Source organism: Alkalicoccus daliensis, from assembly GCF_900103955.1.
In the GTDB taxonomy this organism is placed as follows: domain Bacteria; phylum Bacillota; class Bacilli; order Bacillales; family Salisediminibacteriaceae; genus Alkalicoccus; species Alkalicoccus daliensis.
This window is the reverse complement of record NZ_FNIL01000013.1, coordinates 1-57,671: the sequence shown is the minus strand read 5'-3', so window position 1 is coordinate 57,671 and position 57,671 is coordinate 1. Positions and strand designations below refer to the sequence as shown.

The following is a 57,671-nucleotide window of genomic DNA, read 5'->3' as shown; positions in this document are numbered from 1 at the left end:
TGTTATCCAGACCGATTTCTTCGAGAAAATCAATTGCTGCACCAAGTCCTATTGCTCCAGCAATAATCGGCGTGCCGCCTTCGAATTTCCACGGAAGGTCTTTCCAGGTAGAATCCTGAAGTCCTACAAAATCAATCATTTCACCGCCGAATTCAATAGGCTCCATTGCATTCAGCAAATGCTTCTTTCCATAGAGCACTCCAATTCCAGTTGGCCCACACATTTTGTGCCCGGAAAAAGCGAAGAAATCAGCATCAAGATCCTGTACGTCCACTTTCATGTGGGGAACTGACTGTGCGCCGTCCACCACCATAACAGCACCGTTTTCATGTGCGATTTCCGCAATTTCCTTGATAGGATTAATAGTTCCAAGTACATTGGAAACCTGCATTACAGAAACGATTTTTGCTTTTTCCGTAATAGCATTGCGGACATCTTCCAAATCAAGGCTGCCATCAGGCTGCAGTGGAATATACGTAAGTGTGGCGCCTGTGGCTTTTGCAAGCTGCTGCCAAGGAATAATATTACTGTGATGTTCCATCGGGGTAATTACAATTTCATCTCCAGGGCCTACATTCGCTCTTCCGTAACTTCCCGCTACAAGGTTAATAGCTGTCGTAGTACCGCGAAGGAACACAATTTCCTCCATGCTGGAAGCACCAATGAATTTACGAACCTTTTCACGGGCTCCTTCATAGCCATCTGTAGCCATAGATCCAAGTGTGTGGACGCCTCGATGCACATTTGAATTATAACGGTTGTAATAATCCTCTAGTGCTTCAATTACCTGCTTCGGCTTCTGCGAAGTTGCAGCGCTGTCCAAGTAAACCAGCGGCTGGCCGTTGACGTCCTGGTCCAAAATCGGAAACTGTCGTCGAACGTCCTGTACGTTCATTTAGTACACTTTCCTTTCGATTACATCATACATCTGCTCTTTAACAGAATCGATAGCAAGTGCTCCTACGACCGGCTCAAGGAAACCGTGAATGATTAAGCGCTCTGCTTCTTTTCGCGAAAGGCCGCGCGACATCAGATAGAACATCTGCAGCGGATCAATTTTACCGACAGAAGCTGCGTGTCCGGCAGTTACATCATCTTCCTCAATAAGAAGAATTGGGTTTGCGTCCCCTCGCGCTTTCTCGCTCAGCATGAGTACACGCTCAGTCTGCTCCCCATTTGCTTTTGTAGCGCCGTGTTCAATTTTGGAAATGCCATTAAAGATAGAGGTAGCCTGTTCTTTCATAACTCCATGCTTTAAAATCTGTCCATCGGTATCTTTACCGAAATGAATCATATTCGTCGTAAAATTGGAAGTCTGTGTACCTCTTCCGATCGTTACACTTTTTGTATCTCCGCGGGAACCTCTCCCGTGCAGATAGGTAGTGTTTTCAGAAACCGTATTGCCATCGTTCATTAATCCAAGCGCCCAGTAAAGTTCTGCGTCCGTGCCGTTCACCTGGCCGCGGCGGTTTACGTAAGTTGTAACAGAATCTGCAAAATTATCTACAGCACCATAATTCACTTTTGCGCCGTCTGCCACGTATACTTCTGCAATAACGTTCGCTACAGCCTCATTCGATGAACCTTCGCTGAGATAGTTCTCGATATAAGTCAGGGAACTGTTTGCTTCTGCAACGATCAATACATGATTATATAAGCCAAAGCTGCCTTCGTGCGCAAAAATTGCCTGAAGCGGCGCTTTCACTTCTACATTTTGAGGGACATAGATGAAAACACCCCCGTTCAGCAGCGCTGCGTGCGCAGCAGTAAGACTGTGCTCATCCACCGAAACAGCATCCTGCATGAAATATTTCTGTACAAGATCTCCATGTTCCTGCAGTGCTGTCTGCATATCAGTAAAAATAACTCCCTGATTTGTCAGCTCTTCCTGCACAGCAGTGTAGTTTGTACGGCCGTTTTTCTGTGTCAGCAGATTTTCAATTTTGCTTTCTCCGCCTACAAGGGTGCGGACAGCATCAGAAAGTTCTGCATAGGAAGAGCTCGCTTCTGCGTTTGCATCATACGAATAAGAACTGAAATTCCATTTCGTAATTTTCGTCTTATCCGGCTTTGGAAGCTCAAGCTTTCCTGCTTTATCAAGAGCAGCCAGGCGCTGGTCGGTAAACCACTGAGGCTCCTGACGATCTTTCGAAAAACTTTGAAGCTGTTGTTCGTTTACTGGAAACGTCAATTCTGTCGTCATGTTATATCCTCCTCCTGCAGCTTATTCCTGCCCTACTCTTTCGTCTTCAATTCCTAATTCTTCCTTGATCCACTCGTAACCTTTTTCCTCCAGCTTTTTCGCAAGCTCAGGTCCGCCGGATTTAACAATCTTACCCTGCATCATTACGTGAACAAAGTCAGGCTCAATGTAATTTAATAAACGCTGGTAGTGCGTAATGATCATGCAGCCAAAATCATCGCTGCGCATCTCGTTAATTCCTTTTGCCACTACTTTAAGTGCGTCAATGTCCAGACCGGAGTCGATTTCATCAAGAATCGCAATCTTCGGCTCAAGCATTAACAGCTGTAAAATTTCGTTACGCTTTTTCTCACCACCGGAGAAACCTTCGTTTAAATAACGGTGCTGGAAAGACTGATCTATTTCAAGTGTAGACATTTTGTCATCAATTTTTCGGATGAACTGCATAAGGGAAACCTGGTCATCTTCATCACGGTCTGCATTCATCGCAGAACGGATAAAGTCAGCATTAGTCACGCCGGATACTTCACTTGGATACTGCATTGCAAGAAATAGTCCTGCACGGGCACGCTCGTCTACTTCCATCTCAAATAAATCTTCGCCGTTAAAAGTAGCTTCTCCGCTTGTAACCTCATAATTCGGGTGTCCCATAAGAGCAGATGCGAGTGTAGACTTACCTGTACCGTTTGGTCCCATAATCGCGTGGATCTCTCCACCCTTTACATCGATTCCGAATCCTTTCAGAATTTCTTTATCCTCAATAGATACGTGAAGATCTTTTACGCTCAAGCTTGGTTTAGTCATGAAATATACCTCCATATTTTTTGAAAGTTAGTTTATAAACATGTTATGATAATAAACGTGCCAATACGCGTTTCCACGCATTTAAACCACTTTATATATCATAACATAAAACCTTCGATTTATTCTCAAATTATTCTCATTCTAATCTTATCGTAAATATAAACTGAGTTCAAGGGAAATACAACATTTCTCTATCGAACCATGCGGCTGTTGATTATATCACTAAATAACACCGGAATATCCTATAAAAATTCTCAAGCATCTATTCTCAATGGATGCTTCTTTTTTATTTTAATTGAGAATGAATCTTATTTACATCCCGATTGTTTAAAGAACAGAACCCTATGGAAAATAATTGCCCTTCTTCTTTAAAGCAATTTTTCCAGAAAGCTCTTCATTTAATAGAAAAACAGATTCAATATTACTTTTCTCCCCCCCTGCTTTTGATTAAATTTACTGTTGAGTCTGTCTTTCGTTTCTTCGCATGCTTTTTTAATGAAACTCCCAGTTCATATCCCTTCTATATTATAGTAGTTCTTTACAGGTGAAGAAAGTATTTCCGACAATTCTTATTTTAAAATCACCATGGCTCTTCACCACGTATTGCAGTTAGCAGGACATGGTGCATTTTTCTGCAGGATGGTCTCCATTCTACATTGATAAAAGTACAGAATACTAACAGCGTGTATTTTATCCATAAAAAAACGGCAGCCGCTGGGGGCTGCCGGGTATGACTATTTATCCATGCATAAACTGTTGTACGATTTTCTGACTTTGTTCGTAATCCTTCTGCCGGCTTACTTCCACCTGCAGACGGTTCTCGAGCTTACTGTTGTACTCCCCATATCCCATTCCGTGATTGGAATGCATAGCTTTTTCCATATCAGTAGTCTGTTTCGTATCGATCTGATGGATAATAAATCACGATCCTTCCAAATTTTTTGATCCGTTTCTTTCGGAATCGGATAAATCTTATTTTAGCATCCGCAAGTTTGTGAACCAATGCGCAGAGTTGGTCATATTTTCTGACAATTGAATATATTCCCCTTTGTAATACACTCACTTACTCTTCCTATATTATTTGTGTAAAATGCTCTTTTATGCTACCAAATGCTGTCTTTCCATGATATATTTTTCTTGTTAAAAACTGTATGTTCTTTTTTAAAGCTCTGTTAATACTCATTGTTAATAGGAGAAAACTTCGCTGCGCTGTGGGATCTTCCCAGCTCGTTCTTCCACAGGCGGTATGCACTTTTACCGCCGAAAGCATTTGCGCAGCCGACCAAATGATCTTAAAGGCATCTTCACGTTTTTGGTGAAGGTGCCTGCTGGTCGAGTGGAGCAGTGCTCACTCTCTACAAAGGCGTCCGCCGGTTTCCGCTCCGTTCTTCCCTTTGCGAAACAAAAGAAAAGATTGTTTTTATTACAAGCTTTTCTATCAACAAAATAAAGACAAGGCGGTGAAGACGCCTGCAGAAAAAGAAAGCGTGAAGATCATGCCGGACGAAAGGAAGGGATAGCTGAAGGATTTCTCCGCGGCAAGCGCAGAAAAAGGAGCCGCAAGCGTAATGTTCTTATATCAACATCAGACTTTAACAGAGACACTCATGCAAAATTTTTGCACCATGAAGTATGAAAATTAATACTGCTGTGGAACGAAGGAGAGGACACCCAAAGGATGAGCGCAGTTGGAGAATCCATTTTGGCGGACGTTCTTTCCGTCAAAATTAGTCGAGAACAAGCCCTTGGGTAAGCCGCTCCGAAAGTGAAGCAGCAGTATTACTTCTTTTTAGCGGAACTTTTATTTTCAAGGTAGCCTTTTTTAAAATCTTATCCCCTTAGTTTGTTTCTTTCGTTCATTAAAATCTTTTTTTTATAAAACTTAAAGGAGAAAAAATTATGTGCGGAATCAATGCAATCAAAATGTTTCAAAATACTGCTGTTACACACTGTCAATTAGTAGCAATGGGCAACCAGATGATACATAGAGGTCCGGATGATGAGAACACCTGGATTCACGGAGATGTCGGGCTCGGTTTCCGGAGACTTTCTATTCTGGATGTAGCACATGCCAGGCAGCCGCTGACGAACGAAGATGGAACATTGGCGCTTATCTGCAACGGGGAGATTTACAACTACCTGCAGCTCCGTGAAGAACTAAAAGCAAAAGGGCACAAATTCAAAACTAACGGAGACGCAGAAACGATTCTGCACCTTTATGAAGAGTACGGTACAGACTGTACCTCTTACCTGCGGGGCATGTTTTCTTTTGTTCTTTATGATATTGAAAAAGATATTATGTTTGCAGCCAGAGATCCATTCGGCATTAAACCTTTTTATTACTGGGCTGATGAAGAGAAAATCATCTGTTCTTCTGAATTAAAGAGTATTGTCACATTAATGCCTGAAGGCAAATCACTGGATCCACAAAGTTTAATGTATTACCTTTCTTTTCAGTATGTTCCTGAACCAGCAACGATGGTAAAAGGAGTGTCCAAGCTCCCGCCCGGACACTGTATGATAGTGAAAGGATCCCAAATTAATATCAAAAAATACTGGGAGCCTTCATTTTCACCAGAAAAGCAGGATAGGGAAATACTTCGGACTACTATTAAAGAAAAGCTGGAGGAATCTGTAAAACTGCATATGCAGAGTGATGTGCCTATTGGCAGCTTCCTTTCCAGCGGCATTGATTCCACAGCAATTACAGCGATGATGAGAAAGCATGGTAATTTAAAAACATTTTCAGTAGGCTTTGAAGGCGGCCAGAACGAATGTGAGGTCGCCAGAGTAACTGCCCGGATGCTTGATACGGAGCATCATGAGCAGATGATTACAGAAGAAGCATATTTCGATACAGTAGACAAAGTGATCTGGCACCAGGATGATCCTGTAGCAGACCCTTCTGCAGTTCCTTTATTTATCGTTTCAGAATTGGCTTCCCAGCATGTAAAAGTAGTCCTTTCCGGCGAAGGAGCAGATGAGCTTTTTGGAGGCTACAGAATTTATCAGGAGCCGCAGGCATTAAGGTATTTCCGGAAATTATCTCCTTCCCTTAAAAGGAAAGCTCTCGATTTCGTTTCCCACGCCCCTGCGTTTTACGGGAAAAATTTTCTTATGCGCGGTTTCACTCCCCTGGAGAGCAGGTTTATAGGGAATGCGAAAATCTTTACAGGCCCTGCACTCGAATATCTTCAGCGTGAAAAAAACGACAGCGGGCTTATGTCTGCATTCGAATGGGCAGGTAATTACTATCAGGAAGTACAGGAGCAGGATGAAGTTACTAAAATGCAGCATCTTGATATGAACCTTTGGCTTCCAGGAAATATACTAGCAAAAGGGGATAAAATGTCTATGGCGCATTCTATTGAATTAAGAGTCCCTTTTCTGGATACCAGTGTGTTCGAAACTGCAAGAACAATTCCTACTTCTCTTAAAGTGAACAGCCATACTACAAAGAAAATTTTCAGAGAAGCAATGGAGGGCATCGTACCGGACCACGTACTGCACAGAGCGAAACTTGGTTTTCCTGTACCATTAAAGCAGTGGCTGCGAGGTAAAAGGGGAGATATGTGTCTCTCAGTAATAGCATCAAGCGGAATCTCAGAATATATCCAGGTGGGCTATGCGGAAAAATTAGTGAGAGAACATCAAAATGGAAAAGCAGATCATGCCAGAAAGATCTGGACACTCTATGTACTGGCAAAATGGCATATTATGTATATTGAAAATGCAATAACTCCTTTATCTACCGGAACAGCTGAAACACCCCTCATCTCTTAATAAAGAAAAAAGCTCCGCGGATGCGGAGCTTTCTTTATTAATCTTGTACTGGTACAACTGCACCGTCATATTCTTCTTCAATAAACTCCTGTACCTCATCTGATAGAAGTACTTCTACAAGAATATCTGTACGAGGATCATCTTCATCTTCGCTGTTTACTGCAATGATGTTTGCATATGGGTTGTCTCCATCGGCTGACTCAATTGCGATAGAATCTTCCATCGGATTTAAACCTGCATCCAGTGCGTAGTTTGAATTGATAAGCACTGCATCTGCTTCATTATTTTCGTAAGCAGTAGGAAGAAGTGCTGCTTCTACATTATCCTGGAAATTAAAGTCATTAGGATTTTCAGCAATATCTTCAATTGTCGCTTCAATACCAACGCCATCTTCAAGAGTAATTAACCCCTGTTCTTCCAGCATCATAAGAATACGGCCGTGGTCTGCAACTGAGCTGCTCATGATAATATCTGCACCTTCCGGAAGATCCTCCAGGGAATCATAATCCTGAGAATAAATACCGATAGGCTCAATATGAATACCGCCTTTGTTTGCGAAATCATAGTCAAATTCTTCAATCTGTGATTCAAAATAAGGAACATGCTGGAAATAGTTTGCATCCAGTTCTCCTTCATCAAGAGCCTGGTTCGGAAGGATATAATCGTTGAAAGTAACGATTTCAAGTTCTACCCCTTCTTCTTCCAGTAAAGGCGTTGCAAATTCAAGAATTTCTGCGTGCGGCACGTTGGAAGCTCCTACCACGAGTGTTTCAAAATCTTCTGTAGCGGCTTCATTATTTTCTTCCGCAGCGTTGTTGTTTTCTTCTGCGCCGTTATTATTTTCTTCTACATCTGCTGCGTTATTTCCAATATCAGTACCTGCGTCTGATTCATTTACATCTACATTATTTTCAGCGGCGTTATTTCCACCGTTATTAATTTCTGTAGTATTGTTTTCGCTGTTATCTCCACATGCTGCTAGAAAAGCAACGGATAATGCGCTGATACCTGCCAGTTGTAAAGTTTTCTTCATGATAAATTCCTCCTGTTTGTAGTTATCTCTTGTCTAATCTATTCGTAACCATATCGCCGATAAACTGAAGTATAAAGACGATGATGAGAACGATCACAGTTGCTGTAAAGGTGATTTCCGGATTGTTCCGCTGAAATCCGTCCCGGAAAGCAAGGTCCCCCAGTCCACCAGCGCCGATCACTCCCGCCATAGCTGTGTAGCTTACGAGGGCGATGGCTGTCACGGTAATACCTGATACCAGTGCCGGCATGGATTCTGGAAGCAGTACTTTACTGATGATTTGTCCATTCGAAGCGCCCATTGCTTTAGAGGCTTCAATTACTCCCTTATCTATTTCACGGAGAGCAATTTCCACCATTCGTGCGTAAAATGGTGCTGCACCTATAATTAACGCAGGCAGTGCTGCGGAAGGACCTAACATTGTTCCTACCAGTGTCCGTGTAAATGGAACAAGCAGAACGATTAAGATAATAAAGGGAATGGACCTGAAAATATTAACATACGCACCTATAATGAAGTGTGCAGCTTTATTTTCCCAGATCTGCTTCTTATCAGTAAGGTATAAAAGAAGCCCCAGAATAATTCCAAAGAAAAATGTAAATATTAATGCTACCAGAGACATGTAGAGAGTTTCTACAGTTGCTTCCCACATATTGGCCCAGTTTACATCACCGAATACTGCAGAAGCAAGGATCGTGTTAAGCACTGTGAATCACCTCGACTTCCACCTGCTGCGACTTTATATAGTCGACAACATCTGTAATCAGCTTTTCTTCTCCGCTCAAACTAATAAATAAAGAGCCGTAGGAACCATGCTGTGTCTGCGAAATTTTCCCTTGGAGAATACTGATGTTTACATCAAACTTTCGGACGATATCTGTAATCAGAGGTCTCTGAGTATCGCCGCCTACGAAAGTCAGCTGCAGGACATGACCGATGCCTTCCTTATCCAGCAGATGCTTCAATGCTTCCTCTGTTTCTTCAGGCTCTGTTACCTGCTTTACAAATTCTTTCGTCATTTCCTGCTTTGGACGCCGGAAAATATCAAGCACATCTCCCTGCTCCACGATTTTTCCGCTTTCCATCACTGCTACCCGATGGCAGATTTTTCGGATCACGTGCATTTCGTGCGTTATCAGCACGATAGTTAATCCAAGTTTTTTGTTAATGTCGACCAGCAGATCCAGAATAGAGTCCGTCGTTTTAGGATCCAGAGCGGATGTTGCTTCATCGCATAGCAGCACCTGTGGATTATTTGCCAGCGCACGTGCTATACCGACACGCTGCTTTTGGCCACCGCTGAGCTGGGAAGGATAAGACCCCCCGCGGCCTTCAAGGCCTACAAGCTTAATAAGTTCATTTACCCGCTCTTTCTGTTCAGTTTTGCTGACTCCTTTAATTTCTAAAGGAAAAGCAATGTTTTCAGCTACCGTGCGTGACCAGAGCAGATTAAAGTGCTGAAAAATCATGCCGATTTCCTGCCGGGCAGCTCTAAGCTTCTGCCTGGATAGGGTGTGCATCGACTTTCCTGCAACTTCTACTGTTCCGGAAGTAGGTGCCTCGAGCATATTCAGCAGCCGGATCAGTGTACTTTTCCCTGCTCCGCTGTAGCCGATCACACCGAATATTTCTCCTTTATCAATCGTCAAATCAATATTATCGACAGCTTTTACTTCACCATCTTTTGTGTTAAACACTTTAGCTATTTTTGAGAGCGTAATCAACAGGAGTTCTCCTTTCATCCTTGACGAAAACTAATTAATCATATCACTTTAGTCCCTTTAACGCACGAAAGTATTAATGGAAAAAGAAAAAGCCCTCCTGCTTTACTGATAAGCAGAAAGGCTCTATAAATAAAGTCTTTCTCCTCATCTGCCGGAAATAAATTCCGCAGGATTTGGCACCTTCTAAGCAGCAGCTTAGTGGTTGCCGGGTTTCATAGGGCCAGTCCCTCCACCTCTCGTGATAAGAAGATATGCAGTTCTTTTTTTCGTCTGATATGGATATTATCACTGTCCAAATCCGTTGTCAACAGAAATATATTAAGCAAATTAACAACGGAAACCAGGAAGCGTTTACAATTTTCTATGCATTACTCTCGTCAGCTAATCATAAGATTCTCTAAAAAACGAAGTTTAAATAATCTGGAGGCTGAAGTAAAGTTCCTATATGAAAGTTAACTGTGCAAAAAAAGCCGCTTCACCAGAAATTATCTGATGAAACGGTTCGGTTTTCATTAATCTTCTTCGATCATTTCCTGATATGCATCTGCATCCATTAATTCATCCATTTCTTCCGGGTTGGAAGGATCAATTACGATCATCCATGCACGATCATGAGGTGATTCGTTTACAAGTTCAGGTGAATCTTCGAGTTCTTCGTTGATTTCAACAACTTTTCCGCTGATTGGTGCATAAAGCTCAGATACTGTTTTTACAGATTCCACGCTGCCGAACGGCTCATCTGCTTCAAGCTCGTCTCCTACTTCAGGAAGTTCAACGAAAACGATATCTCCAAGTTCTGACTGGGCAAAGTCAGTAATACCAATACGTACCTTACCATCTTCATCTTTCACCCATTCATGTTCTTCAGAATACTTGTAATCTTTTGGTAAGCTCATTGTAAGAATCCCTCCATCAAAAAATTAGGTCATAACGACCGCTGCCAATGCTATGTATCAGGCAGTCATAATGCTGTCTTCTCCACTATAATACAAGGGGCTTCATCCCTGCAACAACTACTGGATTATTTCCACGCTGATTCGTAGGCTTCTTCTTTAAAACCAACTGTCACCGTCTTTCCATCTGTTGCAAGCGGACGTTTAATCAGCATGCCATCGGAAGAAAGAAGCTCCAGTAATTCATCTTCGGAAGCTGTACTTACTTTGTCTTTCAGACCAAGTTCCCGGTATTTTTTCCCGCTCGTGTTAAAAAATTTCTTGAGTGGAAGACCGCTCGCTTCATACATCGAACGAAGCTCTTCTTTTGCCGGCGGAGACTCTACTATATGTATTTCGTTAAAATCAATCCCGTTAGTCTCAAGCCATTTCTTTGCTTTCTGGCAGGTACTGCATTTTGGATAGTGATAAAAAGTAACTGTCATGATATACCTCCTTCTATTATTCATTTCTATTGTAGCTGACTGCCCAGAAGAAAGCACGTGTTGTCTGATGAATTATAGAGATCCTTCCAGGCGGCGGACAGCGGAAAATCCGGATACTCGTGGGGAGACGAGAAATCCGGATTTTCCTAAGAGAGAATGTTCTTCCTGCTATCAGAAAGAAATATATAGTTTCTTTAGGACAGGGAACTGTCCTAAATTGGATAACAAATTAAACGACGTAACGCTCTTCTTCAATGACTTTTTTTGCAAGTTCACGCTTTTTCTGGATAAGGTCAATCGGCGTGTGGCGGGTCAGCTTTTTCAGAATAGAAAGCATCGTACGTAAGCTGTCGCCTTCTTCAAGTGTGACAAGTGATTCCTTTGCAATTGCTTCAATATGATTGAAAGCTTCCTGGGAATACACTTCTGTCATCAGGATCTTCTGCGCATTTTTCTCTTCGCCTTCTTTCGCAATTGCTTTTTCAGTACGAAGAATCATAGATTCAATATTGAATACTTCATTCACAATATCAGCTACGTTTGCAAGTAGTTCCTGCTCTTTCGAAAGCTTTTCACCGTATTTCTGTGCGGCAGTTCCAGCGATCATCAGGAAGATTTTCTTTGCATTCGCAAGAAGATACTTCTCCTGCTCCAGCGTCTCGTCACCGACTTCTTCCGGCATCATCATCATAAGCTCTTCCTGGAGTCCTGCTGCCTGCTCCAGCAGAGGCAGTTCACCTTTCATTGCTTTACGCATGATCGTTGCTGGTACAAGCATTCTATTAATTTCGTTTGTTCCTTCGAAAATTCTGTTAATGCGCGAGTTGCGGTACATAGTTTCCACTTCGTATTCCGCCATAAAACCATAGCCGCCGTGGATTTGCACTGCTTCATCGACTGCGAAATCAAGCACTTCAGAGCCGAAGAATTTATTCAGCGAGCATTCGATCGCATATTCACCAATGGCTTTGCCGATGGCAGAAGGATCTTTTTTCTCATCTTCTGAAAGTGCTTCAAACGCCTGGTCAATCATCCCGCCAGTACGGTAGATCGTTGTTTCCATGGCGTATGTTTTTGCTGCCATTTCAGCAAGCTTCTTTTGGATCAAAGTAAATTTGGAAATTGGAAGTTTGAACTGCTTGCGCTCGTTCGCATATTTGGAAGCAAGTTCAATTGCTCTCTTCGCTCCGCCAATACAGCCCACGCCAAGCTTATAACGGCCGAAGTTTAAAATATTAAATGCAATCAGGTGACCCTTTCCTACTTCTCCAAGCAGGTTCTCCTTCGGTACTTTGGCTTCATCTAAAATCAGCGTACGTGTAGAGGAACCTTTAATTCCCATTTTCTTTTCTTCCGGTCCGACAGAAACGCCTTCATACTCCCGCTCTACAATGAAAGCAGAGAAATGTTCGCCGTCCACTTTTGCATACACTACGAATACATCTGCAAAACCGGCATTTGTAATCCACTGCTTTTCACCAGTCAGCACATAGTGGGAGCCGTCTTCTGTCAGCTTCGCAGTAGTTTTTGCACTCAGTGCATCCGACCCGGAAGTAGGCTCAGTAAGCGCATATGCAGCAATCTGCTCTCCGCTTGCCAGTCCAGGAAGATACTTTTCTTTCTGTTCCTGGTTACCGAAAAACACGATTGGCAGTGATCCGATGCCTACGTGCGCACCCTGTGTTAATGAGAAAGAACCTGCAAGTGCAAATTTTTCTGTAATAAGAGAAGAACTGATTTTATCCAGTCCGATGCCGCCAAATTCTTCCGGTACATCGGCTCCAAGAAGACCCAGCTCCCCTGCTTGCTTTAAAAGACGGACAGATCGATCAAATTCGTGGTTTTCAATATGTTCAATTTCCGGTACCACTTTACCTTTTACAAAATCCTCTGTCGTTTTTGCAATCATTTTATGCTCGTCCGTAAAATCCTCTGGTGTGAAAACATCTTCTGCTGACTGCGTTTCTAACAGAAACCCGCCGCCTTTTACTTTTTCTGAAGTTGCCATAGTGCATCATCCTCCTCGTTTTTATAAAAGTTCAAATACTCCCGCAGCTCCCATTCCGCCGCCGATACACATTGTTACTACGCCAAACTGTTCTCCGCGCCGTTTCATTTCATGAATGAGACTGAGCGTAAGTTTTGTTCCTGTACAGCCGAGTGGATGCCCGAGTGCAATTGCGCCGCCGTTAACGTTCACTTTTTCGTGATCCAGTTTCAGATGGCGCAGAATCTGCAACGACTGCGAAGCAAAGGCTTCGTTCAGTTCAAACAATCCGATATCTTCCAGAGACAATCCTGCCTGTTTTACTGCTTTTGGAATAGCTTCAATAGGACCGATGCCCATAATTTCCGGTGCTACCCCTGCGACTGCGAAGGAACGGAATTTCACAAGCGGCGTTAACCCATCCTGCTCTGCAGTTTCTCTATCCATTACCAGCACAGAAGCAGCACCGTCGCTCATCTGGGACGCATTCCCTGCTGTAACAGTCCCGTTAAACTGATTAAAAGCCGGTCGCAGCTTTGCCAGTGTTTCCAGGGTAGTGTCTTCACGGACACCTTCATCCTGAGCAAGTATTACTTCCCGCTCTATCAGTTTATTTTCTCCGCTTAGTGTTCGCAGCGTCACAGGAACCGGCACAATTTCATCTTCAAACCTGCCTGCTTTAATTGCAGCTGCAGCTCTTCGGTGGCTTTCTACCGCAAAAGCATCCTGATCTTCTCTGGAAACGCCGAACCGCTTTGCAACTTCTTCTGCTGTGAAACCCATGCCCATATAATATTCAGGAGCATTTTCTACGAGCGTCGGGTTCGGGGCCAGAACGTGCCCGCCCATAGGAATAAGGCTCATAGACTCTGCTCCGCCGGCAATAATTGCCTGGGACTGTCCGAGCATAATCCGCTCCGCACCATATGCAATACTCTGCAGGCCGGAAGAACAATATCGGTTAATTGTAATCGCCGGCACCTGCTCAGGGAGACCCGAGAGTGCAGAAATATTCCGCGCCATATTCATTCCCTGCTCTGCTTCCGGCATTGCACAACCTATAATGACATCCTCAATTCGGGAAGGGTCAAAATCATTTGCCCGTTTAAGCGTTTCTTTAATAGTTATCGCAGCCAGATCATCCGGACGAACACTGGCAAATGTACCTTTTTTAGCTTTACCTACAGGAGTTCTCGCTCCTGCAACAATTACTGCTTCCTTCAATTCGATCCCTCCTTCATCTAATTACGCAGCGGTTTTCCTTTGCTCAGCATGTGCTGCATACGCTGCTGTGTTTTCGGTTCGCCGATAAGGCTTAAAAATGCTTCTCTTTCCAAATCAAGTAAATACTGCTCATCTACTTGCGTACCGTAAGGAACACGTCCGCCTGCCAGTACAAACGCCAATTTCCCGGCGATTTTCACATCGTGATCTGAAACATGGCCACCGAACTTCAATGTTTTAGCTCCTAACAGCATCGTCGCGTAGCCGCGTTCTCCCACGACAGGAATTTTTTCATGTTTCGGTGCTCTGTAGCCCTGCTCATAAAGAAACAATGCCTTTTGCTTTGCGTCGTGCAGGAGATGATCTCCGTTAATGCTGATACCATCCTCCTGGCGCAGAAAGCCGTGCATTCTTGCTTCATGTGCACTTGTGCTCACTTTGGCCATCGCTATTTTTTCAAATACATTATTGGATACTGCCTGCAGGTCCACCTGCGTCCCTTTCGGCAGTGCATTTATATGCCGGAGATAAAGCTCTTTGTTACCCCCGCCTCCTGGGATCAGCCCTACGCCTGTTTCCACAAGGCCCATATACGTTTCCATGGAAGCTTGAATTCCTGCAGCAGGAAGGCTGATTTCTGTACCGCCGCCAAGCGTCATCTGGAATGGCGCAGCAACAACCGGCTTTTGGGAATATTTTATTTTCTGTGTAGTTTTCTGGAACTGTCTTACTACCAGGTCAAGCTCTGGGAAATTCATATCCTGAGCTTCCATCAGCATCATCATCAGGTTGGCGCCGACACAGAAATTTTTTCCCTGGTTGTTGATCACGAGCCCTTTGTAATTTTTCTCGACTTCATCGATCGACTTATTGATCATCTGCATGACATCCAGCCCGATAGAATTATTCGGGGAGGTAAATTCAAGCACTGCGATCTCGTCACCAATATCAATGAGGGAGGCACCCGCATTTTTCATAATAATATTGCTTTCGTTTTTATAGGATTTCAGATGAATTACTTTTTTATTTACGTCCGCATCTTTATAGCTGCCCTCATGGTAGAAGCGTCCGTACCCTTCATAAAACTTTGTGTTTCCTTCTGCGATCATTTTTTCAATCCATGCAGGAATGGTTTCTCCCTCTTCCTTCATGCGTGCCACTGATTTTTCCAATCCAATCGCATCCCACGTTTCAAAAGGACCCAGTTCCCATCCGAAGCCCCACTTCATAGCATTGTCTACTTCATAAACAGAGTTTGCTATTTCATAAGCTTTTTCCGCTGAGTAGAGAAGCGTTGGTTTCAGGATGTTCCAGACAAGCTCTCCAGCTCTGTCATCTGCATAAACAAGCGTCTGAATTTTTGCAGCCTTTCCTTTTGCCTGCTTACTCTGCTGGATAGAAGGCGCTTTCATTTTCGTGCGCTCTTTATATTCCATCGTTTCGTAATCCAGCTCATAGATTTCGCTGCCTTTATCTGTTTTCTTTTTCTGATAAAAACCTTTCCCTGTTTTGCTGCCCAGCATTTTTTCCTCAATCATTTTTTTCATAAAAGCTGGAGGATCAAATACTTCTTTTTCGTCTCCTTCCACTTGATCATATACGTTTTTTGCTACGTGCATAAATGTATCCAGACCTACAACATCCAGAGTTCTGAAAGTAGCACTTTTCGGTCTGCCTAATGCAGGTCCTGTGACGGAATCAACTTCCCCTACCGTAAAGCCGCCCTTCTGCATTTCCCTTGCTGTAACAAGCAGTCCGTAAGTACCGATCCGGTTCCCGATAAAGTTCGGGGTATCCTTCGCTTCCACAACACCTTTGCCGAGTACATCTTCTCCGAATTGCTTCATGAAAGATAATACGTCCTCGCTGGTATCTTTCGTAGGAATGACTTCAAGGAGCTTTAAATAACGCGGCGGATTAAAGAAATGTGTGCCGAGAAAATGTGTCCGGAAATCTTCTGAACGTCCTTCAGCCATCGCTTCAACCGAAATGCCGGAAGTGTTCGAACTGACGATAGAACCAGGTTTGCGGTGTTCTTCCACCTGGGAAAATACTTTTTGTTTTATCTCCAGATTTTCAACTACTACCTCAATGATCCAATCCACTTCACTTAAACGATGCATATCATCTTCAAAGTTACCCGCTTCAATCAAATCTGCATTTTCTTTCTGCGTAAGCGGTGCAGGCTTTTGTTTATGAAGCTTTTTTACTGCCTCCAGCGCCAGGCTGCTGCGCACTTTTTTCTCTTCCAGGGTAGCGACAGTCCCCCCGCTTTCCTGCTTGTCCTTTGGTACAATATCCAGTAAAAGTACTGGAATACCAATGTTTGCTAAGTGAGCTGCGATACCAGAACCCATGATGCCCGAACCTAAAACTGCTGCTTTTTTAATATGTCGTGACATGAGAAACCTCCTTGCAGTATATTTTTGAATGAATACTCATTCATTTTCTTCTTAAAAAAATAATCTCTTGCGCTATCTCTACTATATAGAAAAATTCTCCAACGCGCAATAAGAAAAACCAAAAAACTTTGACATTACTTTTTTTCCGTTTAAACAAAAAAAAGATTCAGCGTGCATTTGCAGCGCTGAATCTTTTTAAAACTTTTTTTAAAAATTTTAGGATGGCCGACGCATAAAGCCGGAATAACGGCGGTCGATCAGCTGGCTTTCAATTCTCTTCATCGTATCAAGGGCTACCCCGACCACGATCAGAAGACCAGTACCACCAATCTGCACAGCCGGCGGCAGACCTGCAAGCTGACCAAAAATCAATGGCAGAATCGCCACGGTCGCAAGGAATAAAGAGCCTACCAGCGTAAGACGGTATAACAGTTTAATAATATAATTCTGTGTAGCTTTCCCAGGGCGCACCCCTGGAATAAATCCGTTCTGTCTCTGCAGATTTTCTGCCATCTGCTCAGGATTCATCTGCACAAACGTATAGAAATAAGCGAACGCAATGATAAGGACAGCATACACTATCATACCGATTGGATTGGTATAGTCAAACGTCTGTACAATCCATGTAGCGATCGGACTTCCCTCACCGACGAAATTCGCTACTGTCGGCGGGAAAATAAACAGAGACATGGCAAAGATAACCGGAATAACCCCTGCTGCGTTCACCTTGATCGGCAAGTGTGATGACTGGCCGCCAGTCGCACGCCCGCCGGCTGCGATCTGTTTCGCGTACTGTACAGGAACTTTACGTTCTGCCTGCTGTACGAAGATAACGAATACTACTACTGCCAGAATCGCAAGTACGATTAAAGCTACGATAACAATATTCATAAACAGCTGGTCCCCTGCATCGGCGATGTAAATAGAATACAGCTGCATTACACCATTCGGAATACCTGCGGCAATACCGGCAAAGATAAGAATGGAAATACCATTCCCTACACCCTTTGCAGTAATCTGTTCACCGAGCCATAATAGAAAAGCGGTTCCGCCTGTCAGTGTGATGGCGATAATCAGATACGTTGTGACAGAAGGGTTCGGCACAAGTCCCGGCATAAGGTTGTTAAACCCGATAGACATTCCGAGCGCCTGTACAAACGCAATTCCAACTGTTCCATAACGAGTTACCTGTGCCAGCTTTTTACGGCCGGCATCCCCTTCACGACCCCATTCCGCAAATTTTGGAACTACATCCATGCGGAGGAGCTGCACGATAATGGAAGCTGTGATATAAGGCATAATTCCTGTGGCAAAAATCGAAAAGTTCTCCAGTGCACCACCACCGAAAGTATTTAAAAATCCAAGCGCTGCAAGACCGTCAAAGCTTAACGCATCCGCGTTTACTCCAGGAGCAGGAAGATGCGCTCCAATACGGAAGACAATAAGAATTGACAGCGTAAAGAAAATTTTATTACGCAAGTCTCCAGCTTTAAACATCCCTTTTAATGTATTAAACATAAAACTATACACCTCTGTTCATCTCAAAAATCTCTGATGCTGCGTAACCGTTTACGCATAACGATGCGTGTAAGATACCCCCATCAAAACATATGACTAGCGACAATTTTGAAAAATTACTGCTTTTTTAGTCTATCACATTCGCTTCTTCAATGCGCGGACAATTTTTCCTTTTTGAAAAAAAATTGGAGAAAACAGGGGTTTTTGAAAAAATAATCTACAGATTAAGCAGTGTCCGGTACTTTTCTACTTATATTTCTATCATGAACAGCTGCTGCTAAAAAAAAAGCTTCATTAAAGAGAAGTAATACCACTGCTATAATATCGAAGAGGCTTGCCAAGGGCTTTCTCGACTAATTTCTTTAAATCAGGGCGCAGCTTCCATCGATCCACAGACAGCAGGGCGGAGACCGCCATGCTGCCTTTAAGAAACAGGATCGATTCTGCTTGTGCTTCATCACCTTCCAAACGATTGCTTCTATCACAAATATTTCTTTCATCAGAAATATTTATTCGGTTTCTGCCTCTGTTACTGCTTTTTCGTATGCTTCCTGTGACTGAAGCCCGGTGAGTTTTTTATCTCCAATGTAAAAGGTAGGCACAGCCTGCACGCCTTCCTCGTACGCTTTTCTTATCGAAGCTTCTCTTGCGTCGGAATAAACTCTGTCCTCCAGCGCCTGGCTGAAGTCCTCTCCAGGAAGCCCCGTTTCTTCCGCTATTCTACGAAGCTCTGAGATATCACCGATATTTATCCCATCTTCATAAAAAGCACGGAACACTTTATGCGCGTACTCATTTCCTTTATCATGCTCTTTTGCAAACAGCAGTCCTTCATGTGCATAGTGCGTGTGAGGCTGCGGGTCGGTCATATTCAAATTCATCGTTACATTCAGCTGCTCTGCAATAGGGAGTATTGATTGATGCCATGCCTGCTGGATATAATCGCTGTGTGGACTTAAGGTCTCATTTGGATAAGGGCGCAGCTCAAACGGCAGCCATTCGATTTCTGCCTCTTTTCCTTCTATTGCCCGAAATAGCGGAGCCTCCGCTAAATAGCAGAATGGTCAAACAAAGTCGCTGTAAATGCGAACTTTCAATGTCATAAATATCATCCTTTCTGATGTCTTTTCCTATTATGGTATATTTCACGGCTCATTCATAGGAAAATACCTTTACGATAAGCACATCGTAAAGGTCAGTCGTAAAAAAATCATAAAAATTTCTTGTTATCCAGCAGCCACTAAAATTTTCTTCAGTGTTCCGCTTACTGGATATACTGCTTCTCCGAATTTAACAGCTTCGGATTTAGCGGCTTCGATTATGGTGCCTTCCCGTCCTTCCACAATTTCAATATCTGTTACACGGTTAGGAAGGTTCTCTAAGCCGCTTCCTGTAATAAACCAGTAAGGGAAAGTCTCTGCCTCTTTTGGCTTTACTTCCTCCTCCAGCTGTGGCGGCTCCGCTTCTGCGGTGTTCGTCCAGTGGTTTACAATATCTTCAATTACAGCACTTGCGGTTGGAAATTTCCCGGCTCCTGCTCCCTGGAATAAAAGAGAGCCGGAAATCGAACCCTGTACGTGTACGCCGTTGTTTACACCTTCTACCCCATACAGTGCATGGTCTGCAAGGATCAGCCTTGGTTCCACTGCTGCTTTCGTGCCCTCCAGGGAAGCAACGTGTTTTACCCTCCCTCCGAATACATCTGCCAGGTGAAGATCACGGACATCAATGTCACGAATGCCCTTCGGCTTTTCTTCCTGCCATTCCGGCGGTTTCCCGTAGAGCCAGTGGCTGAGGATGGTTGTTTTATACCAGGCATCCCATCCATCAATATCTTTATCCGGCACAGCTTCTGCATATCCAAATTCCTGCGCCTGTTTTAAAGCTTCATTAAAAGCAGTGCCTTCATCACGCATTTTAGTCAGAATAAAATTTGAGGTGCCGTTCACAATGCCTTCCACTTTTTCGATCGTATTCGTCTTCAACGCGTGACGGACACTTGTTAAAATAGGAATACCTCCGGCAACAGCTGCCTCAAAATAAAAGCGGCAGTTTTTCAGCGCTGCTGTATAAAGAAGTTCTTCTCCGTACTTTGCTACTAATTCTTTATTCGCAGTAATTACTGTAATACCATTTTCCAAAAGTTCCTTTACAATTGGATATGCAGTTTCTGCATCAGGAGTCGCTTCTACAGCAGTATCCACTTTTTGTTTAAAAATTTCCGTGAAATCTGTAGTTACAATTGTGCTGCTGCTCACTTTTCGCGGAACGTCAGGATCCTTTACGACAATGACAGGAATCGAAAAGTTTCCTACCAGCCCTTCTACTTTTGCCTGCTTTTCAATTAATGCTTCATATACACCGCTTCCTACCGTTCCGTATCCGATAATTGCTAACCGATTACTCATGTTGTCAGTTCCTCCTTTTCCATTTTCTCCAGCTCCTGCTCTTTTAACAGCCGCCGAAGAATTTTTCCGCTGATTTTGGTTTTTGGCAGTTCATTCACGACTTCAATCTCTTTGGGTGCTGCATGCGCTGCAAGATTTTTCCGGACAAACAAACTGATTTCTTTCTCCAGTGCTTCGCTCGTTTCATAACCATGGCGGAGCGTAATAAATGCTTTAATAATCTGTCCTCTTATTTTATCCGGTTTTCCAATAACACCTGCTTCCGCCACCGCAGGGTGCTCAATCAGCTTCGATTCCACCTCAAAAGGCCCTACCCGTTCTCCAGCTGTTTTAATGAGATCATCGTCTCTTCCCTGAAAGAAAACATATCCTTCTTCATCCTGAAATGCAGTATCACCTGAGATGTACCATCCATTTTCAGTAAAATAGGATTGGAACTTCTCTTCGTTTTTCCAGATTTCCTTCATTAAACCCGGCCACGGCGCTTTGATTGCAAGCTTTCCTGGTTCGTATGCCGGCAGCGGCTGATTCTTTTCATCAAGAATTCCAACTTCCACACCTGGAAACGCTCTTCCCATAGAACCTGGTTTAATTGTTTCTGAAGGGAGATTCACGATGAGATGGCCCCCGGTTTCTGTCATCCACCAAGTATCGTGAATTCTTACGTCAAAAGCTCTTTTTGCCCAATGAATTACTTCCGGATTCAATGGCTCTCCTACACTGAGCATATGGCGCAGCTTGGAAAGATCAAATTCACGGTACACATCGCCTTCACTCATCAGCATGCGAAAAGCGGTAGGCGCACTGTACCATATAGTTACGCCGAAGCGTTCCAGGAGGCCATACCATTCTTTTGCATCAAACCGCCCGCCGTGAATGACTACTGTCGCACGATTAAGCCACGGAGCAAATACGCCGTACACACTGCCTGTTACCCAGCCAGGGTGTGAAGTGCACCAGTAGACATCATCATCCTGAATATCCAGTACCCAGCGACCGGTAATGAAGTGATGCGGCAGCACTTTCTGTGCATGAAGCACCCCTTTCGGCTGGCCTGTTGAACCGGAAGTATAGTGAATCAGCATGCTGTCCTGCTCCCCCATCCATTCGATCGGCTCTTCTCCACCCTGTAATGCTTCGGCCTCTGCTTCCAGATCATCAAGATGCCACGTTTTTATAAGAGAAGTAATATCTTTATAAGGCACTCTATTTGTTAATACATCATCTGTAATTAAGTACTGCGCTTCACAGTCCTGCATTCTTTCACGGACGGCGTCTTCCATAAACGCTTCAAACAGCGGCCCTGCAATGGCTCCAACTTTTATAGCTGCTAAAATAGCGAAGTAGCACTCCGGCGATTTAGGAAGAAAAATAAATACGCGGTCTCCCACGGATACTCCCTCCGCTTTCAACACGCGTGCATAGTCATCAGTAATCTTCTTTACTTCCTCAAACGTAAATGACCGGTCTTCTGTACCGTCTGTAAACAAAAGTGCCTCTTTTGCTCCATATCCTTCCTCCACATGACGGTCGATACATTCATAGGCCGCGTTCCACTTTCCTTCCGGGACTTTTGCAAGCCCATTTACGGCATCTTCCCAGGAAAAATTGACGGCCCCTCCGTCTTTAGTGAAATTTGCTTTGACTTTCGCATTTTCTGCTGCTTTTAAAATAGTCATCATTATGCCTCCTTACGCTGTTTAGGGGTGCGGCTTATATCCAGGCTTTCTAATATATATTCTTTTAATTCTGCGAGCTTTGTATCTGATTTCTTCCTGGGCTTGGGCTGGGTAATTTCCAGATTATCGTGCAGTTCCCCCGGCTGACCTTTTAAAATAACGATCCGGTCACACAGGTATAAGGCTTCATCAATATCATGTGTCACAATTACCATTGTAGGTTTGTAGCTTTCCCAAAGCTCCAACACCATATCCTGCAGCTGCAGCTTCGTGAACGCATCCAGCGCACTGAAAGGTTCATCCAGAAGAAGAGTCGAAGGAGCGGTAACGAGCGCACGCGCAATTGCAGTTCGCTGCGCCATGCCTCCCGAAAGCTGCTTCGGGTAATGCTGTTCAAAATCTTCGAGCCCTACGACACGCAAAATCTCCCGTGCTTTTTCACGATTTTCTTCTTTCGTCCCGGTAAGACCGAAACAGACGTTATCAATTACCGTGAGCCATGGCATCAGCCGCGGCTCCTGGAAGATCACACCAAGCTCCCGGGAAGTTCCGCGTGTTTCTTTTCCATGAATACACACCGTGCCGTCATACTCTGTGTCCAGACCCGAAATAGCTCGAAGGATCGTACTTTTTCCGCAGCCGCTCGTTCCTAGCAGCCCTACAATTTCTCCCTGCTTTGCTTCAAAAGAAATTTCATCTACAGCAAGTGTTCCCTGAAAGGTTCTGCTGACTTTATCCACCTGTATGCTCATAAGGAATCTCCTCCGTTAATTTTTCATATTATCCTGCCAGTGCAAAGCCCGTGTTTGCAGCTTTTTCAGAGCATAGTCTGTCACTTTTCCTAAAAACGCAAACAATACGATGCTTGCAAGAATTACATTCGGAGACAGCGTATTCTGTCCGAGTACAAGTAAATAACCAAGCCCCTGGCTTGCTCCGAGAAGCTCCGCCGCAACGACAAACATCCAGCCGAGGCCGAGGCCGCTTCTAAGTCCCGTAAGAAATGAAGGGAGCGAAGCAGGTAAAATTATCCGGCGGACGAGCTGAAACTGGTTGAGGCCGTATGCTTTTCCGACTTCTATTAATTTCCGGTCCACAGAGTGAATTCCGCCGACTACATTTAAATACACAGGAAAAAATACACCCAGCGCAATTAAAGTTACTTTTGATGGTTCACCGATACCAAGCCAAAGGATAAATAAAGGAACCCAGGCGAGGGAAGGAATTGCCCGAAACGCCTGAATCAGCGGATCAAACATTGTTTCCGCATTTCTGGACATAGCGACAAGGGAGCCGATAACTACTGCGACAATTGTTCCCCAGAAGAAGCCCCAAAGAAGGCGGTAAAGGGTAATGCCCATATGGCCCCATAAGCTTCCGTCTACGCCCATCGCCCAGATCGTGCCTACAATCTCGGAAGGAGCGGGGAGCAGGTGTCCCGCTACAAGACCGAATCTGGTCACTCCTTCCCAAAGTGCAAGAAGCAGAATTGGGAAAAGGAGAGCGAGACCGGCTGTTTTCAGGAAAGCCGGCATGCCTTGTCGTTCCTTCTGTTTTACTTTAATTACTGATTTAAACACGGATTCCTTTTCGGCATGATGTCCCTGAGAAATAGCCATGTGTCACCGCCTCCTTTTTCTTTTTAACAATTATTTAATCAAACAGAAACAGTTATGTTCCTTTACTCAATCACTTCTTCTGCAAAGGATGGATCAATAAGATCATCCAGTAATTCATCCACGCTTAAGGTATCATCCAGATTTCCGGAGGACTGTAATACTTCTCCTGCAGCGCTGAGGCTGTCTATGTGCTCCTGTCCCGGCAGCGGGTTATCGAAGTTGTTTCTTTCCAGCTGGAGCTCCGCTACGGAAGCATCAATGCCCGCTTCTTCTACAATGATCTCTACTGTTTCTTCCGGATTTTCAATTGCCCACTCTCTTGCCAGTTCATAGGCTTCAATTACTTTTTCTACAGCTTCAGGATATTCTTCTGCAAATTCTTCCCGTACATTCAGGAAGCCGTACGTATTGAAGTCTGTATTTCTGTAAAACAGTTCTGCATTAATTTCCAGTTCCTGTCGGGCCATGTGCGGATCCAGACCTGCCCAGGCATCTACTTCGCCATTTGCAAGTAAGTTTGCTCCATCATTATGCTGAACCGGCACAATTTCAATATCGTCTTCACTCATTCCGGCTTCGTCCAAAGCTCTTACCAGGAAAATATAAGGGTCTGTTCCTAGCGTTGCCGCTACTTTTTTCCCTGCAAGATCTTCGACAGAGGTAATCTCGCTGCCTTCGCCGGTAACAAGTGCTGTCCATTCAGGCTGTGAATAAACATAAACGTTTTTAATTGGAGCATTATTACCCTTTGCCATTAATGCCGCAGCACCTGCAGAGGACCCAAAATCTACACTTCCTCCAGAAAGAAATTCCAATGCATTGTTGCTTCCCTGGCTGAGCACATATTCAAATTCCACATTTTCATCTGCGAAAACTTCTTCCAGAAAGCCCTGATCCTTCAGCACAAGGCTAGTCGGAGAATAGTAGGCGTAATCTACAGTGATCGTTTCGGGTGATGAAGCGCCAGCGTCTGATTCTCCTGAGCACCCTGCTAATAATACGGCGGCTGCCGCTGCTGTTCCTGCTAACGTTTTCTTCATCAATAATCACTCCTGTAATTAGTTAAATTTATTTAAATTTCGCAGGCAAACGTGGAAATACTCCCGCGGAGACGCTGCGCTTCTTTATACGTACAGCGGTTATGCACTACTTCAATGCCTGCTTCTTTGGCAATAGATGCTGCTTCTTCTGAAATAACGCCTTCCTGCAGCCAGAAGATTTTCGGCTGTACTTCGGCTGCTTCTTTCGCAATTTCTATCGCTGCTTCCGGACTGCGGAAAACCTGCACGATATCAATCGGACCTTCTACAGATGAAATGTCCGGGAATGCTTTTTCACCGAGGATTTCCGTTTCCCGTGGATTAACAGGAATAATTTTATAGCCGAGACGCTGCATTTTTCTTGCCAGTCTATGGCTTGGGCGGGATTCCTTACCGCTCAGTCCCACAACGGCTATTGTTTTCTGGCGGGATTCGCTTCCGTCGCTGTTTGTCGCGTTGGCCAGTGCCCAGCGGATGACGCCTTCGTCATTAATCACTGTATTGTCGCTGGCATTTCCTTCTCCTGTAGCAATCTGCAGGGCATGGTCCAGGTCTTTCTTTAAGTCTTCTACATTTTCAATACCGACAGATAGGCGGACCAGGTCTTCAAATACGCCTGTTTTTTCCAGTTCCTCTCCTGTCAGCTGCTGATGTGTCGTGGAAGCCGGATGAATGATCAAGCTTTTCGCATCACCGACGTTTGCAAGGTGGGACCAGAGCGACACAGAGTTGATCAGCTTGCGCCCTTTATCACGTCCGCCTTTAATTCCAAAGTTCAGTACAGCTCCCGCTCCGTGCTTCAGTACTTTCTTCGCATTTTCATGCGCCGGATGGCTTTTCAGTCCCGGGTAGGAGACCCAGTCAACTGCCGGGTGCTGCTCCAGATACTTTGCAAGCTCCAGTGCATTCTCGTTGTGTCTTACAATCCGCAGATGGAGCGTTTCCAGTCCCTGCAGCAGCTGAAATGCGTTGAACGGGCTGAGTGCCGGACCAAAGTCTCTTAACAGCTGCACACGGAGCTTCGTGCTGAATGCAAGAGTTCCGAAGTCCTTTGCGTAAACAATGCCGTTATAACTTGGATCTGGTTCATTAAACACAGGGAATTTTTCGGACTGCCAGTTGAAACGCCCGCCGTCTACAACAAGTCCACCGATGGATGTTCCGTGCCCGCCGATCCATTTTGTCGCGGAGTGAACAACGATATCTGCTCCCTGCTCAATCGGTTTTGCTACGTAAGGTGTAGCAAAGGTGTTATCGATAATCAACGGAATGCCTGCTTCATGTGCTACATCCGCTACTGCCTGAATATCCAGTACGTGAAGACTTGGGTTACCGATTGTTTCAGCAAATACTGCTTTTGTTTTATCGTTAATTGCTGCACGGAAGTTTTCCGGATCGTCCGGATCAACGAATTTTACATTAATTCCGTATCTCGGCAGCGTTACTGCGAACAGGTTATATGTACCTCCGTAAAGATTTGTTGCTGCAACAATTTCATCCCCTGCTCCTGCAACGTTCAGTATGGAAAGTGAAATGGCTGCCATACCGGATGCTGTAGCAACTGCTGCTACGCCGTCTTCCAGCAGTGCGATTCTTTTTTCCAGAACATCATTTGTCGGATTGCCGATACGGCTGTATATGTTGCCCGGCTCATCCAGCGAGAATAAGCTCTCTGCATGATCTGTATCGTGAAATAAATAAGAGGTCGTCTGATAAATAGGCACCGCTCTTGATCCTGTAGTCGGATCCGGTGACTGCCCCCCATGTAAATTTACTGTTTCCGGATGATACGTTTCGAAAAATTTGTTGTCGCTCATAGCTATTGCCTCCCTGATTAATTTGATCTGTTTACTAAGTTTTAAAGGTGTAAATAGAGCCCTTATTTCTTTCTGAAATGCTACCTTGAAAATAAAAGTCCGCTAAAAAGAAGTAATAATGCTGCTCCACTTTCGGAGAAGCTTACCTAAGGGCTTGTTCTCGACTAATTTTGACGGAAAGAACATCCGCCAAAATGGATTCTCGAACGGCGCTCATCCTTTGGGTGTCCTCTCCTTCGTTACACAGCATTATTAATTTTCATACTTCATGGTGCAAAAAATTTGCATGAGTGTCTCTGTTTGAGTTTGGTGTTGATATAAGAAAAGTACGCTTGCAGCTTCTTTCTCCTGCCGAGTAAAAGCGAAGTTTCCTTACCAACAAGGAACATTAACAAAGCTTCCTGAAAAACAAAAAATCTCTCTACCTGTGAAAGATAGAGAGATGCAAGTACGCGAATAACGAGCTCTCCCTTATCTTTCAGAACTAAAAATAGTTCTGCAGGATTTGGCACCTTCCAAGTAAAATACTCAGTGGTTGCCGGGCTTCATCGGGCCAGTCCCTCCGCCGCTCTGGATAAGAGAAGTATGTAATTGTCATGGGATAAAAACTCTATCCCGACTTAACTGCTTTGTTTTCTCAGTGATTGATTAGTTTGAATATTATCATCATTCATACAATTGGTCAATTGTTTTTTCTAACTTAATTATTTTAACTTATCCTTGTGCGCTGATTACGCTGCATAAAAAAAACTCCTGGAGCTTTAATGCACTCCGGGAGTTGAGATATGTATTCTTCTGCAGAATCATAATCTTATCTCCCAAAGAGCGGACTCTTTGCAGGATGTAGCACCTTTCAGACGTAAAACGCCTAATGGTTGCCGGGTTTCATAGGGCCAGTCCCTCCACCGCTCTGGATAAGTTTAATATGTTTTTTGGATGTGAACATCTTAGCATGAAAAACTTTCTATTGTAAAGTGCAAAATGATATTTCCGGAAAAAGAGGAAGCAGCTTATTAATTTTCTTCTTACATAAAAAAGCTCTCCATGCCGGAGAGCCTTTTCATATAGAAACTATTCTTCCAGTCTGCCTTTATTCAACCGTGTTTCATTTATCTGTCTGCGTTTTATAAGGTCCAGTTCTTCTTTACTTGGAATTCCAACCTGTGCCTTGAATGAAGTTTCCGTTTTTAATACTGCTCTCTTTCCAGCAACATCTATTTCTTTTTCTTCCACTCTCGCTACCATAGACCGGTCCTGATGTTCCAAATCTTTGATTAACCTGGAGATATCTTTGAAAAAATCACGCTTATTCATCATTTTCCTCCTTCGTTGTGGGAGTATCTGATCCTATGCGGGCTTCCAGCTGATGGATTTTTTCTTTCAGCAGTTCATTTTCTTTTTCCGCTTCCACAGCTCTTGTAGAATACAGCGGATCGCTCTCCCACCAGTCTATCCCGACTTCTTTCGCTTTGTCAACTGAAGCAACGACCAGCCGGATTTTAATAGTAAGCAGTTCCACATCCTGCAGATTAATAGATATATCTCCGGCAATTACTACTCCTTTATCTAATACTGTTTCCAGTATTTCTACTAGTCCATTGGATAGATTTGCGGGCTGCATATCCTCCATTTTACCGTCCTCCCTTCACTCCTATTTCTGTATAATCCCTTACTTTTTTCCTTTTGAAAAATCCGAGAAGTGGTAAGCCGGCCACGGTCCTGTAATTTCAAAAGTGAAATTTTCTTCCCCGGTCCTTTTATCCTTTACCAGCTTTGCGACCTTTTCCACATGTTCTTCCGGGATAAGGTAAGCGGCATTCCAGCACATATCGTCTTCCCGGCCGGTTAATTTCTTTTCCCAGTTTTTCTTTACTTCTTCTGCTTCACTGTATTTTTTCACTTCTTCATGAAAATTCTCGCAGTAATCGATGATATCATTATCCGCCTGTTCTTCTATCCGCTTTTCGATTTTTTTCTTTGCGAAAAATTGTTTTCCCCGCGGAAGTTCCTCTATTTTCTTTTGTTCTTCTTCGATCGCCGGACTTGTAACTGCTACTGATTCTTTGAATTTTTTTACATCAGTATAGATCTTAATATTCCATTCTTCTTTCCCTTCAAGTTCCTGGAATATATGCTGGATATTTTCTCTGTAAGAACCGATAGTACTTTCCATACTTTCTTTATTTTGATATATGGTGCCGAATTTCAATGGTATAATTGTATATTTCTCATGCAGTTTATTCATATTGTCATGATGATGAAATGCTTTCTCCTGCAGCCATTTCATGTCTTCCACTTTTTTATTCAATTCCTGTTCGTTAAATTCTTCTTCTTTCACAAGACAGGCAGCCACTGTAATGTCCCCGTATGTGTAGAATTCCACTGAATAGTCGGAATCAATACCTGGAATAGATATTTCTCCTTTTTCTTTTATTTCCTCGGCAGGAATAAATCCGTATAAGTAAATTAATTTCTGCGTATTCACATCTGTAGTCATCTTACCCCTCCTGTTTTTATCCTGAATGCTTATTAAGTTCTGAGAGCTGCGCGCCCCATATGTCTAAAATGGAAGTAAGTACTTTTTCTGCATCCGGAATCAATTCAAATTCTGTGTCTTCCCGGACCCACTCGGAAAGAACTCCTGCAAACAGTCCCGTGAAAGCAAGCGCTCCGGATTCCGGTGTCCATGGAACCTGAAAAGCAGATCGCTTCTGCGCTATTCTCAGTACTTCCGTAACTACTTTACGTGCCCGCTGTTCAGAAGATTTTTTTCCCAGTTTTTCGTTTTCCGTATTGTATTCAAAATGAAGAATGATTTTCGTCAGTTTCCGCAGTCTGCTGTTGTATTGATATTCCTCCAGCGCTTTTTTTACTGTATGTCCCAGTGCTTCCAGAGGATCTTCTTCACTTTGGTCTGCCAGAAAATTCTCCAGTGTTTCCAAAGGCATTTCAATTCTTTCTCTAATCGCCAGGAGCACACCTTTTTTATTTTTAAAATGCCAGTGAACTGCGCCCCGGGTTAAGTGCACTTCCGCTGCAATATCTTCGAGAGAAACACCTTCATAACCCTTTTCAATAAATAAATTTTCTGCGGCGTTGATGATAGACTCTCTCGTTTGAGCGGTTTCTTCCTTGGTTTTCCGCAAATGCAGTTCCTCCTTTATGCTGAAAATGGAAAGTAAATTATGTAAGTTTTACATACATGATGTATGTTTGTTATCTTCCCTGATTTATAGGTTTTAAACTGCCATTTTGGACTAAATTATTAAAAAAGAAGTGCAGCACCTGATACAGCAGCCTGCTGCCTGTGATGCAAATTAAAAATCCCGGCAGAACTGATCTGCCGGGGTGAATTTTTTATAGGTCGCCGTCTGTTACAGCACCTTTTGCTGAAGAAGAAACGAGCTTTGCATATTTTGCCAGAACGCCTGTTTTATAACGGGGCTCCGGTGCAGTCCATGCAGCTTTTCTTTTTTCCAGTTCAATATCATCGACGTGCATATTGATTTCCTGCGTTTCGCTGTCAATCGTTACAGTATCTCCATTCTGGAGAAGACCGATTGGACCGCCCACAGCTGCTTCCGGTGCGATATGGCCGATAACAAAACCGTGAGATCCGCCGGAGAAGCGCCCGTCTGTCATAAGCGCGACTTTTCCGTTCAGCCCCCGGCCGACAATCATTGCAGTAATAGAAAGCATTTCCGGCATACCCGGTCCGCCTTTTGGTCCTACATTGCGGATTACGAGTACATCTCCTTCTACAATTTCGCCTGCTTCAATCGCAGTCGTTGCATCAGCTTCGGAATCGAAGACTTTCGCCACTCCTTCAAATCTGCTGATTTTCTGGCCGGACATTTTTGCCACAGCGCCTTCTGGTGCCAGGTTTCCTTTCAATACAACAAGCGGACCTGTTTTCTTCAGAGGCTGGTCAATTGGATAAATTACTTTTTGTCCTTCTTTTAATCCTGGAGCCTCAGCCAGATTTTCCGCCATCGTTTTACCAGTAACCGTGAGGCAGTCTCCATGAAGAAGTCCTGCGGCAAGAAGCTCTTTCATTACAGCAGGTACGCCGCCCACTTCATACAGGTCCTGCATCACATATTTACCGCTCGGTTTCAGATCAGCAATATGCGGTACTTTTTTACGTACGGCTTCAAAATCTTCAAAATCCAGGTCTACGCCTGCTGAGTGTGCCATTGCAATCAGGTGGAGGAACGCATTCGTTGAACCACCGAGTGCCATTACTACCGTGATTGCATTTTCAAATGCTTTCTTCGTCATGATATCCCTTGGATAAATATCTTTCTTCAATAATTCAATTACGAGTTCCCCTGCTTGTCGGCACTCTTCTTCTTTATAGTCGTTTACCGCAGGAGTGGATGAAGATCCAGGGATGCTCATGCCGAGCGCTTCCACTGCAGAAGCCATCGTATTCGCTGTGTACATGCCGCCGCAGGCTCCGGCTCCCGGACATGCGCTGCATTCCACTTTATGAAGCTGGGCATCATCAATCAGCCCTTCCTGATACTGGCCAACAGCTTCAAAGGAAGAAACGATATCAATGTCTTCCCCGTTCAATTTACCAGGAGCAATCGTTCCGCCGTAAACATAGACGGAGGGAAGGTTAATCCGGCCCATTGCCATAATACAGGCAGGGGTTGTTTTGTCACATCCTCCTACTGCTACTACGCCGTCCATGCGCTCTGCACCAACAACCGTTTCAATGGAATCTGCAATTACTTCCCTGCTCGGAAGGGAATAATTCATTCCTTCATGTCCCATTGCAATTCCGTCAGCTACCATGATCGTATTGAATATCATCGGTGCACCGCCGTTTGCAGATGCTCCCGCTTTCGCTTTTAACGCCAGTTTATCAATATGTACATTACAAGGTGTTACCTCACTCCAGGTGCTTGCAATCCCAATCATTGGCTTTTTAAAATCTTCATCCGTAAATCCAACAGCGCGGAGCATGGAACGGTTCGGTACCCGGTTTGCCCCTTCACTGATTACTTTACTTCTAATACGCAGATCTTTTTGTTCACTCATTCTTGTCATCCTCTCCTGCATTACTTCAATTTCAATTACAGCTTCAGCTATAACCTCTATCTTAACTATTTTTCACAATTTCCGCAATGAGTTTTCAGAATTCACATGTTATTCAGAAACGCACTGCTTTGATTTGCACGAACTCTTTACTCACGGTAAACTGAAGAAAGAATACATACTTAGATAATCGAAGGAGTGTGGAATTATGAGTGAAGCAGTGACCGAGTACCTGCAGGATAATAAAGATCAGCTGTTTAAAAAATTAAGTGATTTTCTTAAGATAGAAAGCATCAGCACCGATCCCTCGAAAAAAGATGAGATGGAAGAGGCGGTTTCCTTTTTAACTGATTACCTGACGGAGATTGGTTTTAATAAAGTAGAGCGAAAAGAAACCGGCGGTCATCCGCTTGTTTATGCTGAATATACGCAGGCAGGAGATGCACCAACGGCGCTGTTTTACGGGCACTACGATGTACAGCCTGCAGATCCCTATGAACTCTGGGAGACAGAGCCATTCCAGCCGACCATCCGCAATGGTAAAATTTATGCGCGCGGTGCAAGTGATGATAAAGGGCAGGTATTTATGCACCTCGCGGTATTTGAAGCAATGATGAAAACAGAAGGCAAACTCCCAATGAACGTAAAAGTAGTGATCGAAGGCGAGGAGGAAATCGGCAGTGAACATTTAGGGGCTTTTCTCAGCGAAAATCAGGAGCTGCTCGAAGCGGACTTCTCTCTCATTTCCGATTCCGGAATGGTGGATAAAGGCGTGCCTACGATCCTTTACGGCCTGAAAGGATTTACCGGCCTGGAATTAACGGTTAAAGGACCAAACCGGGATCTGCACTCCGGACTGTACGGAGGCGCTGTGAAAAATCCGGCAATGGCACTTTCCCAGCTCCTTGCCGCAATGAAAAATACAGACGAAGTCGTCACCGTGCCAGGTTTTTATGATGACGTAGAGAACCTGAGCGAAGAAGAAAGAAAAATTATGAACGCTGCACCCGGAGAAGACTTTCCGAGCACGACCGGCGTGCCGGAAACAGCCCCTGAAAAAGGATATACTGCAAAAGAACATACGATGGCAAGGCCTACACTGGAAGTGAACGGAATTTTCGGCGGATATCAGGGCGAAGGAACGAAAACAATTATTCCTTCCTCTGCCACTGCAAAACTTACCTGCCGTCTCGTTCCAGGACAGGACCCGCAGAAAATTCAGGATGCGCTTGTTGATTTTATTGAAGCCAACACTCCTAAAGGAGTAACAGTAGATATTAAACGGGAGGCGCTGTCTGCGAAAGCATACAAAGTCGATCCCAAGCATCCGCTTTTAATCAAGGCAGCGGAAAGCTATACAAGTGCTTTTGAAGCTGAGACAGTATTTGTACGACTCGGAGGGTCTATTCCTGTTGTAGAAACGATCGACAGCCTCTTCGGCATTCCTGTCGTGCTGCTTGGTTTCGGCACGCCGGAAGACAATCTTCATTCTCCAAACGAAAGCTTTCCTTTGGAGCACTTCTCTAAAGGAATGGACGCACTTGCGTTATTCTACCGCGATGTGAAAAATGTAATGTAAAAAAACCGTTCTTCCGCCGATATGTTTCGGTTGGAAGAACGGTTTTTTAGGTGTGGCTGTTAAAATCACCTTTGAAATCGTTTAAGAGAAAATGGAGAAATATCCACTTCATTTTTTTCTGAAGTAATTAAGTTGCTTAAAGCTTCCCCTACTGCACTGCTGAATTTAAAACCATGTCCGGAAAAGCCTGCTGCAATAGCAACATTCGAATATTCTGGATGCGTATCTATAATGAACTTCTCGTCCGGTGTCAGTGTATACATACACGTTTTTCCATACTTTAGTTGATGGATATCAGGCATATATTGATGAAAAAATTGCAATAAGTCTCCCTCATCTTCCGCTGCTGCCCCAAATGGCATCATTGACTTTTCAGGATTCACTTTCTCTCCGCCGTCATGGCGGCCGATTTTCAATCCTGCCTGCTGAATGCTGGGAAAGCCGTAATAGGTACCATTGAAAGTATCAAATGCAAAAGCTGGAAACTTCTCTTGGTTATATTGTGTTTCCTCAGCCTCAAACCAGGCGAACGTTTTTCGAACAGGGGTTAAAGGGAGATCCAGATCCAGCATGGAAACCAGCTTCCCGGAACCGGCACCAGCAGCAATTATTAAGGATCCTGCAGTAATAGTTTCATCTTCTGTCGTCACTGTTACTTTTTTCTCGTGTATGGAAATATCTTTTACGCTGCTGTTTCTATGTATAACCGCACCGGACTCTATTGCGAGCTCTTCATAAACCTTTATAATCTCCTCACACTTCAAAACTCCAGAAGTTGGTTCGAAACAGCCGATAAAATTATCCGGGATCGTAATTCCAGGCCAACGGCGGTGTACATCTTCCGCGGTCAATACTTCGAGAGGGAGAGAATATTTGCCTGCACTGGAAATAGTATTCTGGATAAAACCTGAAGTATCTCTCCCTACCCCAAGAACTCCTGTCTGAAGGAACAATTCTTTCTTTGAGATCCTTTCTAAATCTTCCCATAATTTTTTCGCTCGCAGTACAAACGGCACATACTCTTCTCCTTCGCCGTATGCATAGCGGATTATTCGCGTTTCTCCATGATGGCTCCCGTTGCTGTGCGGAGGATCATGTGCATCTAACAGCAGGGTTTTCTTTCCGTTTTTTGATAAATAAAAGCCGGCTGCCATTCCCATGGAGCCAGCCCCAATAACGATAACGTCGTATTTCACTATTATAAAGCCCCCGATTTCTTTATTTTCTGCTGTGGTGCTTCTGCACTGAATATTAGGTATATTTCAGTATTATAAACAAAAGCTTTCCCAATGGAAAGCTCAGGCTTTCTTCTATTTAAACATAAAAAAACCACCATCGCTTATGTATGGTGGAGACGGCGGGAATCGAACCCGCGTCCAGGGATAACGTGACCTACGCTTCTACGAGCGTAGTTGATTTATTATATTTCGCCGATACGTCAGCCAACCAACAGGCTTCCGTATGGCTAACCTGATTAATCTCCTGCAGGTTTCCTCAGGTGGAGGAAACCATACCGTAACCCACTAGAGTGAGTCCCATGATCCTTCACGTGGGTGATGAAGGGTGGAACCGCAAGCAGGGTTGTTACGCCGCTGCTAGTGCGAAAGAATCTTCTTGTTTGCCAGCTATAGGCAAGGTGAGCGTTTTTACGAGGACACTCAGCTCGACTCGCCACGTAAATCCGACCTATCCCTGTCGAATCCAGAACGTCCCCATACAAAATGAGAACGTTAAGGAGAAAATGTTCCCTTAACGATATAAATGAATTATAACACATATGTTCGCATTGTCAATACTTTTACCTGCCAAGAGCGTCATCTTTCAAGGCCCGCTGAATATCTCTTTTGGCATCTTTGCGTTTCAGATCTTCCCGCTTATCGTACTTTTTCTTCCCTTTTCCGAGTCCAATCAGTACTTTTGCCACTCCATTTTTAATATATACTTTCAGCGGCACAAGCGTGTACCCTTTCTGCTTCGTCAATCCGATCAGCTGATTGATCTGTTTACGGTGAAGAAGCAGCTTTCTTGCCCGTTCCGGTTCATGATTGTAGCGGTTCCCCTGTTCATAGGGACTGATGTGCATATTGTGGATCCATGCTTCTCCATTGGAAATACGCGCGAAGGAATCCTTCATGTTCACGCGGCGGTTGCGGATAGACTTAATTTCCGTACCAGTAAGAACCATTCCTGCTTCGTATGTTTCTTCAATAGCATAATCATGGCTCGCTTTTTTATTCTGTGCAATTGGTTTATCAAAATTAGCCATTGGCTGTGCATCCTTTCTAACTTCCTTTAGCTCTTTAACAGTAACTTAGCTGATTTATTTAGAAATTAAGCTGTGTTAAAGCTGAGGGTTTCGGTTTCCTTATTGTAACACAGCCGCAAACAGCTTCAACCGGTGCGGTTTACGCACCGGAGCTGAATTATCTGCGTTTTTTTGCTTTCTTTTTCTGATTTTTCGGCAGGTCTTCATAGAAAGCTTTTTTCTTTCTTTTTCTCCCTGCATCTTTTCCTTTTCCATTTTTCTGCTTTAAGTCAATCCCTCTGGATTTTCCTTTTCGCTTGTTCTCCGATTCAATCACTTTTGGCTGATCTTTTCGGCGCACTTTCCGCGGTTTCATGCCGATTACTTCAAAATCGATTACCCGCTCATCTACATTGACATTTGCAACACGGACTTCAATTTCATCGCCAATACGGAAAGTGTTGCCGCTGCGCTCGCCGATCATCGTCAGACGATTTTCATCGTAATGATAGTAATCGTCGGTAAGGTAGCTGACGTGTACAAGTCCTTCGATCGTATTCGGCAGCTTGATAAACAGGCCGAAGTTCGTTACTCCGCTGATCATACCTGTATATTCCTCGCCTATTTTGTCTTCCATAAACTGAACCTTCTTCAGTTCGTCCGTTTCTCTGGAAGCTTCTTCCGCACGTCTTTCCATATCGGAGGAGTGGGAAGTGATTTCCGGCAGTTTCTCCTGCCATTTTTCCATCGTTTTTTCGTCCGTTTTTCCTTCAATCAGGTACGTCCGGATTAACCGGTGCACGATAAGGTCCGGATAACGGCGGATCGGCGAAGTGAAGTGCGTATAGAAATCAGCAGAAAGTCCAAAGTGGCCCACATTCGTCGGATCATATTTTGCCTGCTTTAAAGAACGGAGCAGCATCGTGTTGATTACTGTTTCTTCAGATTCTCCTTTTACACTTTCCAGCAGCTTTTGCAGTGCCTGCGGGTGTACAGAATTCGCTGTCCCTTTCACAACGTAGCCGAAGTTTGTAATCTGCTCCAGAAACTGAGTCAGTTTCGCTTCATCCGGGTCTTCATGAATCCGGTACACAAACGGAAGCTTCATCCAGTGGAAATGTTCCGCTACTGTTTCATTCGCTGCCAGCATGAATTCTTCAATCAGCTTTTCGGCTACACTTCGCTCACGAATGGTTACATCTGTTGGATTCCCTTCTTCATCTACATGAACCTTCGCTTCTTTAAAATCAAAATCTATTGCACCGCGGTCAAAACGCTTCTTGCGCAGAATTGCCGCAAGCTCTTCCATATCTTTAAAGAAAGGAATGAGCGTCTCATATCGTTTTGAAACTTCTTCATCCTCTTCCAGAAGAATTTTGCGTACGTCTGTATAAGTCATACGTTCATTCGTTCGGATAACACTTTCATATATATCATGGTTAACAACTTCCCCCTGTGGAGAAATTTCCATGTCACAGGAAAGAGTCAAACGATCCACCTGCGGATTCAGTGAGCAGATTCCGTTCGATAAACGGTGCGGAATCATTGGAATTACTCTGTCCACTAAATAGCAGCTTGTTGCTCTCTCATATGCTTCTTTGTCAATTGGAGAGCCTTCAGTAACATAATTCGTTACATCAGCAATGTGGACACCAAGCAGATAGTTACCGTTATCGAGACGCTTCACCTGCACAGCATCATCCAGGTCTTTTGCGTCTGCCCCGTCTATCGTAACAATCGTCTGCTCCCGCAGATCGCGGCGGCCTTCGATATCTTTCGGATCAATGGTTTCCGGTACTTCCTCCGCATGGCGGATAGCTTCCTCCGGAAAATCGCCGGGCAGGCCATGTTTATGAATGATCGACATAATGTCTACCCCGGGATCATTTTTGTGACCGATAATTTTGCTCACATGTCCCTCAGCATTCATACGTCCTTCCGGATATTTTGTAATTTCCACGATTACTTTGTGTCCGTCTACAGCGCCGAGCGTCTGATTTTTCGGAATGAAAATATCTGAAGGAATCCGTTTGTCATCCGGAATAACAAATCCGTAGTATCCATCGTCTTTAAACGTCCCGACCGTAGTAGAGGTGCCGCGTGAAAGTATACGGATAATCGTACCTTCCGGCCGTGCGCCTCCGCTCTCAGACTGCATTCTCACGAGCACTCTGTCTTTATTCATCGCACCGTTCATTTCACCCGGTGGAATGAAAATATCATCCATTTCTTCTTCTGTTTTAATAAAAGCAAAGCCCTTCGGATGCATAATAACATCCCCGCGGAGCAGATTCATTCTTTCCGGCAGGCCGTAGCGGTTCGTTCTTGTCCTTACGATACTGCCCTCTTCTTCTAATTCATTCAGCAGTTTAATACACTGCTTAAATCGTACTGCGTCTTCGAGACCCAGTGCTTCTTCCATTTCTTTCATTGCCAGCGGTTTGTCCGCCTGTTTAATTTCGTCCAGGATGAGTTCTTTTGTTAGTTCCTGCATCGTTGGTCTCCTTTCTATTTTTGTGAGACCGGGCATGAGTAATTAGTTTATTCCTTCCAATCAAGTGATTCCAGAAATTCGTAAATATCCTCATGTAACTGGTCTCGTTCTTTATCTAGCGTAATGACGTGACCCGATTCTTCGTACCACTTCAATGTTTTGTGGTCTGTCTCCACAGAATCATAGATTACCTGTGCACTGTTAATATCAATCATCTGGTCTTTCGTACCCTGTGCAACAAAGGTCGGCGCATAAATTGTGTCGATATTACTGCGTACTTCTTCATTTAAGCCGAGAAGCTTTTGAATCGTTTCACGCTGCGTGCCTTCAAATGCCTGCATTTCTTCTTTTACCTGTTCTTCACTCTTCTGTTCATTCTGTTTGTATTTTCTGGCATACTCTTCCACGCCTTTATACAACTTCTCTTCATTCTGTGTTTCCATCGGTGAACACATCGTAAAAACACCTTTTACCGGCTTAGTGTAAGCAAGTTTCAATGAATATACGCCGCCCAGAGATAATCCTCCGACTGCAATTTCTTCATATCCTTCTTCTTTTAAATATTCATAAGCTGCTTTGACATCTTCCCACCAGTCTTCCGGACCGCTTTTCACGAGTTCCTCCGGCGGCACTCCGTGGCCCTTCATATGCGGTGCGTGTGAAGTATATCCCCGCTTCTGCAGATATCTTCCAAGCATTCTTGTATCCGCAGAGTTGCCGGTAAACCCATGAAGCAGCAGTACTGCCCGCGGCCCTCCTTTAAAAGTAAATGGTTTCGGTTGCGCTATTTTCATCATTTTCTTTTCTACTCCTTTTGGCTGTCCCGCCGTCCTCTTGTTCTGTATTACTCAAAAAATAATCGAGCCTTTCCAGCAGTGCGTCTTTTTCTTCCCCAAACCAGATATAATGCTTTGCATTTTCAAATAAATAAATGTGTTTATCTTCAGAGCGGATATGCTCATAAATATACTCCGCGCTTTTAATTGGTACAAGACCGTCTTTTTCTCCCTGCACAATTAAAGTGGGTACTGTAATATCTTCCAGGGCATGACGCAGCTTCCTTACCAGTTTAGCAAATTCAATCGTCGCTGCAACAGGGGTCCTTTTTATTTTATCACGGTAAAAATGATAAATTTCGTTTTGATCCAGTTCGCCCCGGATTCCTTCCATGACCCACCCTTTTACATCTTCTGCAATTTGTTTCGGGTTTAGATAATATACGGCTGAAGAAATTAATACGAGTTTGTCTACAGGATACTTTGCAGCCAGATATCCCGCAATGACTCCTCCCATGGAAAAGCCGATCACATACACTTTTTCACACCGCTTCATCATTTCTTCCAATGCGACCTGCGCTTTATATACCCATTCTTTATATTTAACTTCTTTCATAGAATTCCTGGATCCGTCGTGTCCCGGAAGCTCCGGTGTATATACGAGCCAGTTTTTTTCTTTGAACTGCGCTTCAATATCTTTTACTTCCTGGGGAGTTCCTGTAAACCCATGAATAATAAGACAACCAATCATGTTCTTCACCTTTTTCTATGGAATCTTCTATCACTGATTATTCCCTAAATACCCTGTATTTAACCGGAATTTGTAAATTGCTTTCCCACCTGATTTATACTATTTAAAAACAAGGAAATCATCAGAGAATATGTTCCATATCAATTTATTAAGCCATCAAAAAAAGCAGCAGATGCACTCCATCTGCTGCTTACGTCATAGTAATTACATAAAGTAGCCAAGCCATAGTGCGAAACCAAAAAATAACACACCAAGTACTACCGTTGCACGGCTGAGTACGGCTTCAAGCCCTCTTGCTTTTTGCTTTCCAACCATTTGCTCCGCTCCACCGGAAATTGCGCCGGATAGTCCCGCACTGCGTCCTGATTGAAGCAGTACCGCGGTAATCAGCAAAATAGAAATAATGACAAGCGCCACAGACAGAATTTGTTCCAAGTGATACACCCCTTATTAAAACGAACATTTTTACCTTCTGAAAATATATCATGAAATGGTTGCTGTTGCAAGAGTACTTCTATCGGAGAGGAAGACTTGCTGCTTTCAGGAGCTGAACAGCTTTAGTAAAATTCGCTGCTGTCTTTGATATTTTCAGGGGGATTTTTAAGTTAACATTTTCTTATCATAAGCACAGGTTTAAATAAGGACTGGAGAATTTGCAGTAGCCTGCTGTGAATTTTAAAAATGAATTATGCCTCTGGAAAAATGAATAAATAGTAAAATGAGTTTTTTTAAATTAGTAAACTACTGCTTCGCGAGAGTAAACCTTCAGCACGAGAGTAAATGTCTTTTAAAAAAAGTTAATCTATGTGACAAATGAGTAAATTCGTTTCCGCGGGAGTAAACGTCCTATTTCCTCAACTTCCTGGAAGTCACTCCTGCCCTTCCCTTATCCTAAAAACCAAAAAAAAGATCCGGAGGTCACTCTCCGGATCTTCATCAACGTCTTACTTATTTGTTCAGGTTGTAGAATGCGCTCATCCCTGCATATTTACCAACGAACTGCAGCTCGTCTTCAATACGGAGAAGCTGGTTGTATTTCGCTACGCGGTCTGTACGGGATGGTGCTCCTGTCTTAATCTGGCCAGCGTTTGTAGCTACAGCGATATCTGCAATTGTTGCATCTTCCGTTTCACCGGAACGGTGTGAGATAACATTCGTGTAGCCTGCACGCTTCGCCATTTCAATTGCTTCAAATGTTTCAGAAAGCGTACCGATCTGGTTTACTTTAATCAGGATAGAGTTACCGATTCCTTCTTTAATACCACGGGAAAGCTTTTCCGTGTTCGTTACGAAAAGGTCGTCCCCAACAAGCTGTACTTTATCACCTAAACGGTCTGTAAGCTTTTTGAAGCCTTCCCAGTCATTTTCGTCTAAGCCGTCTTCAATAGAAACGATTGGGTATTTCTCGCAAAGGTCTGCATAGAAATCAACCATTTCATCAGAAGTTTTTACGACACCTTCACCTTTCAGGTTATACTTTCCGTCTTCATAAATTTCAGAAGCCGCTACGTCCATTGCAAGCTGAATTTCTTCTCCTGGCTTGTAGCCTGCTTTTTCAATTGCTTCAATAATAGTGGAAAGTGCTTCCTCATTTGAACCAAGGTCCGGAGCAAATCCGCCTTCGTCTCCTACTGCAGTGTTATAGCCTTTAGAGCTTAATACTTTTTTCAGGTTGTGGAAGATTTCCGCACCCATCTGCAGTGCTTCAGAGAAAGTAGACGCTCCTACCGGCATGATCATAAATTCCTGAATGTCTACGTTATTGTCGGCATGTTCTCCACCATTCAAAATGTTCATCATTGGTGTAGGAAGAGTTTTTGCGCTGAATCCTCCAAGGTATACATACAATGGAACGCCTAGTGCATCAGCAGCTGCATGCGCAGAAGCCATAGATACACCAAGAATTGCGTTTGCTCCAAGCTTTTCTTTGTTCGGAGTACCATCAAGGTCGATCATTAACTGGTCGATACCAAGCTGGTCTAAAACGTCAAAGCCCACAAGCTCCGGCGCAATTTCGTCATTTACGTTATTTACTGCTTTGGAAACGCCTTTGCCCATCCATGCGTCGCCGCCGTCGCGAAGCTCTACTGCTTCATATTCACCAGTGGAAGCACCACTTGGTACGATTGCGCGGCCGAATGCGCCGCTTTCTGTATGAACTTCTACTTCTACTGTCGGGTTCCCGCGGGAATCCAATACCTGACGTGCATAAACATCTGTAATAATTGTCATAAAAAAACACTCCTTCAAAGTTAGCTTGCTATTTTTTAATTAAAGATTTTCCTGTCATTTCTTCCGGCTGTTCTACTTCCAGCAGTTCCAGCAGTGTTGGTGCTAAATCACCTAATACACCATCTTCTCTCAGTGTAACATCTTTGTCCGTTACGATTACAGGCACAGGGTTTGTTGTGTGTGCAGTCATAGGCGAACCATCTTCCATCATCAGGACATCCGCGTTGCCATGGTCTGCAGTAATAATTGTTTTCCCGCCTTTTTCCTCAATCAGGTCCACAATTTTCCCTAGACATTCGTCCACTGCTTCGATCGCTTTAATCGTCGGCTCAAGCATCCCTGAGTGGCCTACCATATCCGGGTTGGCAAAATTCAGGATAATCATGTCATGCTTTTCTGCTTTAATTTCTGTAAGCAGGGCTTCCGTTACTTCATAAGCACTCATTTCCGGCTGCAAATCGTACGTGGGCACCTTCGGGGAATCAATTAGTACACGTGTTTCCCCTGGATATTCACTTTCTCTGCCGCCGCTGAAAAAGAATGTTACGTGCGGATATTTTTCTGTTTCTGCAATGCGAAGCTGCGTTAATCCGGCATCGGAAACCGTTTCTCCCAACACATTTTTCATGCTCGTAGGTTTAAATGCCACTTTCCCTTTGATTGATTCACTAAACTGCGTAAGAGTAACGTAGTGTACATCTTTTGGGTGACGCTCTCCTCGTCTAAAGTCATCAAAGTCATCTTTTGTAAAAACTTCAGAAAGCTGAATCGCACGGTCCGGACGGAAGTTAAAGAAAATCACTGCGTCCTGATCTTTAATGGTACCTACTGGAGTTTCTCCATCTTCTTTCGTAATTACAGAAGGAAGGAAAAACTCATCATGAACTTCTTTGGAATAAGAAGCATTGATTGCTTCCTGAGTACTGGAGAATTTTTCTCCTTCACCGTAAACCATTGCTCTGTAGCTTTTTTCTACACGATCCCAGCGCTTATCGCGGTCCATCGCATAGTAGCGTCCCTGCACTGTTGCAAGCTGTCCTAGACCAAGTTCTTTCATCTTGTCTTCCAGCTGGTCCAGATACGGCTGCGCAGATTTTGGTCCCACGTCTCTTCCATCAAGAAACGCATGTACATATACTTCTTCTACGTTTTCTTTTTTCGCCATTTCCAATAAAGCAAACAGGTGCTTAATGTGGCTGTGAATGCCGCCATCGGATACAAGCCCATACAGATGAAGCGCAGTACCGTTTTCTTTCACATGCGCCATTGCTTCTTTAAACTCTTCGTTTTCAAAGAAAGATTTATCTTCAATTGACAGATTCACTCGGGTCAGACTCTGGTAGACCACCCGTCCGGCACCAATATTTAAGTGCCCGACTTCTGAATTTCCCATCTGTCCTTCCGGGAGGCCTACTGCAAGCCCCGAAGCTTCCAGCGTTGCATGAGGATAACTGTTCCAGTAGCGGTCGAAATTAGGTGTATTCGCCTGTGCTACTGCATTCCCCTCAGTTTCTTCCCGAAGAGCAAATCCATCGAGAATAATTAATGCTTTTGGTGTTTTACTCATTTCCAGCCTCCGCTAATTTAAGAAAGGATTCTGCTTCCAGGCTCGCTCCTCCGACAAGTGCTCCATCAATGTCAGACTGCCCGAGAAGTTCATTAATATTTGCAGGCTTTACGCTTCCGCCGTACTGGATCTGTACTGCGTCTGCTGCATCTGCGGAGAAAGTGTTGGCAAGCGCTTCGCGGATCACAGCACATGTCTTGTTTGCGTCTTCGGAAGATGCTGTCTTGCCGGTACCGATAGCCCATACTGGCTCATATGCAATGACTACCTGCTTCACCTGATCTTCAGAAAGACCTTTTAAACCGCCGTTTACCTGAGTCGTAACCACGTCATCAGTTTTATTCGCTTCTCTTTCTTCATCGGTCTCACCCACGCAGACAATCGGCTTCAGGCCATGCTTTAGTGCGGCATGTACTTTTTTGTTTACAGATTCGTCTGTTTCACCGAACATATCACGGCGCTCAGAGTGTCCAAGCACCACGTACTCTACCCCAAGATCCTTCAGTGCTGCAGGACTTGTTTCTCCTGTAAACGCACCGTTATCTTCAAAGTGCATATTCTGAGCAGCAATTTTCACGTCAGATCCTTCTGCTTCCTGTACAAGTGCATCCAGAAACAGATCCGGGGAACAAACCACAGAATCTACCTTGGACGAAGATGGTACATTTCCTTTAACTTCCTTTAAAAATGCCACCGCTTCTGATTTTGTTTTATTCATTTTCCAGTTACCTGCGATAATTGGTTTACGCATAAAAACATTCCTCCTCTAGTAGATTACTTATCGTTTAATGCTGTCACGCCCGGCAGTTCTTTACCTTCAATAAATTCAAGAGATGCCCCGCCGCCTGTCGACATATGATCCATTTTATCAGCAAAGCCGAATTTTTCTACTGCTGCTGCAGAGTCACCGCCGCCGATTACGGTATAAGTGTCTTCCGCTTCTGCAAGTGCTTCAGCTACACCGATCGTTCCTTTTGCAAATTTATCGATTTCAAACACGCCCATCGGCCCGTTCCAAATAACCAGCTTGGAATTTTTCACAACTTCTTTATAAGTTTCAATTGTTTTCGGTCCGATATCCAATGCTTCCCAGTCTGCAGGAATTTCTTCAATAGGCACTACTTTTGTATTTGCGTGCTCGCCAAAATCATCTGCTACGGTTACATCCACAGGCATATAGAATTTCACGCCTTTTTCTTCGGCTTTTGCCATGAACTGCTTTGCTAAGTCCAGCTTGTCTTCTTCAAGCAGGGATTTTCCTACCTCATATCCCTGGGCTTTTACAAATGTATAAGCAAGACCTCCGCCGATAATCAAATTATCAACCTTGTCCAGCAGGTTATCAATTACGCCGATTTTATCTTTCACTTTTGCTCCACCGATGATCGCTGTAAATGGACGTTCCGGTGAAAGCATGGCTTTTCCAAGGACATCCAGCTCTTTTTCCATCAACAGACCTGATACAGCTGGAATGTGCTCTGCAATCCCTGCTGTGGAAGCATGCGCACGGTGGGCAGCACCAAATGCATCATTTACAAACAAGTCAGCAAGATCAGCAAACTGCTTTGCCAGGCCTCCGTCATTCTTTTCTTCTCCCGCTTCAAAACGTACATTTTCCAGGAGAACAATGCCGCCTTCTTCGAGTGAATCAATTGCAGCTTTAGGCTCTTCCCCATATACTGCATCTGTTTTGTTTACTTCTTTTCCAAGAAGCTCACTTAGACGTTTTGCTACGGCATTCAGGCGAAGTTCCTCTACTACCTCACCTTTCGGACGTCCGAGATGGCTTGCAAGAATTACTTTTGCACCCTTCCCGGTAAGCAGCTGAATTGTTGGAACAGCTGCACGGATACGGGCATCATCTGTAACCTCGCCGTCTTTCATAGGCACGTTAAAGTCTACGCGGCAGAATACTCTTTTCCCTTTTACTTCAACATCGCTGATTGATTTCTTGTTCATAAAACATTCCTCCTTCTCAGGTCTACGTTCATGGAGCTTTTATACAGCTGTCTGTGTTATTTTTCGAGTTCCTCTGGGGAAAATCCTGCATTCAAATAAATTAAAAGCAGATATTCTATTCAGTTACAGCTGCTTCCAGTATTCTATTTACAAGTTTTCCAAATAAAAAAAGGAGGCAGGACACGGGCCCGCCTCCTAAAGGGTGTTTCAGGATGGTTGTTCATTTACTAAATCAGGTGCTTAGAGTCCTTTTTTTGCAATATACTCAACAAGGTTTACTACCTGCTGAGAGTAGCCAGTTTCGTTGTCATACCAAGAGATTACTTTTACCATGTTATCTTCCATTACCATTGTAGAAAGACCATCAATAGTAGAAGCAAACGTGTTGCCATTATAGTCTTTAGATACTAATGGCTCTTCGCTGTAGCCAAGGATTCCTTTAAGATCTCCTTCTGCAGCTTCTTTGAATGCATTGTTTACATCTTCTCTTGTAACATCTTTATCAAGCTCTGCTACAAGGTCTACTAGAGATACGTTAGGTGTTGGAACTCGCATAGCTCCACCGTTCAATTTCCCTTTCAGCTCTGGAAGCACAAGTGCTACTGCTTTTGCTGCACCAGTAGATGTTGGAATGATGCTTTCTGCAGCTGCACGCGCACGACGGTAGTCTTTATGCGGAAGATCCAGGATGCTCTGGTCATTTGTATAAGAGTGAACAGTAGTCATCATACCGCGCTTCAAGCCGAACTTGTCGTTAAGAACTTTTGCAAATGGTGCAAGACAGTTTGTAGTACATGATGCGTTGGAAATAACGTCATGGTTTTCCGGGTCATACTTATCTTCGTTTACACCCATTACTACTGTTACGTCTTCATCCTGTGCCGGCGCAGAAATAACTACTTTCTTCGCTCCAGCTTCCAGGTGCTTCGCAGCAGCTTCACGCTTTGTGAAGATACCAGTAGATTCTACTACGATTTCAGCTCCAAGCTCGCCCCACTTAAGGTTTGCTGGATCTTTTTCTGCAGTTACAATAATTTCTTTACCATCTACTAAAAGATTGTCACCTTTTGCTGAAACTTCTACATCAAGCTTACCGTGTACAGAGTCGTACTGAAGCAGGTGTGCAAGCATATCCGCGTCTGTAAGGTCATTTACTGCTACAACTTCTACGTTAGGGTTTTGAAGAGCCTGACGGAAAACTACCCGTCCAATACGTCCAAATCCGTTAATACCAATCTTTGTTGCTGCCATGATAAATTCCTCCTTATAGTAGGTAAAAAATATTTATTTCAAAGGGGTTACCCTTGAACTAACTCTTTTAATCATATCTGAACTTTCTGAAAAAACGCTTATTCTTTCTTTCCAAGAATTTCTTTTGCAGCACCTTCGTCTGTAATGAGAACCTGGCTCGGCGCCTGTTTCATATAAGCCTCAATTGCCTCTGCTTTTGAAGTTCCACCGGCCACTGCAATAATGCACGGAGTATGATCAAGATCCTCCAGTTGAAGACCGATCGTAAGAACTTTATGCACAATTTCTCCATCTGCATTGAAATAATAACCGAATGCTTCTGCTACGGCACGTTTCTCCCGCAGTTTCTTCATTACTTCATCCGAAGTCGTTCTTCTTTCTGCCATCGTATGCGCTTCACCAATACCATGTATCACCATCGTAGCAGAATGAATCTGTTTTAAGATTGACTGCACAGAAGGCTCGCTTATTAAAGAATCATATGCTTCTTTGCTGAGCTGGTCCGGAACGTGAAGAAGGCGGTAAGAGCCCATTGCTTTGCGTGCCATTGTTGCACATATCGTATTCGCCTGATTTTCAACCTGTTCTCCTAAACCGCCTCTTGCCGGAACAAAAAGAGATTCTTTTAAATCGGAGTCAGGAACCAGCATTTCAGCTACAGCTGCAATAGAAGTTCCTCCTGTTACCGCAATGATATTTTCAGACGGCTGCAGGCTTCGCTTTACTACACTCACACAGGTGCGCCCGAGTTCTTTTTTTACCCAGGAGTATTCATCACTGTTTCCGGGAACTACGTGAACCTCAGCAACTCCAAGACGTGCCTGGAGTTCTTCTTCCATCGCCCGCGTGTCAAACACTTCTTTCATAACGGTTTCCAGCTGGCTCAGTAATATTTGCCCCTCTTCCGTGAGCGTCATTCCTGCAGATTGAAATGCTACAAGACCCTGCTCTTTTAAAAAGGTAACTTCCCCGCGAAGTACACGCTCCGACATGTCCAGGTTCGATGCAAGCGTTCGTCTGCCAATCGGCTGCATAAGTCGGATAAAACGCAGCACGCGATATCTCAGACCGAGTATTTCTACTAAGTCAGGAAGCAGTTTCTTTTGTAAATCAAGCAGCATGTTCATTCCAATTCTCCTCCGGTTTGACGTTCGGGACACTTAAGGTCCCCAGTAGACAAAATACGTCCCACTCAGGTGAAAAAAAAGGCCTGCCTGTGAAAGGCATAAGTATCTTTCTCTTACGCCTTCCATTGTACCAAAGTAACATCTCTATGCGCAACTAAAATTCTGCAAACTTTTCAGCAAGAGTGATATAGCTGACGATTCCTTCGTCCAGAACAATTCCGTTCTCTGTTTCTATTACCGGAATTCGGATTTGATAAACTTCCAGCCAGTCATCATTTGTATAAATATCTCTGACTTCTATTTCAAAATTTTTTTCTCTCTGCAGGTCTTCCAGCTTTGCCCAGGCCTTATCGCATAGAGGGCAGTTTTCTTTCGTGTAAAAATAAAGTTTCATGAGCAGCCCCCCTTATTCGTATCGCTTTCTTTTTGAAGATGAAGGAATATGCATTTCCTCTCTGTATTTCGCTACCGTTCTTCGTTTTAAATCAATTGTATATTCGTCCAGCAGCTTCTCCATCAGTTTTTGATCCGAAAGCGGCTTGCTTTTATCTTCTTCATCAATAAGCCGCTTTAAACATATTTTTGCCCGGTCAGCTGACTGTTCTTCTCCAGACTGCGTCTGAATGCCTGATTTAAAAAAGTATTTCAGCTCGAAGAGACCGCGGGGTGTCTGCACATATTTCTTCGTAGTAGCTCTTGATACGGTTGATTCATGGATTTCCAATTTTTCTGCAATTACCTTTAATGTTAAAGGTTTCAGATATTCTACGCCTTTTTCTAAAAATTCCTGCTGGTATGCAGCAATAGCCTCTGTCACTTTCAAAATTGTAACCTGTCGTTGTGCGATACTCTTTCGTATCCAGTGAAACTGCTCCTGCTTCTGCTTTAAATAGTGTCGAACTTCTTCGTTATTATTTTGCAGCAGCTGTTCATACTGACGGTTGATCATCATTTTGGGGAGACCTGCATTATTCAGGGAAACCTGCCATCTGCCCTCTATTTTTTCAATGGTTACTTCCGGCGTAACATATTCGGCAGGTTCCTGATGAAACACTGCTCCTGGTTTAGGGTTCAGTGTCTGGATAAAATCCGCTGCGTGCTGTACGTCAATTACTTCCACCTGCTCAAGTCGCGCAATTTGCTTAAATTGTTTTTTCGCAAGCAGATCGAGGTGTTCAGCAACAATTTTTTCCGCGAGAGGATCCTCCAGATCAATATATTTCAACTGTAGCAGCAGGCATTCTTTCAGAGATCCTGCGCCAACACCCGCCGGTTCAAGATGCTGTACTATTTCTATTGCTGCTTCCACCATTTCCAGCGGCTCTTTCAGCTCTGCAGCAAAGTCTTCTGCAGTAAGTGTTAAATATCCATTTTCATCCGTGCATAGAGCAATGTAGGAAGCTGTCTCGTAAAGTTCTTTTGAAATAGACTGTACGCGCAGCTGTGAAAGAAGATAATCCTGCAGGCCGTCTTCTTTATTCGTCAGGAAATCAAGGGGAGAAACTTCTTCTTCTGAAGAAGCTGTTTGAAAAAAATCTTTTTCTATAGACGTTGTTTTTTCAAGCAGTGGTTCCTTCAGCTCAATCAGAGGATTTTCCAGCTGCTGTTCCTGCAGATATTCATGTAAATCCTGTACAGAGTATTGCAGCATGGTAATCGCCTGACGAAGTTCATTTGTCATCACGAGTTTCATTGACTGCTGCTGTATCAAACTGAAATCCATGTTCATCTCTGTACCCCCTTTTAAAGCTGACACTCACGTCTTTATTATCTTTAAACACATTATATATATTTTATCATATGTAGACCTGGTTTGAGCTTTTCCAGAAAAGGATATGTATATTAATGTTACAATAAGCGGAAAGGTGAGGAAAACTTTTTATCCAACGGAAGTATTCTTCGTGATTTCAGGTGAAGGGAAAATATTTGACCTTCATTGACCTTTGCAGTTATGATGTGTACATACGATACTTCAGGGTATCGCTCGTGCTACAAAAACAAGATTGGCACTTACTTAAAAGGAGGATTTTTTCATGAATTTAGTACCTACAGTTATTGAACAGACAAACCGTGGTGAACGTGCATATGATATTTATTCACGCTTACTGAAAGACCGTATTATTATGCTCGGTTCAGGTATTGATGACAACGTAGCAAATTCTGTCGTTGCACAGCTTCTATTCTTAACAGCAGATGATCCGGATAAAGATATTTCCTTATACATTAACAGCCCGGGCGGCTCAATTACTGCGGGCATGGCAATCTATGATACGATGCAGTTCATTAAGCCGAACGTGCAGACAATCTGCATTGGCATGGCTGCTTCCATGGGAGCTTTCCTGCTTACGGCCGGGGAAAAAGGCAAGCGCTTTGCACTGCCTAACAGTGAAGTGATGATTCACCAGCCGCTCGGCGGAACGCAGGGGCAGGCTTCTGATATTGAAATTCACGCGAAGAGAATTATTGAAATGCGTGAAAAATTAAACCAGATTATCGCAGACCGTTCCGGCCAGTCTATTGAAACTGTACGTAAAGATACAGACCGCGACAATTTCATGACTGCTGAGCAGGCGAAAGAATACGGCTTGATCGATGAAATCATGGAGAAATCACAAACTGTATAATCTGCAACTTGTAAAACCGGCTCTCCTTTTATGGAGAACCGGTTTTTTATTTTGGTTCTGTGATCGTTCAATCCAGCATGGCGGTCTCTGCCCTGCTGGCTGTGGATCGATGGAAGGCGTACTCTATTAAAGGTGTTAGTCGAAAACAAGCCCTTGGGTAAGCCTCTCCGAAAGTGAAGCAGTATGATTACTTTTTTTGAACGAAACTTTTATTTTCAAGACAGCCTATTAAAAACCAGATTTTCCCCACTTCTGAAAACAGCATGAAAAAGCCCCGTGCTTTGTGAACAGAGTACGGGGCAGTCTTTTAATCTTCTTTTTCTACAAAAGCAGTAAGCGCATCAATCGCTTCCTTTTCATCCGGTCCATCTGCTTTAATTGTCACTTCTTTATTAGTTCCTACAGCAATACTCATAATTCCCATAATACTTTTTGCATTCACATTCTTACCATCTTTTTCAATGAAAATATCAGAGTGAAATTTATTTGCTTCCTGTACGAATAATGCAGCTGGTCGGGCCTGCAATCCTGAGCGGCGTTTAACTGTTACGTTTGTTTCCATCATTGATTATCTCCTCCTTCAAATATCGAACCTTAAAATTAAAAACGCTTACAGTTTTCTTTAGAAGAAACGCGGGTGCTATATTTTCTCTCCCGCGCGCAGTTTATTTGCGAATTCTTCAATTTTCCTGAGTCTGTGGTTAATACCGGACTTGCTGACTTTACCGCCCCGCAGCATTTCCCCAAGCTCTTTCAGGGAAATATCCTGATGTTCTATGCGGAGTTCAGCAACTTCCTGCAGTTTATCCGGCAGTGCTTCCAGTCCAATTTCATCCCGTATAAACCGGATGTTTTCCACCTGGCGCATTGCAGCGCCTACGGTTTTGTTTAAGTTTGCTGTTTCACAATTAACGAGTCGGTTCACCGAATTACGCATATCTTTCATGATTCTTGTATCTTCAAAACGCAGCAGTGCTTGATGAGCTCCGATCACGTTTAGAAAATCACTAATTTTCTCTCCCTCTTTTAAATAAAGAATAAACCCTTTTTTGCGTTCAATCATTTTTGCATTTAAATAAAACTCTTCCATCAGTTCTATCAATGAACGGTTGTGTTCCTCATAAAAAGAGAATATTTCCAAATGATAAGAAGCCGTATCCGGATGATTTACGGACCCTCCTGCAAGAAATGCCCCCCGAAGATATGCCCGCTTACAGCAGTTTTTCTTTATCAGGGAGTGGTCTATCGACCTTGTGAAAGCAAAAGACTCATCTACAATTTTAAGTGATTCCAGTATCTCCCTTGCCTCCCGGGAGATACGCACCACATACACATTGTTTTTCTTAAGGCGCATTTTCTTGCGGACAAGAAGTTCCACATGGACCTCGAAGATTTTCTTCAATAAAGTATATATTCTTCTTGCAATCGCAGCATTTTCTGTTTGTATATCCAGAGAAATCTGCATGTTCCGAAGCGATACTGCTCCATTCATGCGAACGAGAGCAGCCAGCTCCGCTTTTGCACAGCATTCATCCGGTTCCAGCTGTGTTAATTCTTTTTTTGTCATGGATGCAAAAGACACGGTTGCCCCTCCCTCCGTAGTCTCTTTATAAAAGCGATATGAGCCGCTGCGAAACTTTCATTGCGTCATGCCGCAGAACATCCTGCGTAATCGTTAACAATTCATCCGCTATAATACGTACATTCATCGCTGTTAAGTTATCTGTGTCTACTTCCACGTGGGAAGATCCTTCTTCTTCATACTTCTTCACAAAATCACTTGGGATCTTTTGTGTATTTAATAATACAGCATCTACAGTTTTCGCGCCAATATGTGAATCAATTGCTTTGATGTGGTCTGACACTGAATAGCCATCGGTTTCTCCCGGCTGTGTCATTACATTGCAGATGTATACTTTGGTCCCCTTCGCCCGGATCATTGCTTCTTTCATTCCCGGAACCAGCAGATTTGGAATAATACTAGTATAAAGACTTCCCGGGCCCAGTACAATAAGATCGGCCTGCTCAATTGCGTAGATTGCCTCTGTCATCGGCCGGGGGTATTCCGGTTCCAGATAAACTCTTTTAATCTGTTTCCCGATGGCAGGAATTTTAGATTCCCCTGCTACAATCGTGCCGTCTATAAATTCTGCCATAAGAGTAAGGTGCTCATTGGATGCAGGAATTACTTTCCCTTTCACATTTAAAACGTTGCTTATTTCCTGAACGCCCTGTGCAAAATCTCCAGTGATATTACTCATTCCTGCCAGCAGAAGATTTCCAAGTGAATGTCCTATCAGTCCGGAGCCGTTCGTAAACCGATGCTGAAATAATTCTTCTACTAGAGGTTCCACTTCAGAAAGCGCTACAAGCACGTTTCTGATATCTCCGGGAGGAGGAATATTCAATTCTTCCCGCAGCCGCCCGGAGCTTCCGCCATCGTCTGCTACCGTGACGATCGCAGAAATTTCTACAGGAAAAGTCTTCAGCCCGCGGAGAAGGACAGAAAGACCAGTGCCGCCGCCTATGACGCATACATTTGCCTTTTTCACTTTTCTAAACGGCCTTTTTCTACATCTCTATGCGTTACGTATGTCTGGTAATCAAACTGTTCCAGGCTTTTCTGGAAGTACTCGGCTAATGTAACGGACCGGTGCTTCCCGCCTGTACACCCAATCGCAATAATCAGCTGACTCTTTCCTTCGCGCTTGTAATGTGGCAGCATATATTTCAAAAAGTCTTCCAGCTTTTCAATGAATTTTTTCGTTTCATCCCATTTCAATACATAGTCAGACACTTCTTTATCCAGCCCGGTCTGCGGCCGCATATGCTCCACGTAATGCGGATTGGGAAGAAATCGTACATCGAATACAAGATCCGCATCAATGGGAAGTCCATGCTTGAATCCAAAGGAAAGCAGACGCACGTGAAATGTTTCCTTAGCGTCAGTAGAAAAATACTCCAGTATTCTTTCTTTGAGCTGAAGAGGCTTTAATCCTGTCGTGTCAATAATCAGCTGGGCTGCACCTCTCAGTTCATCCAGCATATCTCTTTCTGCAGTAATCCCGGCTAGCGGTGCTGTATTATCGGAGAGCGGATGCGAACGCCTTGTTTCTTTATATCTTTTTACCAGCGCTTCGTCTTCAGCATCTAAAAATAATATTTTAGGAGTTATTTTCGTTTCCAGTGAGATGCTGTTAATGATCTCAAACAGCTGGTCAAAAAATTCCCTCCCGCGAAGGTCTATAACAAGAGCTACCTTCTGCATTTTTCCTCCTGAATTTTTTACCAGGTCAATAAACTTCGGCATAAGTGCCGGAGGAAGATTATCTACACAGAAAAAACCCATATCTTCAAAACTCTGCACTGCAACTGTTTTACCAGCACCAGACATACCGGTAATTACTACTAACTCTATTTCTTCGTTCTTGACTTCTTCAACTGACATAAACTTCACCTTCCTGCGTTAAATACGTCTGCCATTCATCTCTAATTTAGATGTCTGCAGCTCTCTGCGCTGATTATACGTAAGTGTTCCGTACAAAATTCCTTCCGTGTCCAACACCGCTTTAATAGCAGTCCGGTCTGCTTCATCCATTTCTATATTATCCATATCAGCTGCCGGAATCCACGCAAGTTCTCCTTCGGGAGACTTTTGACGAAGTGTTCCCGTAAAAGACGCAGCCTCAAACAGAAACATTGTGCGTTTCTCTAAATAAGTATCTTCATCCAAAATAAGATGAGTAAGAATCCCCCGAATAGAAGGCCTTTTAATAGTAAGTCCTGTTTCTTCATAAACTTCGCGTTCTACTGCTTCAGGTGCAAGTTCTTCATGCTCCATTTTTCCACCCGGCAGATACCACCAGCCTCTTCTGGGCTTTTTAATCATAAGAATCCGATCTTCGTAAGCTACGATACAATTAGTGATGCGCTGCAAGTGCTCCACCCCCGGTTCTCTGTCTATGAATATACTTCCAGTATACTATAAATAATGACTTGGAGGAAAAGGGAAAGGATATTTTTCCCTGCATATTTTCAACCGGTTCAGCTTATTTTTTCCTTACCCCACTGCAGAGAGTACATCTTTTTTGCGCGCAGCCCATAACTGTATGCAGAATAGACCTTCCTACATTCAATGACCTGTAAAATCTCAATTTTTCAGTCCACAAAAAAAGAGCACGGACAAAGTTATGTCCGTGCTGCACCAATATTAAAAAGGGGGGTTATTACTATTCTTAGTATAGCGAAACATTATTGCATGGTTGTTACAAGAAAGTTAAACCCCTGTGACTTTTAATTCTGCCTCAGCCATCTATTCCGCTGCAGGCACTCAGTCCTAATATCCACCATCTACATAAAGAGAGGCAGCATTATAAATATATTTTTAAACTGACTCTGCCTGATGCTCCAGATCTTCCATCAGGTTTTCCACATAGTGCTGGGCAGCCTGCGCTGCGATACTTCCATCGCCTGTAGCTGTTACAATCTGGCGGAGCTTTTTATCACGAATATCCCCAGCGGCAAAAACTCCCGGAAGGTTTGTCTGCATATCTCCATCTGTTTCTACATATCCTTCCTCGTTTGTAATACCGAGGTTCAGAAACGGCTTATTTAACGGCAGCATACCAATATAAATAAATGCGCCGTCTGCTTTAAATTCCCGCTCACTGCCGTCATGCTTATTTATTAACGTCACACTGCCGACTTTTCCGTTTTCTTCATTAATCTCTTTCACCACGTGACTCCAGATAAAGTCGATCTTGTCATTATTGAATGCACGATCCTGTAAAATCTTTTGCGCTCGCAGTTCATCCCGACGATGAACGATCGTTACCTTACTTGCAAAACGGGTAAGATATACTGCTTCTTCCACCGCAGAATCTCCACCGCCCACTACTACAAGTTCCTTGTTTTTAAAGAATGCACCATCACATACTGCACAGTAGGAGACGCCTTTACCGCCGAGTTCTTCTTCACCCGGCACACCGATTTTTTTATACTCAGCTCCGGTTGTGATAATAATAGAACGTGCTTTCATTTCTCCATTGCCTAAAACAAGCGTCTTGTATTCTTTTCCGTCAATAATTTCTTTCACGTCGCCATACTTATATTCCGCACCGAATTTTGTAGCATGCTCAAACATCTTGCTGGAAAGATCCGGGCCCAGAATGTGGTCATATCCAGGATAATTTTCCACTTCTTCCGTATTTGCCATCTGGCCTCCAGGCATTCCCCGCTCCAGCATTACCGTAGATAAGTTTGCACGGGAAGTGTACACTGCAGCTGTCATTCCAGCAGGTCCAGCCCCAATAATCACCACATCATAAACTGTTTCTTCACTCATATTAATTCACGCTCCTAGATAAATTTCCCCTGATTGATTGATTTATTTAACTATCCTTATCTTAAGGAATTTATGAATAGAAGTCTAACTATCTGCCTATATACCCCGGCAGGTTTAATAAAGCCACTCGTGATCATGTTTTTCTGCCAATTCCGCAGCATCCATTTTCAATTTCAAATTAAGAAATTTCGGCTGTTTGTCCGACTCCATTACTGCTGCCTGATTCCATAGTTTTCTTGCTCGGTGAAACCTGCCGCACTGCGCAGCCGCCACAGCAAGCTGATGCACATATACCGGCTGCTCCAGCGGCATAGCTTCACGAAGCAGTGAATAAGCTGCTTCGAATTCTTCTACAAAGTATAAAGCTCTTCCAGCAACATATCTTTCCCAGCGGTTTAAAGGGTAAAGCGTTTTTAATTTACGGATCCAGTTTTCTGCTTCTTCATCATTTGTTTCATATAAGAAGATCGTATACTGACAGCGGGCTGTGAAATCAGGCTCTTCCTTCATTAAAAGGTCCGTCAGGATTTGTCCAGCTTCTTCTGCGCTGCCCTGCCGCCAGAGCGCTTCTGCAAGGAGAGCATAGGTGTGCCAGGACGCCGGCTTATTGACGATTATTCCTCTGGCAAGTTCTTCTGCCTGCGCATACTCGCCTTCATGCAGTCTCATCGTTAAAGGAGAAGTAAAGGGATTTGTTCCGTCAATCTGTAATTGATCCATTCCCAGCTCTACATCTATCAGGTAAAGCAATGCATCGGCATCTTCCTGAAAGTCCCCGGTCTGATCGAGTTCAAAATATTTTTCAAGATTTTCTTTTGCTTTATGAAATTCTCCAGTGTATACCTGGTTATTCGCAAGAAAAAAATAGCATTCACTCATCTGTGGATCTACTTCTTCTTTTATTTTGTTCAGCCATTCATTGGAGGCCTCGTATTCCCCCTCCTCCGACAGAACAATTGCTAATTGACAGAGAAAAACCGGTTCCGTTGGCTCAGCCTGAATTGCTCGTTTTATCAGCTGCACCGCACGAGTAATTTCTTTTTTCTCGTAAGCTTCAATTCCTTTTTTATAAAAATAACTGCCATCCTGCATAAAAGGAATGATCTGTCCTGCTCTTTGTTCAATCTGGTTCATTCTGGGGGAGCCTCCGTTTCAATGTGTAGCTGGTGTATTTAATAGTCGGATTTGTTTTCTTTATGCAGTATAACACGGGTTTGGGGGCGTAACAATCAGATTTTCTGCACATTCTCCTACTGTAAATGTATCAGAAAATTACAACTTCATGGTTATTTACTGTGAAAAGAGGGTATAAGCACAGAGACTACATATTTTCAGGGGCGGTGAGTAATGCCGATTTTAGATGTTGTTTTTATTGGTCTTTCCATTATCTGGATCCTCGAATTTCTTTTTTTTAAAAGCCGGCGCGGTAAAAGTGATAAAGAGGATACAGGTTCTTTTCCATGGATAATGCTTTCTGTGATCGTCATCGTAATTACATCCTTAGTCAGCCGGGAGCTTCAATTTCTGCTTCTTCCTTATGCAGGAATTTCCATGACAGGCCTGTTCATATTTGCTGCAGGGATATTTCTGCGTTACTGGGGGATAAAAGAACTGGGTAAACAGTTTACAAGAGGGGTTCAAGTGCGAAAAAATGACACATTAGTCAGTTCGGGACCCTTCCGCATTCTGCGTCATCCGCTTTATACGGGCCTGTTGTTCATTGTTCTTGGCTTTTCCTTATACACCTCCAGTCTGGCAGGTGTTTTCTTTACTGCAGTTCTTTTTCTTCCACTGCTTCTGCGACGTATTTCTATTGAGGAAGAAATGCTGAAAGAAGGGTTTGGCGAAAAGTACGAAAGCTGGCTTGCGACACGCTATCGTCTGCTGCCTTTTATTTATTAAACTCTGTTATTGCTCATTGTTGATAGGAGAAAACTTCGCTGCAACTCGGCAGGCTTGCCGTGGACGAGCTCCTCAGCTTCCTCGCTGCGCTGTGGGATCTTCCCAGCTCGTTCTTCCACAGGCGTCCGCCGGTTTCCGCTCCGTTCTTCCCTTTG

General features: G+C 43.7%; 50 protein-coding genes, 1 other RNA gene, 1 pseudogene and 3 riboswitches (1 of these 55 running past the window's edge). Of the genes and pseudogenes, 4 read left to right on the top strand and 48 right to left on the bottom strand.

Annotation, left to right across the window (positions count from 1 at the left end):
* From BLP92_RS15470 to BLP92_RS18095, 4 genes are all read right to left on the bottom strand, one after another.
* A protein-coding gene (locus BLP92_RS15470; RefSeq protein WP_090843860.1) for a cysteine desulfurase crosses the window boundary here: on the bottom strand, positions 1-895 show its 5' portion. It extends 335 nt beyond the left edge of the window; 895 of the gene's 1,230 nt are visible here — the first part of the coding sequence; its start codon is at positions 893-895; the stop codon falls past the left edge of the window.
* Positions 896-2,203 carry a Fe-S cluster assembly protein SufD gene (sufD, locus tag BLP92_RS15465; protein ID WP_090843859.1) on the bottom strand — a complete coding sequence of 436 codons (1,308 nt, stop codon included), beginning with the start codon at positions 2,201-2,203 and terminating at the stop codon, positions 896-898.
* Between the two features lie 21 nt (positions 2,204-2,224).
* On the bottom strand, positions 2,225-3,007 hold the full coding sequence (gene sufC / locus BLP92_RS15460; protein WP_090843858.1) for a Fe-S cluster assembly ATPase SufC: 783 nt from the start codon (positions 3,005-3,007) through the stop codon (positions 2,225-2,227).
* A gap of 738 nt (positions 3,008-3,745) precedes the next feature.
* Positions 3,746-3,889 carry a YuzK family famiily protein gene (locus BLP92_RS18095; RefSeq protein ID WP_175444327.1) on the bottom strand — a complete coding sequence of 48 codons (144 nt, stop codon included), beginning with the start codon at positions 3,887-3,889 and terminating at the stop codon, positions 3,746-3,748.
* 1,017 nt (positions 3,890-4,906) lie between these two features.
* Here BLP92_RS18095 and asnB point away from each other — a divergent pair.
* Positions 4,907-6,790 (top strand): asparagine synthase (glutamine-hydrolyzing), encoded by a 1,884-nt coding sequence (gene asnB / locus BLP92_RS15455; protein ID WP_090843857.1) that lies wholly within the window; start codon positions 4,907-4,909, stop codon positions 6,788-6,790.
* A gap of 37 nt (positions 6,791-6,827) precedes the next feature.
* On the opposite strand, the gene BLP92_RS15450 is transcribed toward asnB, so the two are convergent.
* The 22 genes and pseudogenes from BLP92_RS15450 to ilvD all read right to left on the bottom strand — a co-directional run bounded on the left by BLP92_RS15450 (position 6,828) and on the right by ilvD (position 31,668).
* Positions 6,828-7,823 (bottom strand): MetQ/NlpA family ABC transporter substrate-binding protein, encoded by a 996-nt coding sequence (locus tag BLP92_RS15450; protein WP_090843856.1) that lies wholly within the window; start codon positions 7,821-7,823, stop codon positions 6,828-6,830.
* A gap of 22 nt (positions 7,824-7,845) precedes the next feature.
* Positions 7,846-8,475, bottom strand: coding sequence for a methionine ABC transporter permease (locus BLP92_RS15445; RefSeq protein WP_090843894.1), 630 nt, complete (start codon positions 8,473-8,475; stop codon positions 7,846-7,848).
* Positions 8,476-8,521: 46 nt separating this feature from the next.
* Positions 8,522-9,565: a methionine ABC transporter ATP-binding protein gene (locus BLP92_RS15440; RefSeq protein ID WP_425284452.1), complete on the bottom strand. Its 1,044-nt coding sequence runs from the start codon at positions 9,563-9,565 to the stop codon at positions 8,522-8,524.
* Between the two features lie 123 nt (positions 9,566-9,688).
* Positions 9,689-9,795, bottom strand: a riboswitch (SAM riboswitch).
* A 264-nt stretch (positions 9,796-10,059) separates the two neighbouring features.
* A complete protein-coding gene (gcvH, locus tag BLP92_RS15435; protein ID WP_090843854.1) occupies positions 10,060-10,443 on the bottom strand; it encodes a glycine cleavage system protein GcvH in 384 nt (127 codons plus the stop codon).
* Positions 10,444-10,568: 125 nt separating this feature from the next.
* Positions 10,569-10,925 (bottom strand): arsenate reductase family protein, encoded by a 357-nt coding sequence (locus tag BLP92_RS15430; protein WP_090843853.1) that lies wholly within the window; start codon positions 10,923-10,925, stop codon positions 10,569-10,571.
* A gap of 229 nt (positions 10,926-11,154) precedes the next feature.
* Positions 11,155-12,933, bottom strand: coding sequence for an acyl-CoA dehydrogenase family protein (locus BLP92_RS15425; protein WP_090843852.1), 1,779 nt, complete (start codon positions 12,931-12,933; stop codon positions 11,155-11,157).
* Positions 12,934-12,954: 21 nt separating this feature from the next.
* A complete protein-coding gene (locus BLP92_RS15420) occupies positions 12,955-14,136 on the bottom strand; it encodes an acetyl-CoA C-acetyltransferase (RefSeq protein ID WP_090843851.1) in 1,182 nt (393 codons plus the stop codon).
* Positions 14,137-14,153: 17 nt separating this feature from the next.
* Positions 14,154-16,538: a 3-hydroxyacyl-CoA dehydrogenase/enoyl-CoA hydratase family protein gene (locus BLP92_RS15415; protein ID WP_090843850.1), complete on the bottom strand. Its 2,385-nt coding sequence runs from the start codon at positions 16,536-16,538 to the stop codon at positions 14,154-14,156.
* A gap of 216 nt (positions 16,539-16,754) precedes the next feature.
* Entirely contained in the window at positions 16,755-18,056 is a 1,302-nt protein-coding gene (secY, locus tag BLP92_RS15410) for a preprotein translocase subunit SecY (RefSeq protein WP_090843849.1), read from the bottom strand.
* A gap of 294 nt (positions 18,057-18,350) precedes the next feature.
* Positions 18,351-18,524, bottom strand: a complete 174-nt coding sequence (locus BLP92_RS18090) for a hypothetical protein (RefSeq protein WP_175444326.1) — start codon at positions 18,522-18,524, stop codon at positions 18,351-18,353.
* A gap of 41 nt (positions 18,525-18,565) precedes the next feature.
* Positions 18,566-19,108, bottom strand: a pseudogene (locus tag BLP92_RS15405) (DsbA family oxidoreductase); the annotation flags it as partial.
* 174 nt (positions 19,109-19,282) lie between these two features.
* The gene (locus BLP92_RS15400) at positions 19,283-20,464 is read right to left on the bottom strand and encodes a homoserine dehydrogenase (RefSeq protein ID WP_090843847.1); all 1,182 of its coding nucleotides are present in this window, start codon (positions 20,462-20,464) and stop codon (positions 19,283-19,285) included.
* Entirely contained in the window at positions 20,461-22,143 is a 1,683-nt protein-coding gene (gene acsA, locus BLP92_RS15395; RefSeq protein ID WP_090843846.1) for an acetate--CoA ligase, read from the bottom strand. The genes BLP92_RS15400 and acsA overlap by 4 nt, the downstream gene beginning before the upstream one ends.
* Before the next feature lie 2 nt (positions 22,144-22,145).
* Positions 22,146-22,895, bottom strand: coding sequence for an ABC transporter ATP-binding protein (locus BLP92_RS15390; protein ID WP_090843845.1), 750 nt, complete (start codon positions 22,893-22,895; stop codon positions 22,146-22,148).
* Between the two features lie 15 nt (positions 22,896-22,910).
* Positions 22,911-23,762: an ABC transporter permease gene (locus BLP92_RS15385; RefSeq protein WP_425284451.1), complete on the bottom strand. Its 852-nt coding sequence runs from the start codon at positions 23,760-23,762 to the stop codon at positions 22,911-22,913.
* Between the two features lie 62 nt (positions 23,763-23,824).
* Complete coding sequence (locus tag BLP92_RS15380) at positions 23,825-24,802, bottom strand: aliphatic sulfonate ABC transporter substrate-binding protein (protein ID WP_090843844.1); 978 nt, start codon at positions 24,800-24,802, stop codon at positions 23,825-23,827.
* Between the two features lie 32 nt (positions 24,803-24,834).
* On the bottom strand, positions 24,835-26,619 hold the full coding sequence (locus BLP92_RS15375) for a PLP-dependent aspartate aminotransferase family protein (RefSeq protein WP_090843843.1): 1,785 nt from the start codon (positions 26,617-26,619) through the stop codon (positions 24,835-24,837).
* 468 nt (positions 26,620-27,087) lie between these two features.
* Positions 27,088-27,200: riboswitch (SAM riboswitch) on the bottom strand.
* 227 nt (positions 27,201-27,427) lie between these two features.
* A riboswitch (SAM riboswitch) is annotated at positions 27,428-27,540 on the bottom strand.
* Between the two features lie 150 nt (positions 27,541-27,690).
* Entirely contained in the window at positions 27,691-27,933 is a 243-nt protein-coding gene (locus tag BLP92_RS15370) for a hypothetical protein (protein ID WP_090843842.1), read from the bottom strand.
* Positions 27,926-28,240 carry a gas vesicle protein gene (locus BLP92_RS15365; RefSeq protein WP_090843892.1) on the bottom strand — a complete coding sequence of 105 codons (315 nt, stop codon included), beginning with the start codon at positions 28,238-28,240 and terminating at the stop codon, positions 27,926-27,928. The genes BLP92_RS15370 and BLP92_RS15365 overlap by 8 nt, the downstream gene beginning before the upstream one ends.
* Before the next feature lie 48 nt (positions 28,241-28,288).
* Positions 28,289-29,116, bottom strand: a complete 828-nt coding sequence (locus tag BLP92_RS15360) for a GvpL/GvpF family gas vesicle protein (protein WP_090843841.1) — start codon at positions 29,114-29,116, stop codon at positions 28,289-28,291.
* A gap of 16 nt (positions 29,117-29,132) precedes the next feature.
* Positions 29,133-29,765, bottom strand: coding sequence for a TetR family transcriptional regulator (locus tag BLP92_RS15355; RefSeq protein ID WP_090843840.1), 633 nt, complete (start codon positions 29,763-29,765; stop codon positions 29,133-29,135).
* Positions 29,766-29,976: 211 nt separating this feature from the next.
* Positions 29,977-31,668 carry a dihydroxy-acid dehydratase gene (ilvD, locus tag BLP92_RS15350; protein ID WP_090843839.1) on the bottom strand — a complete coding sequence of 564 codons (1,692 nt, stop codon included), beginning with the start codon at positions 31,666-31,668 and terminating at the stop codon, positions 29,977-29,979.
* A gap of 205 nt (positions 31,669-31,873) precedes the next feature.
* Here ilvD and BLP92_RS15345 point away from each other — a divergent pair, with 205 nt between their 5' ends.
* Positions 31,874-33,244 carry a dipeptidase gene (locus BLP92_RS15345; RefSeq protein ID WP_090843838.1) on the top strand — a complete coding sequence of 457 codons (1,371 nt, stop codon included), beginning with the start codon at positions 31,874-31,876 and terminating at the stop codon, positions 33,242-33,244.
* Positions 33,245-33,309: 65 nt separating this feature from the next.
* On the opposite strand, the gene solA is transcribed toward BLP92_RS15345, so the two are convergent.
* From solA to rpoN, 15 genes are all read right to left on the bottom strand, one after another.
* Positions 33,310-34,440 (bottom strand): N-methyl-L-tryptophan oxidase, encoded by a 1,131-nt coding sequence (gene solA, locus BLP92_RS15340; RefSeq protein WP_090843837.1) that lies wholly within the window; start codon positions 34,438-34,440, stop codon positions 33,310-33,312.
* A gap of 150 nt (positions 34,441-34,590) precedes the next feature.
* Positions 34,591-34,958, bottom strand: a transfer-messenger RNA (tmRNA) gene (gene ssrA, locus BLP92_RS15335).
* Positions 34,959-35,042: 84 nt separating this feature from the next.
* Positions 35,043-35,510: an SsrA-binding protein SmpB gene (gene smpB / locus BLP92_RS15330; RefSeq protein WP_090843836.1), complete on the bottom strand. Its 468-nt coding sequence runs from the start codon at positions 35,508-35,510 to the stop codon at positions 35,043-35,045.
* A 157-nt stretch (positions 35,511-35,667) separates the two neighbouring features.
* The gene (gene rnr / locus BLP92_RS15325) at positions 35,668-37,983 is read right to left on the bottom strand and encodes a ribonuclease R (RefSeq protein WP_090843835.1); all 2,316 of its coding nucleotides are present in this window, start codon (positions 37,981-37,983) and stop codon (positions 35,668-35,670) included.
* A gap of 47 nt (positions 37,984-38,030) precedes the next feature.
* A complete protein-coding gene (locus BLP92_RS15320; RefSeq protein WP_090843891.1) occupies positions 38,031-38,777 on the bottom strand; it encodes an alpha/beta hydrolase in 747 nt (248 codons plus the stop codon).
* The gene (locus tag BLP92_RS15315; protein ID WP_090843834.1) at positions 38,743-39,510 is read right to left on the bottom strand and encodes an alpha/beta hydrolase; all 768 of its coding nucleotides are present in this window, start codon (positions 39,508-39,510) and stop codon (positions 38,743-38,745) included. Before BLP92_RS15315 ends, BLP92_RS15320 begins: the two co-directional genes overlap by 35 nt.
* Before the next feature lie 204 nt (positions 39,511-39,714).
* The gene (secG, locus tag BLP92_RS15310) at positions 39,715-39,945 is read right to left on the bottom strand and encodes a preprotein translocase subunit SecG (RefSeq protein WP_090843833.1); all 231 of its coding nucleotides are present in this window, start codon (positions 39,943-39,945) and stop codon (positions 39,715-39,717) included.
* Between the two features lie 513 nt (positions 39,946-40,458).
* Positions 40,459-41,742 (bottom strand): phosphopyruvate hydratase, encoded by a 1,284-nt coding sequence (eno, locus tag BLP92_RS15305; protein ID WP_090843832.1) that lies wholly within the window; start codon positions 41,740-41,742, stop codon positions 40,459-40,461.
* A 28-nt stretch (positions 41,743-41,770) separates the two neighbouring features.
* The gene (gpmI, locus tag BLP92_RS15300) at positions 41,771-43,309 is read right to left on the bottom strand and encodes a 2,3-bisphosphoglycerate-independent phosphoglycerate mutase (RefSeq protein ID WP_090843831.1); all 1,539 of its coding nucleotides are present in this window, start codon (positions 43,307-43,309) and stop codon (positions 41,771-41,773) included.
* Complete coding sequence (tpiA, locus tag BLP92_RS15295; RefSeq protein WP_090843830.1) at positions 43,302-44,060, bottom strand: triose-phosphate isomerase; 759 nt, start codon at positions 44,058-44,060, stop codon at positions 43,302-43,304. Before tpiA ends, gpmI begins: the two co-directional genes overlap by 8 nt.
* A 23-nt stretch (positions 44,061-44,083) precedes the next feature.
* Positions 44,084-45,268 carry a phosphoglycerate kinase gene (locus BLP92_RS15290; RefSeq protein WP_090843829.1) on the bottom strand — a complete coding sequence of 395 codons (1,185 nt, stop codon included), beginning with the start codon at positions 45,266-45,268 and terminating at the stop codon, positions 44,084-44,086.
* A 240-nt stretch (positions 45,269-45,508) separates the two neighbouring features.
* A complete protein-coding gene (gene gap, locus BLP92_RS15285; protein ID WP_090843828.1) occupies positions 45,509-46,519 on the bottom strand; it encodes a type I glyceraldehyde-3-phosphate dehydrogenase in 1,011 nt (336 codons plus the stop codon).
* Between the two features lie 98 nt (positions 46,520-46,617).
* A complete protein-coding gene (locus BLP92_RS15280; protein WP_090843827.1) occupies positions 46,618-47,646 on the bottom strand; it encodes a sugar-binding transcriptional regulator in 1,029 nt (342 codons plus the stop codon).
* Positions 47,647-47,800: 154 nt separating this feature from the next.
* On the bottom strand, positions 47,801-48,040 hold the full coding sequence (locus BLP92_RS15275; RefSeq protein WP_090843826.1) for a glutaredoxin family protein: 240 nt from the start codon (positions 48,038-48,040) through the stop codon (positions 47,801-47,803).
* 12 nt (positions 48,041-48,052) lie between these two features.
* Positions 48,053-49,375 carry an RNA polymerase factor sigma-54 gene (gene rpoN / locus BLP92_RS15270; protein WP_244516885.1) on the bottom strand — a complete coding sequence of 441 codons (1,323 nt, stop codon included), beginning with the start codon at positions 49,373-49,375 and terminating at the stop codon, positions 48,053-48,055.
* 304 nt (positions 49,376-49,679) lie between these two features.
* Between rpoN and clpP the strand changes: the two genes are divergently transcribed.
* Positions 49,680-50,270 (top strand): ATP-dependent Clp endopeptidase proteolytic subunit ClpP, encoded by a 591-nt coding sequence (gene clpP / locus BLP92_RS15265; protein WP_090843825.1) that lies wholly within the window; start codon positions 49,680-49,682, stop codon positions 50,268-50,270.
* Between the two features lie 307 nt (positions 50,271-50,577).
* On the opposite strand, the gene BLP92_RS15260 is transcribed toward clpP, so the two are convergent.
* The 7 genes from BLP92_RS15260 to BLP92_RS15230 all read right to left on the bottom strand — a co-directional run bounded on the left by BLP92_RS15260 (position 50,578) and on the right by BLP92_RS15230 (position 56,748).
* A complete protein-coding gene (locus tag BLP92_RS15260; RefSeq protein WP_090843824.1) occupies positions 50,578-50,835 on the bottom strand; it encodes an HPr family phosphocarrier protein in 258 nt (85 codons plus the stop codon).
* Positions 50,836-50,910: 75 nt separating this feature from the next.
* Positions 50,911-51,852 (bottom strand): DNA-binding protein WhiA, encoded by a 942-nt coding sequence (gene whiA, locus BLP92_RS15255; RefSeq protein WP_090843823.1) that lies wholly within the window; start codon positions 51,850-51,852, stop codon positions 50,911-50,913.
* A gap of 25 nt (positions 51,853-51,877) precedes the next feature.
* Complete coding sequence (locus BLP92_RS15250; protein WP_090843822.1) at positions 51,878-52,822, bottom strand: gluconeogenesis factor YvcK family protein; 945 nt, start codon at positions 52,820-52,822, stop codon at positions 51,878-51,880.
* Positions 52,819-53,718, bottom strand: coding sequence for an RNase adapter RapZ (rapZ, locus tag BLP92_RS15245; protein WP_090843821.1), 900 nt, complete (start codon positions 53,716-53,718; stop codon positions 52,819-52,821). Before rapZ ends, BLP92_RS15250 begins: the two co-directional genes overlap by 4 nt.
* An 18-nt stretch (positions 53,719-53,736) precedes the next feature.
* Entirely contained in the window at positions 53,737-54,207 is a 471-nt protein-coding gene (locus BLP92_RS15240; protein WP_090843820.1) for an NUDIX hydrolase, read from the bottom strand.
* Positions 54,208-54,654: 447 nt separating this feature from the next.
* Positions 54,655-55,614 (bottom strand): thioredoxin-disulfide reductase, encoded by a 960-nt coding sequence (gene trxB / locus BLP92_RS15235; RefSeq protein ID WP_090843819.1) that lies wholly within the window; start codon positions 55,612-55,614, stop codon positions 54,655-54,657.
* 114 nt (positions 55,615-55,728) lie between these two features.
* A complete protein-coding gene (locus BLP92_RS15230; protein WP_090843818.1) occupies positions 55,729-56,748 on the bottom strand; it encodes a tetratricopeptide repeat protein in 1,020 nt (339 codons plus the stop codon).
* Between the two features lie 213 nt (positions 56,749-56,961).
* On the opposite strand from BLP92_RS15230, the gene BLP92_RS15225 reads away from it, so the two are divergent.
* Entirely contained in the window at positions 56,962-57,516 is a 555-nt protein-coding gene (locus BLP92_RS15225; RefSeq protein WP_090843817.1) for a methyltransferase family protein, read from the top strand.
* The last annotated feature ends 155 nt before the right edge of the window (positions 57,517-57,671 follow it).

What these genes read in the sequence shown, in the direction of transcription:
- sufD (WP_090843859.1), bottom strand. Translation starts at nt 2,203, where the DNA reads ATGACGACAGAATTGACGTTTCCAGTAAACGAACAACAGCTTCAAAGT.
- sufC (WP_090843858.1), bottom strand. Translation starts at nt 3,007, where the DNA reads ATGACTAAACCAAGCTTGAGCGTAAAAGATCTTCACGTATCTATTGAG.
- BLP92_RS18095 (WP_175444327.1), bottom strand. Translation starts at nt 3,889, where the DNA reads ATGGAAAAAGCTATGCATTCCAATCACGGAATGGGATATGGGGAGTAC.
- asnB (WP_090843857.1), top strand. Translation starts at nt 4,907, where the DNA reads ATGTGCGGAATCAATGCAATCAAAATGTTTCAAAATACTGCTGTTACA.
- BLP92_RS15450 (WP_090843856.1), bottom strand. Translation starts at nt 7,823, where the DNA reads ATGAAGAAAACTTTACAACTGGCAGGTATCAGCGCATTATCCGTTGCT.
- BLP92_RS15445 (WP_090843894.1), bottom strand. Translation starts at nt 8,475, where the DNA reads ATGTGGGAAGCAACTGTAGAAACTCTCTACATGTCTCTGGTAGCATTA.
- BLP92_RS15440 (WP_425284452.1), bottom strand. Translation starts at nt 9,565, where the DNA reads ATGAAAGGAGAACTCCTGTTGATTACGCTCTCAAAAATAGCTAAAGTG.
- gcvH (WP_090843854.1), bottom strand. Translation starts at nt 10,443, where the DNA reads ATGAGCTTACCAAAAGATTACAAGTATTCTGAAGAACATGAATGGGTG.
- BLP92_RS15430 (WP_090843853.1), bottom strand. Translation starts at nt 10,925, where the DNA reads ATGACAGTTACTTTTTATCACTATCCAAAATGCAGTACCTGCCAGAAA.
- BLP92_RS15425 (WP_090843852.1), bottom strand. Translation starts at nt 12,933, where the DNA reads ATGGCAACTTCAGAAAAAGTAAAAGGCGGCGGGTTTCTGTTAGAAACG.
- BLP92_RS15415 (WP_090843850.1), bottom strand. Translation starts at nt 16,538, where the DNA reads ATGTCACGACATATTAAAAAAGCAGCAGTTTTAGGTTCGGGCATCATG.
- secY (WP_090843849.1), bottom strand. Translation starts at nt 18,056, where the DNA reads ATGTTTAATACATTAAAAGGGATGTTTAAAGCTGGAGACTTGCGTAAT.
- BLP92_RS15400 (WP_090843847.1), bottom strand. Translation starts at nt 20,464, where the DNA reads ATGAGTAATCGGTTAGCAATTATCGGATACGGAACGGTAGGAAGCGGT.
- acsA (WP_090843846.1), bottom strand. Translation starts at nt 22,143, where the DNA reads ATGACTATTTTAAAAGCAGCAGAAAATGCGAAAGTCAAAGCAAATTTC.
- BLP92_RS15390 (WP_090843845.1), bottom strand. Translation starts at nt 22,895, where the DNA reads ATGAGCATACAGGTGGATAAAGTCAGCAGAACCTTTCAGGGAACACTT.
- BLP92_RS15385 (WP_425284451.1), bottom strand. Translation starts at nt 23,762, where the DNA reads ATGGCTATTTCTCAGGGACATCATGCCGAAAAGGAATCCGTGTTTAAA.
- BLP92_RS15380 (WP_090843844.1), bottom strand. Translation starts at nt 24,802, where the DNA reads ATGAAGAAAACGTTAGCAGGAACAGCAGCGGCAGCCGCCGTATTATTA.
- BLP92_RS15375 (WP_090843843.1), bottom strand. Translation starts at nt 26,619, where the DNA reads ATGAGCGACAACAAATTTTTCGAAACGTATCATCCGGAAACAGTAAAT.
- BLP92_RS15370 (WP_090843842.1), bottom strand. Translation starts at nt 27,933, where the DNA reads ATGAATAAGCGTGATTTTTTCAAAGATATCTCCAGGTTAATCAAAGAT.
- BLP92_RS15365 (WP_090843892.1), bottom strand. Translation starts at nt 28,240, where the DNA reads ATGCAGCCCGCAAATCTATCCAATGGACTAGTAGAAATACTGGAAACA.
- BLP92_RS15360 (WP_090843841.1), bottom strand. Translation starts at nt 29,116, where the DNA reads ATGACTACAGATGTGAATACGCAGAAATTAATTTACTTATACGGATTT.
- ilvD (WP_090843839.1), bottom strand. Translation starts at nt 31,668, where the DNA reads ATGAGTGAACAAAAAGATCTGCGTATTAGAAGTAAAGTAATCAGTGAA.
- BLP92_RS15345 (WP_090843838.1), top strand. Translation starts at nt 31,874, where the DNA reads ATGAGTGAAGCAGTGACCGAGTACCTGCAGGATAATAAAGATCAGCTG.
- smpB (WP_090843836.1), bottom strand. Translation starts at nt 35,510, where the DNA reads ATGGCTAATTTTGATAAACCAATTGCACAGAATAAAAAAGCGAGCCAT.
- rnr (WP_090843835.1), bottom strand. Translation starts at nt 37,983, where the DNA reads ATGCAGGAACTAACAAAAGAACTCATCCTGGACGAAATTAAACAGGCG.
- BLP92_RS15320 (WP_090843891.1), bottom strand. Translation starts at nt 38,777, where the DNA reads ATGAAAATAGCGCAACCGAAACCATTTACTTTTAAAGGAGGGCCGCGG.
- BLP92_RS15315 (WP_090843834.1), bottom strand. Translation starts at nt 39,510, where the DNA reads ATGATTGGTTGTCTTATTATTCATGGGTTTACAGGAACTCCCCAGGAA.
- eno (WP_090843832.1), bottom strand. Translation starts at nt 41,742, where the DNA reads ATGACAATTATTACAGATGTTTATGCACGTCAGGTATTGGATTCCCGC.
- gpmI (WP_090843831.1), bottom strand. Translation starts at nt 43,309, where the DNA reads ATGAGTAAAACACCAAAAGCATTAATTATTCTCGATGGATTTGCTCTT.
- tpiA (WP_090843830.1), bottom strand. Translation starts at nt 44,060, where the DNA reads ATGCGTAAACCAATTATCGCAGGTAACTGGAAAATGAATAAAACAAAA.
- BLP92_RS15290 (WP_090843829.1), bottom strand. Translation starts at nt 45,268, where the DNA reads ATGAACAAGAAATCAATCAGCGATGTTGAAGTAAAAGGGAAAAGAGTA.
- gap (WP_090843828.1), bottom strand. Translation starts at nt 46,519, where the DNA reads ATGGCAGCAACAAAGATTGGTATTAACGGATTTGGACGTATTGGACGG.
- BLP92_RS15280 (WP_090843827.1), bottom strand. Translation starts at nt 47,646, where the DNA reads ATGAACATGCTGCTTGATTTACAAAAGAAACTGCTTCCTGACTTAGTA.
- BLP92_RS15275 (WP_090843826.1), bottom strand. Translation starts at nt 48,040, where the DNA reads ATGAAACTTTATTTTTACACGAAAGAAAACTGCCCTCTATGCGATAAG.
- rpoN (WP_244516885.1), bottom strand. Translation starts at nt 49,375, where the DNA reads ATGAACATGGATTTCAGTTTGATACAGCAGCAGTCAATGAAACTCGTG.
- clpP (WP_090843825.1), top strand. Translation starts at nt 49,680, where the DNA reads ATGAATTTAGTACCTACAGTTATTGAACAGACAAACCGTGGTGAACGT.
- BLP92_RS15260 (WP_090843824.1), bottom strand. Translation starts at nt 50,835, where the DNA reads ATGATGGAAACAAACGTAACAGTTAAACGCCGCTCAGGATTGCAGGCC.
- rapZ (WP_090843821.1), bottom strand. Translation starts at nt 53,718, where the DNA reads ATGTCAGTTGAAGAAGTCAAGAACGAAGAAATAGAGTTAGTAGTAATT.
- trxB (WP_090843819.1), bottom strand. Translation starts at nt 55,614, where the DNA reads ATGAGTGAAGAAACAGTTTATGATGTGGTGATTATTGGGGCTGGACCT.
- BLP92_RS15230 (WP_090843818.1), bottom strand. Translation starts at nt 56,748, where the DNA reads ATGAACCAGATTGAACAAAGAGCAGGACAGATCATTCCTTTTATGCAG.
- BLP92_RS15225 (WP_090843817.1), top strand. Translation starts at nt 56,962, where the DNA reads ATGCCGATTTTAGATGTTGTTTTTATTGGTCTTTCCATTATCTGGATC.